Genomic DNA, 55,543 nt, shown 5'->3' on the forward strand with positions numbered 1-55,543 from the left:
CCGCCTGGGCGATGGAGTTCGGCCCCGAGGTGTTGTGGCCCTGCAGCATGGTCATCCGCTTGATGAGATCCGCCGGCCCCAGCGCGAAGCCGATCCGCCAGCCGGTCATCGCCAGCGCCTTGCTCGCGCCGTTGATGTGCAGGACGCGGTCGCGCGCCTCGGGCACCAGTTCCAGCGGGTTGCGGTAGCGTCGCCCGTCGAAGATGATCCGCTCGTAGATCTCGTCGTTGATGATCGTGAGGTCATGCTCGATGGCAAGCTCGCAGAGCCCCTTCACCAGCGCGTCGGAATAGATCCGCCCGGAGGGATTCGAGGGCGCGTTGAGCATGACCATCCGGGTGCGCGGGGTGATCGCCGCGCGCATGTCCTCGAGCGTGAAGTCGAGCGTCCCCGGGTCGGTCTCGACGATCACCGGCACGGCGTCGAAGACCCGGACCTGCTCGACGTAGCTGACGAAGGCCGGGGCGATGATGATCGCCTCGTCACCCGGATCAAGGAGTGCCGCGCAGGCCTGGAAGAGCAGCGGCTTGCCGCCCGAGCCGATCATCACCTCGCGCTGCGCCGAGTAGTCGAGCCCGAAGCGGGCGCTGTAATAGGCCGCGACCTCCTCGCGCAGCTCGACGCTGCCCGCGGCCGGGGTGTAGAAGGTCATCCCCGCCTCGAGCGCCTGCCGCGCCGCCGCCATGACCGACGGTGGCGAGACGAAATCGGGCTCCCCGGTCGAGAGCGAGATCACGTCCCGTCCCGCCCGCCGCAGCGCCGCCGCGCGCTCCGAGACCACCCGCGTCGCCGCCGGGGTCATCCGCGTCACCCTTTGTGCCAGCCTTACCATCCGTGCCTCCTCCCTGCCCGTCCGCCTAGGTCGCCTGTCCGCCGTTCGCGCCGATCATCTGCCCGGTCACGAAGCGGGCCTCGGGCGAGCAGAGGAAGGTCACGACAGAGGCGATGTCGTCGGTCGCCCCCATGAAGCCGACCGGGATCGCGGCGCGGATCTTCGGATCGCTGCCGTCCCGCCCCTCGGTCAGGGTCTGCCCCGGCGAGACAGCGTTGACCGTGATGCCCTGCGGGCCGAACTCGGTGGCGAGCGCCCGCGTCAGCCCGAGGATGCCGTGCTTGGAGGCCGAGATCGGCGCGCCCTCGAAATAGCCCTTGATCGCCTTCATCCCGGTCATGCTGACGATGCGGCCGAACCCGGCCTCGACCATGCCCGGCAGGAAGGCCTGCGCGGTGCGGAAGGCGGCGGTGAGCCCGGTGTCGATGACCGCCGCCCAGTCCTCCTCGCTGGTCTCGAGGAAGGGCCTGTGCGGCCGGATCGCGGCATTGTTCACCACGATCTCGACCCGGCCGAAGACGGCGAGCGCCGCGTCGCGAATCGCCGCGATGTCCGCCGCGCTCGACATGTCGCCCATGGCGACCAGCGCCGAGGCGCCCTCCGCCTCGACCAGCCGCGCGGTCTCTTCGCAGGCGGCGCGGTCGCGTGCGCCGTTGACCACGACGTTGCATCCCTGCCGGGCGAGTTGCACCGCGACGGCGCGGCCGATGTTGCGCCCCGAGCCCGAGACGAAGGCCGTCCGCCCCTCGTGGCCCGAGCCGAGTCGCGCGGCGCTGGCTGTGTCGTTCATCGTCCTGCCCTCCCTTTTCCGATGTGGATGGCGCCGGAACCCCGGTGGGATACGTCCCGCGGCGCCCTGCCCGGCCGGCGCATTCCGCGCGGCTCCGGGCTCTCCCTGCCTTCATGAGTGGCGATGGTGGATCATCTTGTCAACTCTCCGCCAACTGTTGACAGTTTGTTTTTTATCTCGCAGGGTGACGCCATGGAACACACCGCACCGACTCCCGGACAGACCGCCACGCGCCGCCGCGACGGCTCGCTCACCCAGACCGTGCGTGCCCGGATCGAGACGATGATCCTGCGCGGCGAGCTCTCGGCGGGCGTCCGGCTGAACGAGCAGCAGCTTTCGGACATCCTCGGCGTCAGCCGCGGCCCGGTGCGCGAGGCGCTGCGGCTGCTCGCCAGCGACGGGTTGGTTGCGGTCAGCACCAACCAGGGCGCCTTCGTGAAGCAGCACACGATCGAGGACGCGCTCGAACTCTACGATCTGCGCGCGCTCATCGCGGGCTACGCCTGCGGCAAGCTTGCGCGGCGCTCGACCCGGCAGCAGCGCGAGGAACTGGCGGCGCTGGTCGCCGAGATGGAGGCCTGCCTCAACGCCGGCGACGAGGAAGGCTATTTCGCCCGGAACCTGACCTTCCACGACCTGATCGGCGAGATGTCGGGCGCCAAGAAGTCGGCCGAGCTCTACGCCTCGCTCGACAAGGAGGTGCGGCTGCTGCGGCGCCGCGTCCTGCAGGGGCGCGAGTCGATGGCGAAGTCGCACGAGGAACATCTGCGCATTCTCGATGCCATCCAGGCACGGGATCCGGAAGCCGCGCGGCGTGCAGCGGAGGAGCATCACGCCAGCGGGAAACAGAGGTGGCTCGACACGCTCAAGGGGAAATGAGCCCCAGCCGCCTGGCCGGGATGGGGTGACAAACGGCCGGAACCGGCCATCATGGGAGGAAGACATGACGATTTCACTGGAAACGCTCGGCAGGGCGACGCGCGCGACGGCGCTCGCGCTGGTCACCTGCACTCTGGCCGTGGGCGCCGCATCCGCCCAGTCCTACCCGGACCCGGGAGAGACGCTGGACTGGACCATCGCCTTCGGACCGGGGGGCGGCAATGACATCATGGCGCGCACCATGGTGGACATCATCCAGAAATACGACCTCTACCCGGGCAACATCCGGCTCGAGAACCGCGCCGGCGGCTCGGGCGCCGTGGGCTGGGGGCACCTCTATGCGCAGGCTGGCAGCGGCTACGGCATCTCGACCACCTCCGGCAGCCTGATCACCACGCCGCTGCAGGCCGACACGCCCTGGAAGCCCGAGGACTTCACCCCGATCGCGCTGATGGCGACCGACGACCTTGCCATCATGGTGCGCGGCGACAGCCCGTGGCAGACCATCGAGGACTATATCGAGGCCGGCAAGACCACCCCGCCGACCATCGCCGGCACCGGCACGGTCAACGTCGACTTCATCGTGCCCAAGCTCTTCTCCGACAAGGCGGGCTTCGGCATCGAATACGTCTCGTTCAACTCCATGGCCGACATGCAGACCGCGCTCCTGTCGGGGGCCGTCGACAGCATCGTCGCCAACCCCGGCGAGATCGTCGGCCTCGTGGACTCGGGCGACATGCGCGCGCTGGTCTACTCCGGCGCCAAGACCCCGCCCGAGCTGGGCGACGTGCCGACCATGGCCGAGAAGGGCTATGACATCGGCGTGTCGATGCCGCGCGGCGTGATCCTCGCGCCGGACGCGCCCGCCGAGGCGCAGGCCTTCTGGATCGACACGATGAAGAAGATCGCCGCGACCCCGGAATGGGCGGAGTACATCAGCACCAACCTGCTGACCGAGAACATCATCTACGGCGAGGACTTCAAGCAGTTCCTCGAACGCACCCAGGCCGGTTTCGCCGAAGTGCTGCGCGCGCAGGGCGTCATCCAGTAACCTGCAGAGCGGCCGGGTCATCGCCAACACACGCGACCCGGCCGACGCACGGAGGACCTCATGCGGCTCTACTTCCTTCTTCTTCTCTTCGCGGGTTCCGTCTTCTACGGCTGGATCGCCTTTGTCGACCTGCCCTTCCTGACCAGCTCGGGCCGGCTCGGGCCGGGGTTCTTCCCGCGCATCCTCGGCACCGGGCTGCTCGCGCTGACGCTCTGGTCGCTGGCCGAGGAGATCGTCGCGCGGCGGCGTCTCGCCGGATCGGCCGAGATCGGCATGAACCGTGCCGTGGCGGCGATGATGGGGCTCGGCCTTGCCTACCTCGCGGCGCTGTCGCTGCTCGGCGGGGTGCCGGCCACCGTGCTCTTCCTCTTTGCCGCGCTCTGCGTGTTCAACCCGGGCGAGTGGCTGCGCAACATCCTCGTCGCGATCGGCGTTCCCGCCGCGGTCTACGCGCTCTTCGTGCTGCTGCTCAACGCCGACATGCCGCGCGGCCTGCTGCCGCTGCCCTTCTGAGCCGCGCCGGCGGCCCAACGTCCCCCACCGGAGACTGGATACATGGACTTCTTCTCGGACCTGGTGCTCGGATTTTCCGTCGCCATCTCGCCGATCAACATCTTCTACCTGCTCGTCGGGGCGATGGTCGGCATGGTCGTCGGCGTGATCCCGGGCTTCGGCCCCTCGGCAGGCCTCGCGATCCTGTTGCCGATCACCTTCGGAATGGACCCCGTGGGGGCGATCATGATGCTGGCGGCGATCTACTACGGCGCCATGTACGGCGGCACGATCACCTCGATCCTGCTCAACACGCCGGGGGAAAGCGCCACCGTCGCCTCGACCTTCGACGGCCACCCGCTGGCCAAGCAGGGCCGCGCGGGCCCGGCGCTGGTGATGCAGGCGGTGGCCTCCTTCGTCGGCGGCACCGTCGGCGTGCTGCTGCTGACCGCGCTGGCGCCGACCTTCTCGCAGGTGGCGCGCAACTTCGGCCCGCCCGAGTATTTCCTGCTGGCGATCCTCGGGATGCTCACGCTGCTGGTGATGATCGGCACGAACTGGAAATACGGGGTGATCTCGGCGCTGATCGGCTTCGCGCTCGGCACCGTCGGGGTCGACCTCGAGACCGGGCTCAGCCGCTACACCTTCGGCTCGGCCGAGCTGATCGGCGGCATCCACTTCATCCCCGTGGCGATCGGGCTCTTCGGCCTTGGCGAGCTCTACCATTCCTTCTGGCAGGGCCAGCACCTGCGCAACGCCGAGGGGGTGATCGAGTACAGCAAGGAAACCCGCTTCTGGCCGACCGCGCAGGACTGGATGAGCACCCGCTTCACCATGGTGCGCGGCTCGCTGCTGGGCTTCGTCGTCGGCGTGATCCCCGGCGCGGGCGCCACCATCGCCTCGCTCATGGCCTATTCCTTCGAGCGCAGCTCCTCGCCGCATCCCGAGCGCTTCGGCAAGGGCGAGATGGCCGGGCTCGTCGCCCCCGAGACGGCGAACAACGCCGCCTCCTCGGGCGCGATGATCCCGCTGCTGACGCTGGGCATCCCCGGCTCGGCCTCGACCGCCGTGCTGCTCGCCGCCTTCCTGCTCTGGGGGCTGCGTCCGGGGCCGCTCTTCATGTCGCAGAACCCCGAGCTCGCCTGGGGGCTCATTGCCTCGATGTACCTCGGCAACATGGCGCTGCTGGCGATCAACATCTTCGCCATCCCGCTCTTCGTGCGGCTGCTGCGGGTGCCCTACCGCATCCTCGCGCCGGTGGTGGTGGTGATCTGCACGCTCGGCACCTTCTCGGTCGCCAGCTCCTACATGGAGATGTACATCATGTTCGCCGCCGGCATCGTCGGCTTCTTCATGCGCCGCTACGACTTCTCGCCCGCGGCGCTGGTGCTGGCGCTGGTGCTGGGGCCGCTCGCGGAAGAGGCGCTGCGCCAGACCCTGACCATCTCGCGCGGGTCCTTCGCGATCTTCCTGCACCGGCCGGGCTCGCTCTGGATCATCGCGGTCACGGTGCTGCTGGTGGTCGTCCTGCCGCTCTTCCAGAAGATCGGCCGCGCCCAGGCCCGCGCCGAGAAGGCGGGCGGCTGAGCATGGACGGGGTGCCCTGCCGCGTCGCCGAGGAGGAGGCCCGCGCGCTCGCGCGCGACGCCTTCCTCCGCGCCGGCCTGCCGCCGCGCGCGGCCGAGGCCACCGCCGGGCAGCTCGTGCTGGCCGAGATGATGGGCATCACCACCCACGGGCTGAACCGGGTGAAGACCTACATCGACCGGCTCGCGCGTGGGGTCGCCGATCCCGCGGCACTGCCCGTGGTCGAGCGCCCGGCCCCGGCGCTGCTGCGGGTGGACGGGCGGAACGCACTTGGCACCGTGGTCATGGTCGAGGCGCTGAGCGCCGCGATGGAGGCCGCGCGCGCGACCGGGATCGCCGCCGCCTTCTGCCGCCACTCCACCCATTTCGGCGCCGCCGCACCCTATTGCCACCTTGCCTGCGAGGCCGGGTTCGCCGCCATCGTGCTCAGCAACGCGACCCCGGTGATCCCGCCCGCCGGGGGCCGCGAGGCGCGGCTCGGCAACAACCCGATCGCCGTCGCCCTGCCCGATCCCGGCGGCGCGCATGTGATCTTCGACGCCGCGCTCTCTGTCAGCTCGCGCTCTGCCATCCGCCGTGCCCGCGACGAGGGCCGCCCGATCCCGCCGCACTGGGCCACGGACCGCCACGGCGCGCCCACCACCGACGCACAGGCGGCGCTCTCGGGCCTGCTGCTGCCGATCGGCGGGACCAAGGGCGCGGGGCTGGCGCTGTCGGTCGACCTGCTGGCCGGGGTGCTCTCGGGCGCGGGATTTCTCGACCGCATCCCCGATCTCGAGGCAACACCCGGCGCGCGGCAGGACCTCGGCCACGTGCTCATCCTGATCGACGCCGACCGCCTGCTTCCCGCCGCCGAGCGCGGCCCGCGGCTGGACGCCTTCCGCCGCAGTCTCTGCACGAGCGCGCCGCTCGATCCCGCCGCGCCCGTGCGCCTTCCCTCCGACCGCGCCCGCGCGCAGATGGCGCGCGCGAAGAGGGACGGGTTGCCCCTCCCCGCCGCGCTGCTGGCCGAGCTGCGACAGCTCGCGGCCGCCCCCCGCGAGGGAGATTGACCTTTGCCCCGCCTTGCCGCAGAGAATTCGGATGAGCGCGAAAGATCCCTATGCCTCGCTGCCCGAACGGCTTTCGGAAAGCGTCAAGTCCCTCAGCGACATCGCCGTCGAGGCGATCGAACGGCTCATTGCCGAGGGGGCGCTCGAACCCGGCGAGCGGATCAACGAAAGCCATCTCGCCACCCGGCTCGGCATCAGCCGCGGCCCGATCCGCGAGGCCTGCAAGACGCTGGCGCAGGCCGGGCTGCTCGAGGGCTTCACCCATCGCGGCATGTACGTGCGGACGCTCTCGGCCGAGGATGCGCAGCGGCTCTACGAGCTGCGCGCCGTGCTCGCGGGCTTTGCCGGTCGGCTGATCGTGCGCGAGGCCACCGAAGCGACGCTCGCGGCGCTCTCGTCCCTGCAGGAGCAGATGGACCGCGCCGTCGCAGGCTCGGACGCCGAGGAGTACTTCCGCCTCAACCTCGAGTTCCACGAGGCGCTGATCACCGCCACCGGCAGCCCGCCGCTGATCGACAGCTACATGCGCACGGTCAAGCAGCTGCTGCTGACGCGCCGCCGCGGGCTGGTGACGGCGCAGAACATCGCCGTGTCGAACGGCGAGCATCACCGCATCATGGACGCGCTGCTTGCGCGCGACGCGGCGGCGGCCGAGGCCGCCATGCGCAGCCACGTCGAGAACGGCTTCAGCCGCCTGCTGGGCACCGACTGACTCCTCCCCAGTGCCGGATGACCCGACCCGGAGCGCATCCCGCGCCCCCGGCGGCCCCGCCATGCCATTTCGTCATCACAGGGAGGACAGGATGATCATCGACTGCCACGGGCACTACACCACCGCGCCGAAGGCGCTCACCCTCTGGCGCGAGGCGCAGCTTGCCGCGAAGGGCGACTCGGCGCAGATGCCGGACCCCGGCGGGCCGCGCATCTCGGACGACGAGATCCGCGAGACCCTGCTTGCCGCGCAGATCCCCGTGCAGCGAGCACGCGGGGTGGACATGACGCTCTTTTCGCCGCGCGCCGCCGCCATGGCGCACCACCTCGGCGACGAGGCCGTCTCGATAGCCTGGTCGCGGGTCTGCAACGACCTCATCGCGCGGGTGGTGGAGCTTTTCCCCGAGGATTACGCCGCGGTCTGCCAGCTGCCGCAATCCCCGGGCTGCGCGCCGGCGAACGTGATCCCCGAGCTGCGCCGCTGCGTCGAGGAGCTGGGCTTTGTCGGCTGCAACCTCAACCCCGACCCGGCGGGTGGCTACTGGACCGACCCGCCGATGACCGACCCGTGGTGGTTCCCGCTCTACGAGGTGCTCGAGGAGCTCGACTGCCCGGCGATGATCCACGTCTCGGGCTCGTGCAACCCGAACTTCCAGTATTCCGGCGCGCATTACATCAACGGCGACACCTCGGTGTTCATGCAGCTGCTCGACAGCGAGCTCTTCGAGCGCTTCCCGCGGCTGAAGTTCATCATCCCCCATGGCGGCGGCGCGGTGCCCTATCACTGGGGCCGCTACCGCGGGCTGGCCATGGACCGGGGCAGGAAGGAGCCGGCCGAGATGATGGGCGAGAACCTCTTCTTCGACACCTGCGTCTACCACCAGCGCGGCATCGACCTGATGACCGAGATCGTGCCGGTGAAGAACGTGCTCTTCGCCTCCGAGACCTTCGGTGCGGTGCGCTCGGTGGATCCCGAGACCGGCATCCCCTTCGACCACACGCTGCATTACCTCGCCAATTCGCCGCACCTCACAGACGCGGACCGCGCGGCGATCCATTCGGGCAATGCGCTCCGGGTCTTCACCCGGCTGAAGGCGCGGCTCGGCGCGCTGCAGGGCTAGGCGGCCGGCGCGGCGGGCCTTCAGGGCCTGCCGTCCCGCCCTTCAGCCCGGGGGAATCTCGCCCACGTCGACCGGCACCTGGTAGCCGCGCTGCACCGCCGGTCGGGCGCGCAGCCGCCGGTACCAGTCGCGCACGTTGGGGAAATCGGCAAGGTCCACCCGGTGCCATTCGTGCCGCGCGACCCAAGGCCAGCAGGCGATGTCGGCGATGGAATAGTCGCCGACGACGTGCTCCTGCCCCGCGATGTGCGCGTCGAGCACCCCGTAGAGGCGCCGCGTCTCGGCCCCGAAGCGCTCTTCGGCATAGGCCGACTTGCCGGGGTTGTAATGCAGGAAATGATGCGCCTGCCCGAGGATCGGGCCGAGCCCGCCCATCTGCCACATCAGCCAGGCCATGACCTGTATCCGCGCCTCGGGCGCCGTGGGCAGGAGCGCCCCGTGCTTCTCGGCGAGGTACCACAGGATCGCCCCGGACTCCATGAGCGCAAGCCCGTTGTCCCGGTCGACGATCGCCGGGATCCGGCCGTTGGGATTGATCCTGAGGAACTCCGGCGACTTCTGGCTGCCGGTCTTCAGATCCACCGGGTGGACGCGGTAGTCGACCCCGAGCTCCTCGAGCAGGATCGAGACCTTGCGCCCGTTCGGGGTGGACCAGGTGTAGAGATCGATCATTCTTCCTCCCTTGCGTCTGCGCGCCCGCGCGCTCGCCGCCATCTAAGACCAGTTGCGCGCAAAAGCCGAGCGCGCATGTCCCGGTGCGGAGGGATCGCGCCTCCCGCGCAACGCAAGGCGCGTCGCTCACGCGCGCAGGGCGTTGCCGCCTCGGTCCATGGGGCAGGGTCGGCGCGGGCCGGGGACCGAGGTCTCCGGCGGCTCCTCTCAGGGCTGCACGCGCCGCGGGCCGCGGGCAGCGTCGACGCTCAGGCTGCCGCCGCCCACCACCGCGATGTAGAGGAAGACGAAGCAGAAGAGGATCGCCGCGTCGCCGCCGTTCACCGTCGGGAAAAGGTTCTGCGGCGCGTGGAACTTCCAGTAGGCGACCGCCATCATGCCCGAGAGAACGAAGGCCACCGGGCGCGTGCAGAGCCCGATCAGAAGCAGCAGGCCGCCAAAGAACTCCAGCAGGCCGCCGAGCCCCATCAGCGACATCAGGGGCGGCTGCTGATCCGTGGGCGGGACGCCGAAGAGCTTCTGCGCCCCGTGCAGCAGGAAGATCAGCGCCGAGACGATGCGCAGCACGCTCAGCATGACCGGGCCCCAGCGCTCCGGGATCGTATTGGGCATCTCGCAGGTCCTTTCCTCTCCACCCGGCCGGGGCGCAGGGCGACGCCGCCGCACCACGACCGGTATTGACACCTCTGCCCCGGCTTCCTGCCGCGACGGGCAGGACGGGAGCGCTGCTTGTTTCCGAAGATCGCCGCCCATGCTACTGCGGGCGCGGCGTTTCACAAAGGTCCATGTCGGCGGGCGCTCCCGCGCGCCGCGTCCGAATGATGAATGCAGCTCATGGGGGCAATCGGAAAACGCCGCCTGATCGCCGCGCGCCATCGGGTCTATCTTGCCCCTTGCCCCGGCAGCGCCGCGCCACCGCCCGGCAAGGCACGGCAAAGACCCAAAGGAGTGATCCCATGCGAGCCACCATGCTCTATGGCGCCCGCGACGTCCGGTTCGAGGACGTGGCGGAGCCGACCATCCAGAAACCCACCGACGCGATCATCCGCCTCGCGGCCTCCTGCGTCTGCGGCTCGGACCTCTGGCCCTATCGCGGGCTGCAGCCTGTCACCCAGCCGCAGGCCATGGGCCACGAGTATTGCGGCGTGGTCGAGGCGGTGGGCGACGATGTGACCAGCGTGAAGCCGGGCGATTTCGTCGTCGGCTCTTTCGTCCTGTCCGACAACACCTGCCCGCACTGCGCCCACGGCTTCCAGTCCTCCTGCGCGCAGCGCGAGTTCATGACCGGCGCGCAGGCGCCGCTTGCCCGCGTGCCGCTGGCCGACGGCACGCTGGTCGCCCTGCCCGAGCATCCTTCCGAGGACCTCATCCCCTCGCTGCTGGCGGTCTCGGACGTCTACGGCACCGGCTATTACGCCGCTGACGCGGCGGGGGTGAAGCCGGGCATGACCGTGGCCGTCGTCGGCGATGGCGCGGTCGGCCTGATGGCCGTGCTCTCGGCCAAGCAGATGGGCGCCGAGCGCATCATCGCCATGTCGCGCCACAAGTCCCGCCAGGATCTCGCACTGGAGTTCGGCGCCACCGACATCGTCACCGAGCGCGGCGAGGACGGCATCGCGAGGATCCGCGCGCTGACCGGCAATGTCGGCGCCGACGCGGTGATGGAATGCGTGGGCACCGAGACCTCGATGAAACAGGCGATCTACGGCGCGCGTCCGGGCGGATCGATCGGCTTCGTCGGCGTGCCGCATGGCGTGACCCTCGACGGCGCCGAGCTCTTCTTCGCGCAGCGCCAGCTGCTCGGCGGCCCCGCCCCGGTGCGCCGCTTCCTGCCCGATCTCATCGACAGCGTGATGAGGCGCGAGATCAACCCCGGCAAGGTCTTCGACCTTGAACTGCCGCTCGCCGACGTGGCCGAGGGCTACAGGGCGATGGACGAGCGCCGGGCGATCAAGACGCTGCTACGGGTGTAAGGCCACCTGAAGCTGAGGGCCGGTCCGGGCGCCCCGGGCCGGCCCCATATTGCCGCGTGAAGGGGGATTACTCCTCGACGCCGCGCAACTGCCGCTCCATCAGCGCCTGCATCTCGCGGGCCTTGGCGGTGTACTCCGGGTTCTCGTGGTTCGGCTCGCCCAGCCGGTGCAGCTGCGCCAGTTCGAGCATGGACGTGCGGTCCAGCGTCTCGAAGGCGCGGGTGCGCCGCTCGGCCATCTCGCGGGTCATACCCAGCGCCTCGAGCGCCGAGCGCCCGGTGCGCAGCGAGCTGTCGTAGGTCTCGCGGATCACGTCCCGGCAGCCCGCGGCCCAGAGCTCGTAGGTGTGGAACCGGTCGAAGGCGCGGGCGATCACGTGGACCTCGGGGTAGGTGCGGGTGACGTAGCTGACGAGCTCGGTGGTGCGCTCCTTGTCGTCGATGGCGATGACCAGCAGCCGCGCCCTGGCGATCCCCGCCGCGTCCAGCAGGTCGGGCCGCGTGGCATCGCCGAAATAGACCCTTATGCCGAAGGCCGAGAGGAACTCGAGCTGCTCGGCGCTGTAGTCGATCACCGTGGTCTTGTAGCCGAGCCCGCGCAGCATGCGGTTGACGATCCCGCCGACCCGGCCGTGCCCGGCAATGATGATGTCGGCGTCCGCCTCGATCTCGTCCGCCTCGCGCTTCTGCCGCGCGTCGAAGCGCGGCGCGAGGACGCGTTCGTAGAGGATGAAGAGCCCCGGCGTCAGCAGCATCGAGAGCGCGACCACCAGCAGCAGCCGCGCCTGCAGCGCCTCGGGCAGCACGCCCTGTGCCACGGCGAAGGCCAGCAGCACGAAGCCGAATTCACCCGCCTGCGCGAGGCCGAGCGCGAACATCCAGCGGTCCGAGCCGCGGATGCCGAAGACCTGCCCGAGCACCAGCAGCACCGCCGTCTTGAGCGCGATCAGACCAAGCGTCAGCCCGAGGATCGGGCCGATCTCGTCGAAGAGCAGGCCGAAGTCGATCCCGGCGCCGACGGTCATGAAGAAGACACCGAGCAGCAGGCCGCGGAACGGGTTGAGGTCGGCCTCGAGCTCGTGCCGGTACTCGCTGCCCGAGAGCAGCACGCCGGCAAGGAAGGTGCCGAGCGCCGGCGAGAGCCCGACCATCGACATCAGCAGCGCGACGCCGAGCACGATCATCAGCGCCGCGGCGGTGAAGAGCTCGCGCATCCGGGTGCGGGCGATGTAGCGCAGCACCGCGGTGACCACCCAGCGCCCGCAGAGGATCAGCAGCGCCACCGCCGCCAGCGTGACCAGCGCCGCCTGCCAGCCCGAGAGCCCGGCGATCAGGCTCGGCCCCGCCTCGTGCGCTTCGTCCGCGTGGGCGCCAAGCAGCTCGGGGCTGGCGAGGAAGGGCATCAGCGCCAGCGTCGGGATCACCGCGATGTCCTGGAAGAGCAGCACGGCAAAGCTCGCCTGCCCGCCGTCGCTCTGCATCAGGCCCTTCTCGTTGAGCGTCTGCAGCACGATGGCGGTGGAGGAGAGCGCCAGCACCAGCCCGACCGCGAGCCCGACCTGCCAGGCCTGCCCCGCCGCCCAGAGGATCCCCCCGACCAGCGCGGCGGTCAGCACGAATTGCGATCCGCCGAGGCCCAGCAGTCGCCCGCGCATGCGCCAGAGCAGCGCCGGGCGCAGCTCCAGCCCGATGAGGAAGAGCATCATCACCACGCCGAACTCGGCGAGGTGCTGCACCGACTCCACGTCGACTCCGAGCGTTTCCAGCAGCGGGCTCAGCGCCACGCCCGCCAGCAGGTATCCCAGCACCGAGCCGAGCCCGAAGCGCGTGGCGATGGGCACGACGATGACCCCGGCGCAGAGCAGGATGAAGACGAGCATCAGGTATCCGGTCATGAGCGCGCCCCCAAGTGCCGCATCGCCTCGGCGCCCGAAGGGCCGCCCGACCCAAGGTCACCCGGCTCCGGTGGATTGGCAAGGGGCGAGGCCGGGGCCGTGCCCTCGCCGAGCGCGGTCCCCCGTGCAGAGCCCCGCGGCGGCCCGTTCAGCTGGCGACGGCCCCGGCGTCGGGCACCCCCTGCCCGGCGCCTCCGCGCGGGCGCAGGATGATACGCGTCAGCTCCGAGGGCACGCCGAGGCGCAGCGCGAAGCCCGGCCAGAGCGCCGTGCCGTTGCTGACGTAGAGATGCATGCCGTCGACCGCGTAGAGGCCCGAGACGAAGCCCTCGTTGTAGCGCGCGACCAGCGACGCGAGCCCGACGACCATGCCGCCGTGCGTGTGGCCCGACAGGTGCACGTCGACGCCGCGCGCGGCCATCTCGCGGGCCTGCCGGGGCTGGTGGTTGAGCAGCAGCACCGGCGCATCCTCGGGCGCCCCGGCAAGCGCCGCGTCGATGTCCGGCGCCGGCAGGCCGAAACGCGCGGCGGAAAGGTCGGTCAGCCCCGCGACCACCAGCGCGCCGCCATCGCGCTCGATCCTCGCATGGGCGTTGGCGAGCGGCCGCATGCCAAGCTGCTGGTAGGTGGTCCACCAACTCTCGTAGCCGAAGTAATACTCGTGGTTCCCCGGGCTGACATAGACGCCGTCGCGGGCGGCAAGATCGGCGAGCGGCGCCACGTCCTCGCGGCGGACGTCGAGAAAGCCGTCGATGAGATCGCCGCTGATCACGATGAGGTCGGGCTCGAGCGCGTTGACCCGCGCGACCAGCGCCTCGACGAAGGGGCGGTGGAAGAGCCTGCTGAGATGCAGGTCGGTCAGGTGCACGACCGAATATCCGTCGAAGCCCTCGGGCAGGTCCGCGATCTCGAAGGCGAGGTCCTTCTGCGCCGGTTGCCGCACCGCGTTGGCAACCCCGAGCGCCGCCAGCGCCAGCCCCAGCACCGCCGCGCCGAGGCTCCAGCCGGGCGCGAGCGGGCGCCATTGCCAGAGCAGCAGCGACCGGGCCAGCATGAAGAGGTCGAGCAGCACGTGCAGCGCCGCGGTGAGCAGGATCGCCCCGAAGCCGACGTTCACCGCGATGACCACCGCGCGCGGCAGCTCGAGCGAGAACATGTTGCCATAGGCCCATTTCGTCAGCAGGTGGTTCTCGGCCAGCAGCAGGATCGCGACGCTGACGAGGAGCTTGCCCCAGAGCGGGATGCCCAGCGGTCCGACGACGCGCAGCGCGACATAGGCGCCGATGATCCCCATGACGGTGGCAAACATGTATCGGCTCTCCTGCGTGGTTCCTGCCCGGACGATGCCGCAACGCTTGGGCACGGCGGCCGGTCCGTCGCCTGCACAATCGCGATCAAGGCCATGAACGGGAAGCACAAATGCTCCTCGCGCCCAGCGCGGCGGCACACTTGCGCGTGATCGCCCTGCGCTGCGGCGGTCAGCGGCGGCACGGACTCTCCGCCTGGTCGTCGCCCAGCGTGTCGAGGGTGTCGATCTCGTGCGCGAAGCCGTCGATCGGCGCCACCGCTATGACCGCGTTGGCGGTGGCCAGCAGGATCGGCTGGCGCAGCTGGCCGTTCCACGGGCGGAAATTGCCGCGGACACCCTTGTAAAGGTCCACCGAGAGGTCCGGGGACTGCAGCGCCTCGACGATCCGCGCCGGGTCCGCCGTACCCGCCTGCACCGTCGCCTCGGCCACCGCTTTCACCGCCGCCCAGCCCGCCCAGTCCTCCGAGGTCATGTCGCGCTCCGCGAGGCGGCGGAAGCGCTGGTTGAGCTGCGGCCCGCCGTAACGCTCGAAGGTCCAGTGCCAGGCGCGGGGCACCAGCCCCTCGGTGCCGACGACCGGCCGCGCGGCATAGGTGGCATAGGGAACGAACCTGCCGAAATCGCCGGTGTCGTCGACCAGCCAGATCACGTCGTAGCTCGCATCGCCGGTCAGCAGGGTGATGTTGCTCCGGTCGCGGCGGCGCGGATCGTTGGTCAGTTCGAACATGCGCTCGTCGACGATCCTGAGGCCGAACTTGGCGGCCGAGCGGCGCACCGCCGCGGTCTGCTCGGCCTCGGTCTCCGAAGGCCCCCGGATCAGCAGCACGGCGGACCAGTTCCGCGACCGCAGGTACTGCGCGAGCGCGTCGCTCAGCATCGCCTCCGAGGGCACGGTGTGCAGCAGGCCCGGGGCGCAGTCCTCGCGGCGCCAATGGTCGGAGCGGTCGCGGATGTTGATGAAGAGCGTCCCCGGCGCGGCGTCCCTGAGCGCGTCGGCCATATGGTCGGGCGGCAGGTCGAGCAGGATGGCCAGCGGCCGGGTCTCCTCGATCGCCTCGAGCGCGCCGGCAAGCTCCTCCGGCCCGGCGGTGACCTCCTCGAGATCGAAGCTGAACCCGAGCGCCCGCCCGAGAACCCGCGTGTCGCGCATTCCGAGCCGCAGGCCCTCCACCGGCCTGTGACGGTCGCGCAGCGACAGCCCGGTATAGATCGGCTGCGGCTCGTAATAGGGATCGTCCTCCATGCCGAGATAGACGAGGCGCACGGTCTCCTGCGCCGCCACCGGACCGCAGAGCAGCAGGAGAAGGACCAGCGCCCTAGCGATCATCGATGAGGATGTCATAGGGCACGCGTCCCACCGGGATCGAGGTCAGCGCCCTGAGGCTGCCGGTGTCTACCACGGTGATGTCGTCCGACAGGCCATTGGCGACGTAGAGCCGGGATTCGTCCGCGGTCAGCGCCAACCCCCAGGCGCGGCTGCCGACGAGCACGTAGTCGATGACCTTGCGCTTCGGCACGTCCACCACGGCGACATGGTTGGCCCGCCCCAGCGCCACGTAGGCGCGCTGGCCATCGGCCGAGATCGTGAGGTCCACCGGCGTGACCTGTTCGGGCCGGAACCCGGTCGGACGGAAGGTGATGTCGCCCACCAGCTTGAGGGTCTCGACGTCGATGATGTCGACGATGCCGGCAAGCTCGGCCGAGACCCAGAGCTCCTTGCCGTCGGGAGTGAGCGCAAAGCGGCGGGGGCGCGTGTCGACGAGGATGTCGGCGATCACCGCATCCGCCTCGAGGTCGATCACGTGCACGAGGTTCGCCGCCTCCGAGGCGACGAAGACGAGACGACCGTCGGGCGTGACCTGCACCCCCTCGGGCTCCTCCCCGGTCAGGTATTCCGCCAGCAGCTCCCCGGTCTCGATGTTGATCACCGATGCGGCGGCGTCCTCCTCGTTCGAGACGATGAGCCGCCGCCCGTCGGGGTGCAGGTCGAAGGTCTCGGGCGCGGGCACGCCGCGGATGCGCCGGGTCAGCTCGAGCGAGGCGGTGTCGTAGATCGCGATGGTGTCGTCATCCGCGCAGCCGACGTAGAACTCGGAATGGTCGGCGCTGAAATGCACCCCGCGCGGTCGGGCGCAGGTCTCGATGGTCCGCACGAGTTTCAGGTCGGGAGACAGGATGCTGAGCGTGTCGCTGCGCTCGTCGGAGACGATCGCCATGCCGGTCTGCGCGCAGGCCATGCCCGCCGCCGCCAGCAACACGAGCGTCGAAAGGACTGTAACCCGGGGGATCGAACTGACGCGCATCAGACTACGCTGTTTTTTTGCACATATTTCGTTTACCCTACGTAACCCAAGGGAGATCTGCAACGCAAACCTTGGGAGGAAATGGGATGCGAGAACGGTCGAAACTGGCCGCATTATTGTGTGCGGCACTCTTTGCCTGCAGTTCAGCTTCAGCACAGGACGAAATCGGGGCAAGTACGCTCTACGGCGACTTGCAGTCGGTCACGCAAAGCATGCTGACGCGCGCCGCAGGGGACGGCAACAACTTCCTGCACACCAACGGCAACTACGAACAGACGCGCTACTACCCGGCGAGCCAGATCAACACGGCCAACGTGAAGAACCTGCGCCCCGCCTGGATCTTCCAGACCGAGATCGTGGATTCCATGGAAACCTCGCCGATCGTGGTCAACGGCGTCATGTACGTGACCACGGCCTTCAATCAGGTCTATGCAATCGACGCCCGCACCGGCAAGCAGATCTGGCACCACACCCATGCGATGGGCCCCGTGACCACCTATTGCTGCGGCCCGAACAACCGCGGCGTGGCGGTGGCCGGGGACAAGGTGTTCATGGGCACGCTCGACGCCAAGCTGGTGGCGCTCGATGCCAAGACCGGCAAGCAGCTCTGGGAGGCGCAGGTTGCCGATGCCGAGCTCGGCTACTCCGAGACCATGGCCCCGACCGTGGTCGAGAACATGGTGCTGATCGGCACGAACGGCGGGGAATACGGCATCCGCGGCTTCGTGAAGGCCTACAACACCGACACCGGCGAGCTGATCTGGACCTTCAACACCGTGCCCGAGGATTCGGTCGGGGTCTGGGCCACCCACGACGCCACGGGCCGCGACATGCTGCGCGACATCGACGCCGAGAAGGCCGCGCTTGCCAGCATGGGCGACCCCTACGAGACGCTGGGCGGCGGCGTCTGGCAGAACCCGGCGGTCGACCTTGCCGCGCGGCGCATCTACTTCGTGGTGGGCAACCCCTCGCCCGACCTCGACGGCAGCCTGCGCCCGGGGGACAACCTCTATACGGACAGCCTCGTGTCGGTGAACCTCGATACCGGCGAATACGTCTGCCACTTCCAGTACATCGCGCATGATGTCTGGGACCTCGACGCGGTGTCACCGCCTATCCTGACCATGGTGAAGGACGACGCGGGCAACGCGGTGAAGGGCGTGCTGCACGGCGGCAAGACCGGCCATGTCTACGTGCACAAGGCCGACGACTGCTCGCTCATCCGCTACTCCGAGGCCATGGTGCCGCAGGAGAACATGTGGACGCTGCCGACCGCCGAGGGCGCGCGCATGTTGCCGGGCGCGAATGGCGGGGTGGAATGGTCGCCGATGGCGATCGATCCGACCCAGCACCTGACCTACGCGATCAACCTGCACCAGCCGATGACCTACACCGTGCGCTCGACCCCCTACCCCGAGGGCAAGATCTGGCTCGGCGGCTCGTTCGACGTGATCGCCGAGGAAGAGCAATGGGGCAACGTCACCGCGGTCGACTACGACACCGGCAACATCGCCTGGCAGGTTCGCACCGCCGAGCCGATGATCGGCGGCGTGCTCGCCACGGCAGGGGGGCTCGTGTTCACCGGCGAGGGCAACGGGCTCTTCAAGGCCTATGACAGCTCCAACGGCGGCGAGCTCTGGCGCTTCCAGGCCGGGGCCGGCGTAAACGCGCCGCCGTCGAGCTACACGGTGGAAGGCCAGCAGTACATCGTCGTCGCGGCGGGCGGCAACGCGCAGCTCAACTACAAGCGCGGCAACAACATCATCGCCTTCACCCTCGCCGACTGAGGCGGGCGGCGACATCCAGCATCGGGGCGGGCTGTCCGGTCCGCCCCCTTTCCTGCAGGGAGATCGGAACATGACTTTGCGCGCTGCGCGTCTGGCACTCATCCTGGCGGCTTCGCTCGCCCCCCTTGCCGCGGCGCCCGTGGCAGCCATGGACGGCTTTGTCCTCGAGGACGAGGTCGCGGTCTGCGCCGGGTGCCACGGCGAGGCCGGGGTTCCCGCCGAAGCGGACTACCCGGTGATCTGGGGGCAGCAGTATTTCTACATCCTGACGCAGCTGCGCGACTATGCCGCCGGAAGGCGCCAGAACGAGATCATGTCCGGCATCGCCGCCGAGTACGACCGCGACCAGGCCAAGCAGCTGGCCGAGCATTTCGCCGCCCAGACATGGCCCGCGCTTCCCGCCGATCCCGCGGATGGCGACCGGGCCCTTGCCGAGAAGGCCTTCACCGTGGCGCAATGCAGCGCCTGCCACGGCAAATGGCAGGGCGACAGCCGCATCCCCCGCCTTGCCGGGCAGCAGGTGGGCTACCTGTCGAGGACCATGCACGAGTTCAAGGACGAGGTCCGCAACAATGCCCCCGACATGAGCAACGTCATGAAGCAGTTCGACGAGGCGACGATCACCGCCATGTCGAGCTACCTCTCGTCGCTCGTCCTGCACTGACCTCTCGCGCGCCGCCGGCCTTCCGGGCTCAGCGGGCAAGCATCGCGCGGATCTCGTCGCCCGCGGCGAGGTCGAGGGCAAGCCGGCCCTCGCGGTCGCGCAGCCCGGGGTCGGCGCCAGCGTCAAGCAGGAAGGTGACCATCTGCGCGTGGCCGCGCTCGGCGGCGATCATCAGCGCCGAGCGCCCCCGGTCGTCCTGCCGGTCGATCGCCGCGCCCGCGGCAATCAGCGCGCGCGCGGTCTCCACCCCGTCCGCCGCGGGCGCGTCGTTGGCATGGCCCGCGGCCCACATGAGCGCGGTCAGATCGTGCCCCCAGACCCTGTCGGCTTCGGCCCCGGCTTCGAGCAGCGTCGCGACGATGCCGGGAAAGGCCCGCCCCGCGGCATAGACGAGCGCGCCCTTGCCGCGGCGGTCCTCGGCGTTCGGGTCGGCCCCCGCCTCGAGCAGCAGCGCCAGCAGGCGGGCGTCGCCGTCGAAGGCGCCCGCCATGATCGGCGTCACGCCCTCGCGGCTGGCAAGGCCCACGTCCGCCCCCGCGTCCAAAAGCGTCGCCACCATGCGCCGCCGCCCCGCCTGCACCGCGGCAAGCAGCGGCGTGATCCCGGCGAGGTCGGCATGGTCGATGTCGGCGCCCCGCGCCAGCAGGTCCGCGACGATCTCCCCGGCGCCACGCGCGGCAGCGATGTTGAGCGGGGTGCCGCCCCTGCGGTTGCGCGCCTCGACCGAGGCGCCGCGGTCGAGCAGCGCCGCCGCGATCCCGGGACAGTCGAGCGAGGCCGCCTCGAAGAGCGTCTCGTTCAGCACGCGCCCCTCAAGCCGGGCGGGCGACTGGGCCAGGCGGGTTTCGAGCGCCGCGCAGACCGGCGCCACCGGCTGCGCCGAGGCCCCGGCCGCCCCGGCGAAAAGCATGAGGAGCCCCAGCCCCGCGCGCCGCATCATCGCACCACGAACACGCCGCGGAAGCCCTGCGTGTCGAGGCCCTCGGCGTAGAAGCGGTACTCGCCGGGGCGCTGCGGGATGAACCAGATGTCGATCTCGCCCTCGTCGTCGAACTCGACCGCGTGCAGCCCGTAGGGCTTGACCTCCTTCTCCTCGATCACGACCTGGTCGATCCAGCTTTCGCGGAAGAGCTCGGGGGCGAGGATCCTGTACTCCTCGAGCCCGTCACTGCGGATGCGCCAGCGGTAGTAGACGCCGGTCTCGACCTCGTAGCGGGTGACCGAGAACCCCTTCGCCGCGTCCAGCACCAGCGGCTCGAGCCTTTCGGCCCGCCGCGCCGCGCCATCCGCCGCGCCCGCCGGCTGCGCGGGCGCCAGCATGAGTAGGGACATCAACAGGAGGCCAACTCTGCCCGACATGGGTCCACCGCCTTTCGCCTCGTCCGGGATACGCGAGGAAAAGTAGCACCGGCATGGTGCTTTAGGCAAATTCCGACTGCGCGAGGGTGGGCAGGTCTCTTCTCGCGGTGGTTCTCTGCCAAGGGCTGATCGCGGCGCAGGCGATCTTGAGGCCGGTGATGTCCGAGAATTTGGCCGCGCGCTGCCTCTTGTTGGCCGTGGGCACCGCGGCAACCGCTGGGCCATGGTCCCTGCCCTGCGCTCCGCCGGCCCACGCCAGTCCGGGGCCGGCTGCGTCACCCGCGCCTTACTGCTGCGCGGGGATCTGCTGCACGAGGCCGCGCTTCTGCTCGCGCTCGAAGGTCTTGGCGGTGGCCGCGACCACCTCGGCGGGGGTTTCCTTGTCGAGCCACATGGCCTCGACGTCCTTGACCAGCACGTCGGTGGTCTGGGCCGGGAAGAAGGTCTGCACCTTGTAGCCGAAATGCCCCTCCGCCACCGCGCCCGACACCGCCGAGGCCGCATCGAAATAGGCCTTCACCACGCCGGTCGCCTCGGGGTCGGTCGGGAAGTACTTCAGCGGGATCGACCAGTAGCCCGGCCAGACCTTGGCGATATCGGTGGCGAAGCGCCTCGACATGATCATGTCGAGCACTTCCGCCGCGCCCTCCTGCACCTTGGAATTGGCGTTGACCGACAGCGCGAAGGCGGCGCCGATCGAGTAGTTCGGGTAGGCGACCGCGTCCGAGAGCTGCGGGAAGGCGGCCCAGCCGATGTCATCGGCCTTGTCGCCGGTGAAGTAGCTCATCGCCCACTGGAAGGCGAAGGAGGGCGCGAAGAAGAACGGCGTCTTCTCCTCCGACAGGGCCGAGATCGAGCTGTCGAAGTTCAGCGAGAAATAGTCGTCGCCGCCGAGATAGCCCGCCTTGTAGTAGCGGTTCAGCTCTTCCATCGCCGCCAGCATCCCGGGGCTGTCGAAGCTGGCCTCGCCGGTCAGCATCTTTTCCAGTTCTGCGGGCGGCACGAACTGGTTGATGAAGGTCGAGGAATAGTTCTCGTTGATCGGCTGCCAGCCGTTGTTGCCGACCGCCGCGGCATACATGCCCTTCTCCTGCGCGGCCTTCATGATCTCTTCCAGCTCGGCGCCGGTCTTCGGCACGCTCCAGCCGTTCTCTGCGAGCACCTTGGCATTGTAGAACATGCCGTCCGACACCAGCGAGGGGGTCATGCAGTAGAGCCCGCCCTGCTGGGTGCAGGCCTGCATCGACGGCGCGACGATGCGGTCGGCCCAGCCGAACTTCTCGGCATAGGCGCCGAGGTCGGCCAGCTTGCCCGCCTTCGCCAGCGGCGAGACCCAGGACGGGCCGGAGGTGTAGACGATGTCGGGCCCCTCGCCCGCCATGACCGCGACCCGCACGTCGTTGTCGACGTCGTTCTTGTACTCGATCACCAGATCATAGGCGTCCTGCGCGTCGTGGAAGGGCTGGACCAGCGTGGTCTCCAGCGCCTCGCGATACTCGGGCGAGGCGCCCCAGAACCAGAGCGTGACGGTCTCGCGCGCCGCCGCCTGCAGCGGCAGCAGGGCGACGGTCGAGGCCAGAAGGGCGAAACGGGTGGGAGAGGTCATCGAGGCGATCCTGTTGGGAGGGAGGAAGGGAAGCTCAGGCGCGCAGGCGCTGGCCGGCGGCGTCGAAGTGGAGGCAGTGCTGCGCCTCGGCCGAGAGCCGCAGCACATCGCCCGGCGCGGGCCGCGCGCCGCGGGTCTCGACGCAGAGCCGGGTGCCGCCCGCGTCGAGATAGGAAAAGCCGAGATTGCCGAGGTCCTCGGTGAAGAGCACCACCGCCTCGATCAGCCCCTCGGGATCGATCCGCAGGTGCTCGGGACGAATGCCGACCTGCGCGGCACCCTGCGGCGCGGCGGGCAGCGGCAGGGCGCCGGCACCGATGATGTTGATCTTCGGCGATCCGATGAACCCGGCGACGAAGGCATTGGCCGGATCGCGGTAAAGCTCCAGCGGCCGGCCCACCTGCTCGATCCGGCCGCCGTTCAGCACCGCGATCCGGTCCGCCAGCGTCATCGCCTCGGTCTGGTCGTGGGTGACGTAGATCATCGTGTTGCCAAGTTCGCGGTGCAGCCGGGCGATCTCGATGCGCATCTCGACGCGCAGCTCGGCGTCGAGGTTCGACAGGGGCTCGTCGAAGAGGAAGATCTCGGGGCGGCGGGCCAGCGCCCGGCCGATGGCGACCCGCTGTCGCTGGCCGCCCGACAGCGCCGCGGGGCGGCGGTCGAGGTATGGCTCGAGCCGGAGCAGCCGGGCGATTTCCTCGGCGCGGGCGCGGCGCTCGGGTTTCGGCACGTTGCGGATCTTCAGCCCGAAGGCGATGTTCTCGGCCACGCTCAGATGCGGGTAGAGCGCGTAGCCCTGGAACACCATCGCCACGTTGCGCTCGACCGGCGGCAGGCGTGTGGCGTCGCGCCCGGCGATCTCGATGCGGCCGCTGTCGACGCCCTCGAGCCCGGCGACGGTGCGCAGCAGCGTGGACTTGCCGCAGCCCGAGGGGCCGACGAAGACGATGAACTCGCCCGCCTCGACGGCCAGATCGAGCCCGCGGATCACCTCCGTCTCGCCATAGGACTTGCGGATCTCGGAGAGCGTCAGCTGCGACATGTGGGGCGGGTCATCCCTTGACGGCGCCGCGGGTGACCCCGTCGACGAACAGGCGTTGCATGAGAAGGAAGAAGATCAGCAGCGGCGCGATGACGATCACCGCCCCCGCCATCATCAGCGACTTGTCCGAGCCGATCTCGCTGTTCATCGACAGGAAGGCGAGCATGACGGTGTAGCTCGACTGGCTCTGCTGGAAGGTCTGGGTGATCAGGTACTCGTTCCAGGCGTTGAACCCGGTGAGGATCGCCACGGTCACCAGCCCGGGCCGCATCAGCGGCAGGATCACCAGGCGGAACACCTGCCAGGGGCTGGCGCCCTCCATGAAGGCGGCCTCGTCCAGCGCCGCGGGGATCGACAGCGCGAAGCTGCGCAGCAGCAGGATGGCCACCGGCAGGTTCACCGCCGACAGGATCACCGCCGTTGCCACCGGGTTCGAGACCAGCCCGAGCTTGGCGTAGATGAAGAAGAGCGGAAAGAGGAACAGCTGGATCGGCACCGCCACGGTGGCGAGGAAGTAGAGCATGATGATCCTCCAGCCGCGCACCGCCTTGCGGGCCAGCGGCCAGGCCGCCATGGCGGCGGTGCCGGTGGTCAGCGCGACGGTCACCGCGGTGATGATCACCGAGTTCACCAGCGCATGGGCAAAGCCGCCGCTGCTCCAGGCGCGGGCAAAGGCATCGAGGCTGGGCTGCCGCGGCAGCGCGAGCGGGCTGGCGACCACCTCGGCGTGGGTCTTGAGCGCGTTGAGCGCCATCAGCGCCAGCGGAAACAGCACCGCCGCCACCAGCAGGAGCAGCACCACCGATCCGGCAACGCGCCCGGCGCGGCGCGGGGCGCGAAGCGTGGACGCGCTCATTTCAGCGCCTCGCGGCTGACGAAGATGTAGGCGAAGGAGGCGAGGATGCCGAAGCCGCTCATCACCACCGCCACCGCGGCCGCCTTGCCCACCTCGAAGGTGCGGAAGGCAAAGCCGTAGGCCAGGGTCGAGAGCATCTCGGTCGAGCCGGCCGGCCCGCCGCCGGTCATCAGGAAGACGTAGTCGAAATTCAGGAAGCTGAGGATGGTGACCAGCGCCAGCAGCAGCGCCACCGTGGGCAGGATGTTGGGCAGCGTCACCTCGCGGAAGATCTGCCAGGCGGTCGCTCCCTCGAGATAGGCCGCCTCGAGCTGGTCCTCGGGGGTCTGGCGCATCGCGGCGAAGAGGATCACCGTCAGGTAGCCCCAGAAGCTCCAGATGTTCACCGCCGCCACGGTGTAGAGCGCGGTGTCCGGGTTGCCGAGCGGGTAGCCCATCGGGGTGATCGTCCGGTCGATCCAGCCGACCAGCCCCGCGGTGTTGTCGAGGATGACGTTCATCCAGATCCCGACGTTGGCGACGGGCGAGATCACGAAGGGCAGCAGGAAGATCGCCTGGTAGACCGCCGCCGCCCTGCGCCGCGTGGTGAGCAGCGCCGAGACGAAGAGCGCCAGCGCCATCGGGATGGTCAGGAAGATGATCAGCCAGCGGCCGTTGTTGGCCAGCGTGGCCCAGAAGGCGCGGTCGTCGAAGAGGTCGGTGTAGTTCTCGAAGCCGATGAACCACGGCTCGGAAACGCCGTCCCAGTCGGTCAGCGACATGGCATAGGTCGCGATGGCCGGAAGGGCGATGACCGAAACCGACAGGAGAAGCGCGGGCAGGCAGAACCAGTAGAGGCTGGAATGATGTCTCGGACTGGCGCGCATGATGCGTCCGGCTCTCCTGTCGTGTGAATCCGTGAGTGCGGCTTTCGAAGGTATTACTATTAATACCACCTAGAGCTTGTCAACGCCCCTTGCGTCCCCCAGCCCGCCGCCGGCGGGCCGCGGGGTCGAGTCCAGCGTCAAACGCACCGCATCGCCCCACACGAGCCGCGACAGCTCGATCGGACGGCCGCGCTGGTCGAAGGTGGTCGACTCCATCTCGATCCCCTGCGATCCCAGCGGGCGCTGCAGCAGCACCGCCTGGTCGTTCGACAGCTGGATCATCCCCACCCGGTTGCGCGAGCGCGAGGGCGTCAGGCTGAAGGCCTCGGAAAGCGTGCTCCAGACCGAGTTGTTGAGCAGCGCGTGGGGATCGAAGCCCGGCATCAGCGGCGCAGGCAGCCAGCTGGTATTTATGACCAGCGGCCGGATGTCGGCCGAAACGAGCCGCACCAGACGGAAGCCGCGCGTTCCCGCCGGTTGCGCCAGCGCGGCCGCCACAGAGGCAGGCAGCACACAGGATTCGCGGGTCAGGAAGGTGATGACGCTGCGCCCGCCCTGCGCCTGGATCTGCTGCCAGATCGGCTGCATCAGCGTCAGGTCGATCTCGAGCGGCGCGGGCTGCGCCTTCACGATCGTGCCGCGCCCGTGCACCCGCTCGATGAAGCCCGCCTCTTCCAGCCGCCGCAGCGCGTTGCGCAGGGTGACGCGGCTGACCCCGTAAGCCTCGGCCAGCTCGATCTCGCGCGGCAGGCGGGTGCCCTCCGGCGCCGCGGCGCCCTGGATCGAGCGGCGCAGGTCGTCCTCGACCTGCAGGTAGGCCGGGATCGGCGAGTCGGGATTGACCCTCTGGAACTCGAGCGCGGGATCGGGCTGGCTGGACATGGGCTCTCCTTGTGCTGGCGCCACAGTATTGCGTCGCGCGGGAAATGCAAATATGAGGTATGCTTGATAATACCTCTTGGAGATCCCATGCGTCCTCTTCTGATCGACTGCGATCCCGGCATCGACGATTCCATCGCCATCGCCTACGCGCTGCGCTCGGGCGCCTTCGAGCTGAAGGCGATCACCACCGTCTCCGGCAACCTCACCGCCGATGCCTGCGCGCGCAACGCGCGGCAGCTGCTCGACCTCGTCGAAGCGCCGCAGATCCCGGTGGCGCAGGGCCCGATGAAGCCGCTCACCCGCCCCTACCCGCGCGATCCCTTCTCGCACGGCTCGGACGGGCTGGCCGAGATGGCGCTTCCCGCCAGCAGCCGCGCGCTCGACCCGCGCTTCGCGCCCGACGTCATCGTCGAGCTGGCCAATGCCCACCCGGGCGAGCTGGAGATCGCCGCGCTCGGGCCGATGACCAACATCGCGCTGGCGCTGATCAAGGACCCCGAGCTGCCGAGGAAGGTGAAGAGCCTGACCGCCATCTACGGCGCCTTCGGCCTGCACGCCTCGGGCACCGAGCGCGCCACCGGCGACAACCCGGCCAGCGAGTGGAACGTCTACGTCGACCCCGAGGCGGCGCGGCTGGTGCTCGAGGCGGGCTTTGCCTTCACCGCCTGCGGGCTCGACGTCACCACGCGGCGCGAGCTGCACCTGACGCCCGAGCACCGCACGCGCCTCGCCGCCTCGCCGCGGCCCGAGGCCCGGCTGCTGCGCGAGGTCACCGACTTCGTGGAACGCCGCGGCCACGGCACCTATTGCGGGCTGATCGACTCGGTGGCGATCGCCACGGCCCTGCACCCCGACTGGGCGCGGACCCTGCCACTGCGCGTGCTCATCGAATGCCTGAGCCCGATCACCCTCGGCCAGACCATCGTGGAGCGGCGCGAGAACTTCAGCTGGGACGGGCTGTCGACGCTCGACGTGGTCGAGGATTTCGACTTCGCCAGCTTCATGGACGAGGTCGTCGATCTCTTCTGCTGAAGAGCGGAGCGGCCAGGGGACGGCACCCGCCCCCCGGGCCCACGCTTCAGAGCGTGAAGTAGGACTGCCGCTTGCGCTCGCTGATCTCGAGCGAGGCCTCGATATGGGCGCAATGCTCGGTGATGATGCGCACGCAGGCCGCCACGTCCTTGCGCGCCATCGCCTCGACCAGCGCCTCGTGCTCGTGCGCAAGGCAGATGCTGTCGCTCTTCTCGTAGAGCGACTGGATCAGCGAGAGCCGCCGCATGAGGCCGGTCATGGTCTGCTCGAGCACATGGTTGCCGGTGAGCCGGGTCAGCATCATGTGGAAATCGGCGCCGATCCGGTTCACCTCGTTCGAGCGGGTCTCGATCACCTCGCGCTGGCGCTGCACGTGGGCGCGCAGCACCGCGATGTCGGCCTCGGTGGCGCGCAGGCAGGCCAGCCCGATGACCGCCACCTCGAGCAGGCGCCGCGTCTCGAAGACGTCGAGCGCCTCCTTGACCGTCGGCAGCCCGACGAAGGCGCCGCGGTTGCGTTCGAACACCACCACGTGCTCGGCCTCGAGCCGTTCGAGCACCCGCCGCAGACGGGTGCGGGGAACGCCGAAGCTGCGGGCGATCTGCACCTCGTTGAGATGCGCCCCCGGCCGGATCTGCTTGTCGATGATCGCGTCGACGATCCGGTCGTAGATGGTCTGCTCGATCGCCTGCTTCTCGGCGGCGTCCGTCGCGGCAGCAGAGGCCTCAGCGGCCGCCGTCTCGAGCGTCGTCGTTTCCTTCATGCGGCGTTCTTCCCCAATGTACCCGACCGGTGGTCGGGCAACAGTCTACCTGCGCCCGCAGCGCCGTCCATCTCATTTCGGAACAAGGGAAATGCCGGGCGGCAGCTCCGCCCAATCCTCGTCCCCCGGACCGGCGTGCCCGTCCTGTCCCGCGGTGTACATGAATACGGCGAAACGGCCAGCCCTGCCCGGCACGGCAAGCGGCGCGTGCCAGGTCCCGGCATGGTAGGTCACCGCCACCGAGCCCGGCACCTGCCATGCCTCGAGCGTTGCCGGGTCCGGCCCGCCGTCCGCCCCCTCGCGCGCCACCGCGACAATGTAAGCGGCGCCGTCGAGCGGCAGGAAGGACTGCGACGAGAACGGGTGCCGCTCCATCCTCGGCAGCGCGATGGGCAGGGAGACGGGCGCCACCAGCACCGCGTCGAGCCGGGCCAGCGCCGCGGTGCCGCGGCCGTTGCTGAGCTCGGCGCAGAAGCCGAGCCGCTGGCCGGGCTCCGACGGAAGCTCGAAACTGGCGCCGAAGGCGGCGAAGCGCGCCGGCTCGAAGGGCCGGATCGGGACCCTCATGCCGCCACCGGCGGATGCGTGGCCAGCCAGTGGCGCGCGATCTCGACCCGCTTGCAGATCCACACCTCGGGCTTCGAGGCGGCGTAGTCGAGGAACTTCGCCAGCCCCGACGCCCGGCCGGGATGGCCGACGAGGCGCATATGCAGCCCGACGCTCATCATCTTGGGCGCGGTCTCGCCCTCTTCGAGCAGCATGTCGAAGGATTCCTTCAGCGCCCGGAAGAAGCTCTCGCCGTCGCTGAGGTTGCCGGTCGCCCATTTCAGGTCGTTGTTGGTCAGCGTGTAGGGCAGCACCAGCCGCGGCGCGCCGTCCTGCTCGACGTAGAAGGGCAGCTCGTCGGCGTAGCTGTCGCTGTCGTAGAGGAAGCCGCCGTGCTCGGCCACGAGCCGCCGGGTGTTCACGCTGGGGCCGAAGCGGCAATACCAGCCATCCGGGGCCTTGCCGACGGTCTGCCGCAGGCTGGTGACGGCGCGGGCGATGTGCGCGCGCTCCTCGTCTTCCGTGAGCAGGTAATGCTCGACCCAGCGCCAGCCGTGGCAGCAGATGTCGTAATCCGCCGCGGCGATGGCGCGCGCCGCCTCGGGGTTGCGCTCGAGCGCCAGCGCGCAGGCATAGACGGTCATCGGCAGGCCGCGCGAGCGGAACAGCCGGTGGATGCGCCAGAAGCCGACCCGGCTGCCGTATTCGAACATCGATTCCGAGGCGAGGTCGCGATCGCCCGCGGGCACGCCGCTCGACACCTCGGTGAGCCCGGCATCGGTGCGCCCGTCGCCGAGGTCGACCGCGTATTCCGAGCCCTCCTCGTAGTTCAGCACGAAGTTCAGCGCCAGTTTCGCGCCGCCCGGCCAGTCTGCGCGGGGCGGGTGCTCGCCGTAGCCGATGAAGTCGCGTTCGAGGCTTTTAGCCATAGTCTTGATCCACACATTCTTGAAATTTCAGAAGTCCTGCTGCTGGCGACCGCGCACCAGCTGCGACAGGCAGACCGCGATGACCAGCGCGCCGCCGTAGAACATCTCCTGGATGAACGAGCCGTAGCCGAGGAAGACCAGCCCGGTGATCCCGGTGACGAGGAAGTAGACCGCCAGCGTCGTGCCCCACGGGTTGAACCGGCCCGGCATGATCGAGGTCGAGCCGAGGAAGGCCGCGGCGAAGGCGGGCAGCTGGTAGCTGACCCCCGAGACCGGGTCGGCAGCGCCCTGCGTGCCGGTGTAGAGCACCCCGGCGAAGGCGGCGAAGAAACCCGAGCTCATCAGGCAGAGCACCCGCGTGCGGTCGGTGTTGATCCCCGAGAGCCGCGCCACGTCACGGCCGCGCCCGACGAAGAGGATGCGCCGCCCGAAGGAGGTGAACTCGAAGCAGTACCAGAGCACCGCGGCCAGCGTGATGGCGTAGTAGAATTCCAGCGGGATGCCGAAGAGCCGGGTGACGATGACGGCGTCGACCAGCCTCTGGTCGATGCCGCTGATCGTCATCGAGTTGCTGACCCAGAGCGTGACGCCGTGCAGGAAGGTGCCGCTGCCCAGCGTGACGATCAGCGAATGGATGCGGAACACCGTCATGATCATGCCGTTGACGAAGCCGACCAGCGTGCCGAGCGCCAGCGCGATCACGATGCACCAGCCGATGCCGAGCCCGTGGTTCACGTTGAGCACCGCGATGGTCATCGCCGAAAGCGTCATCGTGTAGGCGGCGGACATGTCGAAGTCGTTGGCCGAGAGCGGCAGCAGCAGCCCGAGCGCCATTACCACCAGCACGGCCTGCGAGCCGAGAATGGTCGAGATGTTGCCCCAGGTCAGGAAGGTCTCGGGGCGCAGGTAGCCGAACCAGGCGATCATCAGGAACCAGACGATGAGCAGGCCGAACCGCTCGAGGAACCTCCCGAGGCTGCGGGTCCGGCTGTGCCGCGGGGCGCGCGCGCCGTCGATGCTTTGAACTGTCATTGCGGGTCTCACAGGGTTGAAGCGTTGAGGCTGGCCTCGGCGATCGACTGCTTGTCGATCTCGCCGCCTTCCAGCGACCTCACGATGCGCCCTCTCGAAAAGATCAGGACGCGGTGGCAGATGGCGGCCAGCTGCTCGTAGTCGGAGCTGGCGCAGGCGACGGCGGCACCGCCCGCGGCGATGTGCTGGATGCGGGTGAACACGGTCTGCCGCGCGCCGACGTCGACGCCCTGCGTGGGCTCGTCGAGCAGCACCAGCCCGGGGTTCATCTGCAGCCACTTGGCCAGCACCACCTTCTGCGCGTTGCCGCCGCTGAGCGAGGCCATGGGCAGCGCGGGATCCCCGGCGGGGCGGACGTCGTACTCGGCCATCAGCGCCCGGGCGCTGCCGCGCATGGCCCGGCGGCGCAGCCACCATGTGCCGAGATCGCGGCCCAGCCGCGGCATGGTGATGTTGTCGGTGATCGGCAGCGCGCCGATCGCCCCGGCCTTGGGCCGGTCCGAGGGGATGAGCGCGATGCCGGCGTCGATCGAGGCGGCGGGCGACATGTCCGGGACCGCGAGCTCGCGCCCGTCCAGCACCAGCGTGCCGCGCCCGGGCTTCGCGCCGTAGATCAGGTAGGGCACCTCGTCATAGCCCGATCCGATGAGCCCGGTGAGGCCCAGCACCTCGCCCGACGCTACCGAGAAATCTATGTCGCGCACCGTCGTGCCGCCGAGCCCCCGGACCGCCAGTCGCTCGCTGCGCTGGGGCGGCAGATTCGCGGGCGGCGCCGCAAGCTCGAGCTTGCGGCCTACGATCGCGGTGATGAAATCCTCGCGCGCCGCCTCGGCCGTGGTCAGCCGCGCCGCCACCGCGCCGTTGCGCAGGATCGTCGCCTTGTCGGTGATCTCCATCACCTCGTCGACGTCATGCGAGACGAAGATCACGCTCGAACCCGCCCGCACCACGGTGCGCACCAGCCCGAAGAGCTGCTCGACGTCGCGCTGCGGCAGGAAGGGCGTGGGCTCGTCGAGGATCAGCAGCCCGCCGCCCCCGGCGCGGCGCTCGATCACCTCGGCGGCGGCGCGGACGATGGCGATCAGCGCCCGCTGCACCGGCGAGAGCCTTGCCACCTCGACCGACGGGTCGACATCCACATCGTAGCGCGCCAGCAGCTCGCCCACGCGCCGGGTCTCGCGCCGCCAGTTCACCGCGAGCCGGTTTTCCAGCGCGAGGTCCTTGATCAGCATGTTCTCGGTGACGGTGAGCGAGGGGATGAGCCCGAGGTGCTGGTGCACGAAGCTGATCGGCAGCGCCGCCAGCGCCGCCTGCGTCAGCTCGACCTCGGCGCCGTTGACCCAGAGGCTGCCGCCGGGATCCGGCGGGTGAAACCCCGCCAGAACCTTGATCAGCGTCGACTTGCCCGAACCGTTCTGCCCGAGCAGCCCGTGCACCTCGCCCGGGGCGATCGACAGGGACGCCCGGTCGAGCGCCCGGTGCCCGCCGAAGGTCTTGGAGACCCCCTCGCAGCGCAGCACCGGGACCGTGTCGCTGACGACGTCCAGCATCACTTCAGCTGCCACAGCTCGTCGAAACCGGCCTGGTAGGCGTCGCCGTAGCCCTTGGACAGTTCCGGCGGCGTGCCCGCGTCCATGGCATTGGCCTCGGTGAACATCATGAACGGGATCTTGGGATCGTCGATCTCGTCCTCGCCGCAGAGCAGGCGCATCTCGCTGTCCATCACCGAGTGGGCGATCCAGTCGAGGTTCTCGCCGATGTCCATCTCGACCTGGCCCTTCTGGACCATGCCCAGCACGAAAGGCGTGCCGTTGAAGGCGTTGATGTTCAGCCGGTCCTGCGCGCCGGTGATGGTCACCGCCGGCAGCACGAACTGGGACATGCTGTCATAGATGACGATGATGTAGTTCACGTCCGGGTTCGACATCAGCGCCGATTGCACGCCGGGGGTGATGCGGGTCGCCCAGTCGGTGCCGATGTAGTCGAGGAACTGCGCCTTGCAGGTCTCGCATTTCTCCAGCTCGGCCTTGATGCCCGAGACCATCGAGTCGGTGGACAGCGGGCCGCTCGAGATCAGCACCAGCGCATTGAGATCGCCCTCGGTGCTGACCACCGCGTGATCGACGAGCAGCGCCCCGGCCTTGAAGTAGTCGATCGGCACGTCGCTGTCGGTGATCTCGCGGATCTCGGCGGACTGCTCCATGCCGTTGTTGTGCGAGGCCACGACCTTGATGCCGGCCTTCTGCGCCGCCTCGATCTGCGGCTTGAGCACGCGGGGATCGACGCCGCCCAGCAGGTCGATCAGGTCGACGCCCTGGTTGATCGCCGTCTCGATGCCCTGCGCCCATTGCGCGACCTGGCCCTGGTTCTCCCAGGTGGTGAACTCGAAACCGACCTTCTCGGCCACGCCGGCCATGGCCTGCTCGATGTTCGAGGTGAAGGGGTTGGCGCTCGACTGCGGGATGCTGAACACCTTCTTGTCGGCCATGCACGACTTGGCGTCGAAGCTCGGGCCGGGCGCCACGAAGCTGGGCTTGCCCGCATAGGGCGCGATCTGGGCTTCGAAATAGGACAGGTCTTCGGCCTGGGCGAGCCCGGCGGACAGCAGCCCGGCAGCGACCGAAAGGCCTGAAATAGCGAGGTAATTTTTCATCTTTATCTCCTGTTGGACGCAGGCCTGACAGCCGCGTGGGGAGGGCGCGATTTATGCCGTCAATATTGTCTGCACTTTTGACATCATTTGTGCCGGCACACCTTCGCAAGGCCTTTTTCCGTCCCGACACCGGATCTCGCGCCCGCCCTGCCCTCGACGGCGAAGAATTAATCACTCTGGCGGAGGATGGCCCGGCGGGCAGGCCGCGGAAGGCGGGATCCCGGCTCCCACGGGGACGGTTACATCAGGTGAGTCGCGCCGTGGGCGGGCCGCTGGGGGACCGATCCCCGCATCTTGCGGCACCCATGGAAATCCCCGGACACCCGCCAAGATAGCGAAGACCGGAGGCCGCCGTGACGGCCACGCTCCGGCTGACCCTTCTCAGGGCACCCGCCTCTTCACTTCTATATAGAAGTGGTTGACTCATCTTTTCCACCTGACTACCCATGGCCGCGGGAAGGAGCCGCCATGCCATCACAAGACCGCCTCGAGGAAGACAGCCGCCTGCCGGCCTACCTGCGCCTGCGCGACCGGATCGCCGCACGCATCGCCGCAGGCGAATGGACGACCGACGACGCGCTGCCCTCGGAGAACGCCCTCGCCCGCTCATCGGGTTTCTCGGTCGGCACCGTGCGCAAGGCGCTCCAGCAGCTGGTGACCGAGGGGCTGCTCGAGCGGCGGCAGGGCGCGGGAACCTTCCTGCGCAAGCCCGCCTTCGAGCCGACGCTGTTCCGCTTCTTCGCGCTGCAGGGCGAGGATCGCGCCCAGAGCATCCCGGTCAGCCGCCTGATCGCGCGCAGCCAGCAAAATGCGCCGGCCGAGGTCGCGCAGGTGCTGGGCACCGAGGACTGCATCCGCATCGACCGCCTGCGCCTGCTGCAGGACCAGCCGATCCTCATCGAGGAAATCTGGCTACCCCGCGCGCGCTTCGACGGGATCGAAACGGTGGCCGAAGGCGAGATCGGACCGCTGCTCTACCCGTTCTACCTCGAGCGTTTCGGGGTCTTCGTCGCCCATGCCGAGGACGAGGTCAGCTTCGCCAAGCCGACCGCCGCCGTCTCCAAGCGCCTGCGCCTTGCCGCCGGTGACTTCGTCGCGGTGATCGAACGCACCGCCTTTGCCCTCGACGGCAGCGCGATCGAATGGCGCCGGGCGATGGGGCCCGCACGCAGCTTCCGCTACCGAAGTCGCATCGGCTGATGCGCTTCGCGGTCCGGCGCACCCCGTTCCGGACCACCCGATAGGGCTCGAGCGCGTCCACTCCGCGCTCGCCCGACTTCCCGGCCCCCTCCACGGAGCCCTCCCCTCCCTTGCAGGAGCGGGGCCGGGAAAGTTCTGCCACACGACCAGAAGGACCCGGCATGACCTCCAGCCTCCCCCTCACCGGCATCGACACCCATGCGCATATCTTCGACCCTTGCGCGCCGATGACCCCCGGGCGGCGCTATGCGCCGCGCTACACGGCGAGCGTCGAGGCCTGGCTCGGGCACATGGAGCGCGCGGGCCTCAGCCACGGGGTGCTGGTCCAGCCGAGCTTCTACGGCACCGACAACCGGCTGGTCGCCGAGGCGCTCGCGGCACATCCCGGGCGGCTGCGCGGCATCGCGGTGCTCGACCGGCTGGTTCCGGAAAGCACGCTGGCCGAGATGGATGCGCAGGGCTTCGTCGGGGCGCGGCTCAACCTCGTCGGCAGGGAGCTCGAGGAATACGCCGACCGCGACTGGCAGCGCTTCTTCCAGCGCCTCGCCGAGATCGGCTGGCAGGTGGAGATCCAGCGCGCCTTCGAGGATTTCGCGCGGATCCTGCCCGCCATCGCCCGCGCCGGCTGCCCGGTGATGATCGACCATTTCGGCCTGCCGCAGGGCGGTATCGATCCGGCAAACCCGGCGCACAAGGCCGTGCTCGAGGTGCTGCGGGCGACTCCGAATGCCTGGGTGAAGCTCTCGGCCCCCTACCGCAGCGGGCAGGACGCAGCGCAGGCCGCGACCTCGCTCGCGCATCTGCGCGCGGCCATGGGCGGAATGGACCGTTTGGTCTGGGGTAGCGACTGGCCGCACACCCAGCATGAGAAAGACACCAGCTATGCGCGGCAGGCCGCGCGCCTCGCGCAGCTGCTGCCCGACCCCGCCGACCGGCACCGCGTCCTCGTCGAGAACCCGGCGGCGCTCTTCCGTTTCACCTGACACCGCCCGCGAGACAAGGGAGGACACCATGAGTCTCATAACCGTGCTGGCCATCGTGCTGGCGATCATCCTCGGGTACAAGACCCGCATCAACATCGGCCTCTTCGCCATCGCCTTCGCCTATCTCATCGGGGCGTTCCTGATGGGGATGAAACCCTCCGAGATCATCGCCATGTGGCCGCTGAAGATCTTCTTCGTGATCTTCTCGGTCTGCCTCTTCTACAGCTTCGCCATGGTCAACGGCACGCTCGAGAAGCTGGCCGGGCAGCTTCTCTATCTCTGCCGCGGCGCGCCCTGGCTGCTGCCCTACGCGGTCTTCATGACCGCGACCGTGATCGCGGGCATGGGCGCGGGCTATTACACCGTGCTGGCCTTCATGGCGCCGATCACCCTGCTGCTCTGCCGGCGCACCGGCATGGACCTGATCCTCGGCGGCATGGCGGTGAACTACGGCGCACTCGGCGGGGCGAACTTCATGTCGAGCCAGTCCGGCATCATCTTCCGCGGGCTGATGGCCAATGCCGGGATCGACGCCAACACCGCCTTCGTCAACAGCGTGGCGATCTTCCTCGCGACCTTCCTGCTGCCGGTCGTGGTGATCACCCTCATGCTCTTCGTCACCGGCAAGCACCGCGGGCTGCAGGCGGATCTCGAGATCGACCGGCCCGAGCCGCTCGACCCCAAGCAGCGTCAGACGCTCTGGCTGACGCTGGCGATGATGGCGATCGTGCTCGCCGCCCCGTTGGCCCACCTCGCCCTGCCCGGCAGCGAGACCGCCGCCTTCATCAACTCGAAGATCGACATCGGCCTCATCGCCAGCGTGTTCTCGGTGATCGCGCTGCTGCTCAAGCTCGGCGACGAGCGCAAGGCCATCGCCTCGCTGCCCTGGCCGACGCTGATCATGATCTGCGGCATGGGGATGCTGATCTCGGTCGCCATCGAGGCCGGCACCATCGACCAACTCGCCGCCTGGATCGGTGGCACAATCCCGCCCGCGCTGGTGCCGCTGAGCTTCGGCGTGGTGGCGGCGATCATGTCGCTCTTCGCCTCGACGCTCGGGGTGGTGACGCCGGCGCTCTTTCCCATGGTGCCGCCGCTGGCGGCGCAGCTGGGACTGAGCCCGATGCTGATGTTCACCGCCATCGTGGTCGGCGCGCAGGCGACCTCGATCTCGCCCTTCTCGTCGGGCGGCAGCCTGATCCTCGGCTCGGCGCCGGATGCCGAGCTGCGCCACAGCCTCTTCACCCGGCTGCTGCTGCGCGCCGCCCCGCTCGGCTTCGTCGCGGCCATGTTGATGAACCTGTTGCTGACCTTCGTGCTCTGAGCACAGGCTGCAAGGGGGTGGCGGACATCCGTCTGCCACCCCCGGGCGGGAATTCCGCCAGGGCTCATCTTCGGCCTTCGGCTGACGGGCGTGGAGCCGAGCGAGAGAGGCAGGCGTTGGGCTCCTGGTGGATCGCGGTGGCCTCGCTGCGTAGCAACCTCAGAAGAACATCCCGTCCAGCCGCTCGAAGACCCAGAAGGTCGCGATGGTGCCGATCCCGTAGGCCGCGGCGATCGGGGCAACCTGCGGCAGAGTGACCAGCCGCCGCAACAGCGCCACCAGCCCCAGCAGCGCCGCGATGAAGGCAAGCTGACCCAGTTCAACCCCGACGTTGAAGAACAGCAGCGCCAGCGGAATGTCGGTTTGCGGCAGCCCGATCTTCACCAGCGCCCCGGCGAAGCCGAAGCCGTGCAGCAGGCCGAAGGCAAAGGCGACGATCCAGGGCCAGCGGGTCGCGAGGCTGTGGCGGCCGCGGCGCAGGTGGATGGCCTCGACGGCGACCAGAAGGATGCTGAGCGCGATCAGCGTCTCGACCGGCGGCGGCGGCAGCGAGACGTAGCCGAAGGTCGCCAGCGCCAGCGTGATCGAATGCGCGACGGTGAAGGCAGTGACGGTCTTCAGCAGCATCGGCCAGCCGCGCACGATCAGCATCAGCGCGGCGACGAAGGTCAGGTGGTCGACCCCCTCGAGGATGTGCTGCACACCGAGCCGGGTGTAGGTCTGCACCACGGCCCAGGTCGAGGGCGCCTCGGGGATGGTCACGGCGGGCTCGCGCGGGCGCAGCAGGAAACTGTGATGCGTGCCGTCCAGCAGCGCGACATTGACCAGCGTGTCAATGGTGGTGCGGTCGAGGTTGTCGATCCGCAGCGTGGTGCCGGGCAGGCCACGCTCGCCGCTCAGGCCGAAGCGGAAGAGCACGAAGCCATCGACGACGGTCTCGCCCGGGCGCGCTGCCAGGGTGAACCCGGGATCGAAGGCGGGGCGGATGTTCTGAACCATTCCGTCGCGGGTCGGCACCTTCCACAGCAGCTCGTAGCGCTGCGGCGCGACCTCGTCGATCTGCAGGAAGGCGGGACGGATTTCATGCGCTCGGGCCTGCGGGGTCAGCGCGCAGAGGCAAATAAGGATTGCGGAGAGCAGGCGCAGGATCATGGGTGGGCATACTCCTGCCGCACCGCTTCGGGCACGCCCTCGGCTTCGAGGCGGACCTCATAGCGGTCCAGAAGCTCTCGGAACATCTGCTCCTGCGCGTCCAGCACGGTGTAATACTCGTACTGCCGGGCGACAAAGTCGCGGATCTCCTCGAAGGGGGCGACGTGCTCGGCCTGGTTCTGCGTGACCAACACGAGGTGCAGCCCCAGCCCCGAGCGCACGGGCCCGGACCATGTCCCGACCGGCAGTTCCGAGAGCGACTCCGCGAAGCCGCCGCCGAAGGAATTCTCCAGCGCCTGCGCCGGGGTCAGCGCCCAGTCCGTCGGCACAGCCAGCTTGCCGCGCTGGCCGGGCGGGACATCTCCGCCGCCCTGCAGCGCCGCGAGCGTCGCGTCCAGCGCCGCGTAATCCGCCTCGGCGGGCAGGTAGAGCACCTGCCGGAAGGCGTAGGACTGCGGCAGCGTGAAGAGGTCGGGACGCGCCGCGTGGAAGGTCCGCAGCTGCTCCTCGGTGGGGGGCTGCATGAGCAGGCTCAGATCGCTCGACACGGCTTCCATCTTCTGCGCCAGCCGGGTGCGGATGATGTCGTCATCCTTGTCGAGACCCATGCGCAGGGCCTCGCGATAGAAGACCTCCTGCCGCAGGTGGCGGTCGATGATCGCCTTCAGGTCCTCGGGTGAAGGCTCGCGTTTCCACTGCGCGGTCCAGAGCGTCTGCAAATGGTCGAGCCGGGCCTGATCAAGCGTGATGACCTCGGCCTGCGGCCCCGCGCTCTCCTGCGGGGCCAGCCAGTTCCATGTCGCGAAGAGCAGCCCGCCCAGGACGAGGAAATGGACGAGCGGCTCCCTGAGGATTGACTTCAGCATGGGGCGCCTCAGTTCACCTCGTGCCAGATCGGCGAAGCCCAGGCGCGCTCGACCAGCTCGCGCTTGACGTCCTCGGGGTAGCTCACCCCCTCGCGCAGCTCGTCGTAGAGCGTCCAGCGCGCGGTCGGCAGCTGCAGCACGCGGGCGTAGTAGAAGGCCTCGACATCGGGGTTCCAGTCGGGGTCGGTCCAGACCGTCGTCAGCTCGGGATCGCCCTTCTCGGCGTTGAAACTGCCCGTGGCCATGTCGATCGGCGCGTCAATCGGCGTGACGCTGCCATCCGCCTGCAGGCGTTCACCGGAGGCGACGACGTCGTAGATCGTGTCCTTCATCTCGCCGTTCTCGTACCATCCCTTGATGATCTGGATGCGGTCGAGGTTCGGCCCGATCGGGTCCTTCATCGCCCAGACGAGGAACTGCGGCGCCTCGGTGCCGGTGTAGTCGCCGCCCATCGGCACGCCCTTGGCGTAGCCGTCGGTGACCATCGCGTCATAGCTGTCGTAGCTCTCGGCAAAACCCTGCCCTGCGAAGACGCGCACCTTCATGCGCGGGCCGGAGGTGGCGAAGGTCTCCTTGGCGAGCATGGAATCCCAGATGGCGCCGCGGGTGTTGGAGGTCGCCCAGACCGCGGTCAGCGCGCCGGGGTTCACGTCGGAGATCAGCATCTCGCCCTCGAGCACCGAGGTCGCGCGGATCTCGGCGGTCTGGTCGGCATAACCGTGGCTGCCGACCGCGAAGTTGTCTTCCTCGACGTTGCTCGGGGTGCCGTTGTGATTGTCGGTGCCGCCGACGAAGCCATACTTGAACGGGTTCACCCCGAGGTCGGCATTGTACTTGATGCCGCGCCCGAGCCCGTAGCGGACGAAGTTCTCCTTCACGAAGGCCCGGCCGTTGAAGCGCTGGATCGACACGGCATTCTCGAAATCGGCGAACTCGTCGTTGGGCCAGAAGTTCGGCACCACCTCGGAGTTGCCCTTCACCTGCATCATCTCGATCAGCGGCTCCATCGAGGCGCGGGTCTCGGCATAGTCCCTGCTGATCGGCACACCGGTCAGGCTCGCCTCGGCAAAGAGCAGCCCCTTGGATTCGTTGGAGTTGTGCGGGATGGCGAAGACCTTTTTGCCGTCGTCGCGCTGGGTCTGCATCCAGGACCAGAGCATCTCGGGATCGGCGCCCTCGTTCGACGAGAAGGGCATGTCGGGCACGTTGGTGTCGCGGAAGAAGACGTTGCGGTGCTGGTTCGCGCCGCCCGGCGCCGAGGTCCATTCATAGGCGTGGATCGTGGTGAAGGTGCCCGGGTTGTAGTGCTTCTCGGTCGCCTCGAAGTTCTTCTTCCAGGTCGTCTTGATCGCCTCCTCGCCCTGGAAGAAGGACGGGTGCGGATCGCCGCCGCCGGCCAGCGGCGTCAGCACGTACTTGCCGTAGAGCCCGAGCGCGGTCTTGAGATCGGGGGCGGTGCGGAAGGCCACGGCGATCTCGTCGTCATAGCCCGGCGCCCCCTCGTTCATCAGGCTGTAGGCCTCGCCCATGAATTCCGCATGGTCGGTGACCGCGACGAAATCGAGCGGGCGCTTGATCTTGTGCATGCTGCCGTTGACCATGATCTCCTCGCCCTTGGCGAAGCGGTAGGCGTCGTCGGGAGTCAGCCGGTTGCCGCCGATGAAGGCATCCATCGACACGCCCGTGTGCACGTGCTGCTCGCCGAAATAGGCCTCCTTCAGCGGATTTGTCGGGGCGTCGGCCTCGGTGGCCTGCGCCAGCGCGCCGGTGGCGGTGCTTGCAAGAAGGGCGCCAAGACCCAGAAGTGGCAGAAAATTCAGTCTGGTCATGATCAAATGTCCTCGTTTCGGCGGAAACCCGAAGTCTGGTAATGTCGGCAGCTTGGCGCGCAAAGGGCTCGCGCATAGCGGGAGTAGACTATCCGGCACAATGGGATAACACTGCCCACCCATGGGTATTTCGAAAAATATTGACCTAACGGCACAGGACCGTCGCAGGATCGAGGGACGCGGGTGGCTCTACCGTCAGCCCGAGGCGATCCGCACCGCCGTACTCGAGGCTTGCGTACTGATCGAACTGGGGAGCGGCGAGAGCGCCATGCACCTCGGCGGCGAGGACGGCGGGCTCTACGGGCTGATCGAGGGCTGGCTCGACGTGCTGATCTCTCCCGGCGCGATGGAGCCCGCGCTGGTGCATGTGGCGACCACCGGCTGGTGGTTCGGTGACAGCGCGCTGCTCACCCGCAGCCCGAAGCGCGGCGCCCATGTCGCCCGCACGCCCTGCCGCATCGCGCACCTGCCCGCCGAGGCCGCCGAGCGCATGGCCCGTGAAGGGCTCGACATCTGGCGCAGCATCGCCTTCATCTCGGTCGGCGTCATCGACCATGCCTTTGCCGCGGTTGCGGCGAACCGCTGCCCCCATCCGCTCGAGCGGGCGCGGCTCACCCTGCGCATCCTGCTCGGCGCCGGCCTGCCCTTCGCCGCCGGCGCGCCGCTCGACCCGCCCGTGCTGCCGATCTCGCAGGCCGAGTTCGCCGAGATCGCCAACCTCTCGCGCAACGCGGCGGGGGATGCGCTGAGGGACTTGGCGCAGCAGGGGATGATCCGGCTCGGGTATCGGGAGATCGAGGTCCTGGATCGGAGGGCACTGGGGTTGGCGTAGTTTGCCTGCCTCTCCGAGCTGGTCCACCCACGTTGCGCGACGTCCGGCAGGATTTCGGCGAACAGGAGGACGACGGAATGGCTGGAAAGCGTGAGAAGCCCGAAGCCATCGTTACCAGGCTTCGGCAGCTCGAGGTGCTGCATGGCCAAGGGCCTGTCGACGGCCGAAGCGGTGCGGCAGATCGGGTGACCTGCTCCCCTTTGAGCTGACCCCAGCGAGTGGTCCGGGTTAAATGCCGATGCATGGTCGGCCTTCGGTCTACTGAAATGAAGACCTCGGGCGCCGGCGCCCGATATCCGAGGGCACTATGCGGCCGCCCCGTTTACAGACTGTTAATCCTTCTTCTCGGTAGATCCGCTTTTATCTCTCAATTGTCGAGTTTCATGAGGATATCAGACAGAGCAAACAGGTCCTCCGAGCCATTGCGCAACCTGCCTCGAAGCGGCCGACGAAATCCTGCGCAATCGCCGCTCGAAGTTCGTCAGGTCACAGCGGGATCACCACACGCAGGACCGCAGCTCGCCGCCAGAAGATGACGGCGAGCTGGGAGAGATGAAGTTATTTCGCAGGCATCATGACCTTGTCGATGACATGGATGACGCCATTGGACTGGCGCACGTCAGCGATGGTAACTGTTGCCACGTTGCCCTGCTCATCCGTCAGCGTGACCTTGTCGCCGTCCATCTTCGCCTGCAGCGTGCAACCGCCCACGGTGGGAACCGCGTGCGAACCGCCGTCATCGGCGATCATCTTGACGATGTCCGTCGACATCGCGTTCGCCGACACCACGTGGCAGGTGAGAATCTGGACAAGGCGCTCCTTATTCTCATCCTTCATGTAGCCGGCAAGCACGTCCTCGGGGATCATTGCGAAGGCTTCGTTCGTGGGGGCGAAGACGGTGAAGGGGCCTTCCGAGCTGAGCGTTTCAACCAGCCCGGCCTGCTTCACGGCAGCGACAAGCGTCGTGTGGTCGGCCGAGTTCACGGCATTCTCGACAATCGTCTTGTCAGGATACATGGCCGCGCCGCCGACCATCGGGTTTTCCTGGGCGTAAGCTGCGCCGGACATCGGCAGAACGAGCGCGAGAACTTTAAGGCAATTGGTATTCATGACGAGAAACTCCTCCCATACGGCCCGGAAAAACATCTTCCGGACATGTCAAAGTTTACGCAGGCTCAAGAAATTCGGATCAAAGTTCACCGATCACGCGCCAGTGATCGTCGAGTAAAATCTTGTAAACGAAAGATAAATATCGACACCTCAATCTTGAACGCGATGGGCGCATTGATGACTGCGCACCAAATCGGACAATCCCCTGACCGCGCTTTTGCGCCCCTATGTGAACCCTTCGACGAAGGCGGAGGTGTGGCCATGACTTGTCGAGAGGAAGCCGCCTCCACCATGGCCACGGCCACCCACCACCTTCCGAACGATATTGCCCTCGCTCAGTGTTTGACGTTCCTTGTCCCCGCGCGGCCGCACTGGTCTGGCTGCAGTTGGCCGGTGACGGCATGGCAGGCGGCGTGCCGCGACTACCTGGTCAAGTCCGTCTCCCGGCCGCACACCAAGGCGCAGGCAGAGAGAGATGCCAGGGCGGCTCCGCTTCTCGATGGGGAGTTGTAGCGATGGGCGTTCCTGTATTCACCGCGGCCGAGCTGCCCCGCGCCGCGGAGGTTGCATCCGAGTTCTGGTGGATCGTCGAGGTCTGCCCGCGCCAAGGAACCATCCGGCCTGTCCCACAGGAACCCGGCGCGATAGCGTCGTCAAAGCCAACAAAAAGGGGGAACTCGTGCGACGGGGTGCTCGATTGAAACACCCAACCGGTCCGGGACCTTCCGAAGCGGGAAGCCATGCTTCTATTTTCGACCCAAAGGGCAGAAGGGCACGCCGATGCCTGATCTGCCTATTGATCACCCTGGGTTTCTCGCGGCCTACGTCGCTCTGGCGGGTGAACCGATCAAGTCCAAGCCCGAACCGCGCACAGGCACGATAGGAGCCGCTCTGAGGGCCTTCAGGGCCTCCGACCGCTTCCTATCGTGCGCAGAGTCCACCCGCGGCGTCTGGATGCGGTTCCTGACCGAGATGGAGGACACGTGGGGGCGCTCGATGCTGGCCGACCTCGAGACGCGCCACATCCGCAAGGACCTGGCGCGCTTCGAGCCACACCCGGCCAACAATCGCCGTAAGGTCTGGCGCGCTTTCTGCGGCTGGTGCGTCGACGCAGGACATATCAATGACGACCCCGCGGAGAAGGTGCGCCCGAGAGCCACACCGAAGACCGACGGCCAAACGCCATGGACGCGCGAGGATGTCGCGGCGTTTCGCAAGCATTGGGAGCTTGTTACCGCGCAGCGCATCGCGTTTGAACTCATGCACCGGACGTGCGCGAGCATTTGAGACGCGTGCGTGCTTGGGCCAGGGATGATCCGCGACGGCTGGCTGACCTACATCAGGAAGAAATCCGGAAGCCTGGCGACCTGTCCCATGGGCACCGACGCTCCGGCCTGGTTCGAGCACACCGACGACCTTGCCGAGGCCGAAGCAGCACAACCGCTGAAATACATGACCTACATGGTCACCAGCACCGGCCGAGTGCGATCGCACAAGGCCGCAGCGCAATGGTTCAGTCGCGCGTGCGATGACGCCGGGCTTGCGCATCTTTCGGCTCACGGCATCCGGAAGCACCGGGCCAGCATATTCAAGGAGAATGGCGCGACCGCGGAACAGCGGATGGCCGTCCTTGGACACGAGACTGGGGGCGAGGCCACGCGCTATAGCAAGAGCGCGGACCTGCTCAGGACCATAGAGGGAACAGAAAGTTCCAACTCGGCCGTACCCAGTTCCAACTATCGTTCGGAAACCAGTTAAAAGCGGCGACTTTTTGGGAAGGTGGCGCACCCGAAGGGATTCGAACCCCTGGCCTCTGCCTTCGGAGGGCAGCGCTCTATCCAGCTGAGCTACGGGTGCCTGTGGCGGGTCTTACGGCATTGCGGAACGCTCCGCAATGTCAAATCGGTGCCCCCGCGCGCTTCTTTTCGGCCTCTCACGCGGCCTTGGCTGCCGCAGGGTTAGCCGTGTTTTCCGGGACTTGCGGGGCCCGCGCGCACCGTCGCATCCAAGGCATCTACCGCCGCCGGAGCCGCGACAGCGCCGTGTCCTCGAGCGCCCAGGCCCCGATGCCGTCGCGGATGCCGGCCGCCATGCCGGCGCGCCAGGCGCGGTCCTGCAGGTGGCGCAGGTCCTCCTCGGTCGACAGGAACCCCACCTCGATCAGCACCGAGGGAATGTCCGCCGCCTTCAGCACCGAGAAGCCGGCCTGCCGCTGCGGGCGCTTGTGGACCTGCCCCACGGCATTGCGGATCCCCTCCACGAGATGGCTCGCCAGCGCCTTGCCGCGCGGCGCGTTGTCGAGCCGCGCGAGGTCGAGCAGCACGTTCGCCACCCGGTCGTCCGAGCCCGACAGGTCGAGCCCCGCGAGGATGTCGTCGCGGTCGTGGCGCTCCGCCAGCGCGGCGGAGGCGGCGTCGGAGGCATCGTCCGAGAGCGTGTAGACCGTGGCGCCATGCGCCACACCCTGCTCGATCGCGTCCGCGTGCAGCGAGATGAAGAGATCGGCACGGGCATCATGGGCGAGCGCGACACGGCCTTCGAGCGAGACGAAGACATCCGCGTCGCGCGTCATCAGCACATCGTAGCCGGCGCGGCGCAGCACCTCGCGCAGGTCGCGGGCGAAGGTCAGCATGAGGTCGGCCTCGTTGTGCCCGTCGCGCTGCGCACCCGGGTCGATGCCGCCGTGGCCGGGGTCGAGCACGATGCGCAGCGGCGCGGTCTCGGCCCGGCGCGGCGCGGCCTTGGCCGTCGGCTCCGGCAGGTCCCAGCGCGGATCGCGCGGCGTGCCTGAACGCGCGGCCATCGTCTCGGCGCTGCTGGACTCGAGCCGCAGGGCAAGCTCGGCGCCGCCGGTCTCGGTCGAGACGCTCATTCCGGCGCGGGAGATGATCATCGGCCCCGCGAGGTCGGCCACCAGCCGCGACCAGCCCGAGCGGAACGGGCCCATGCGCAGCGACTCCACCGCCTCGGAGCGGTCCATGGCGGCGGCATCGGCGCCGGTCCAGTCGACCTCGCGGAAGTCGATCACCAGCCGCGGCGGGTCGGTCAGGGTGAAGGCGCGCCACGGCACGCCCTGGCTCAGCGAGAGCGTGAGCTCGGTGCCCCTGCCCCAGCCGCCGTCGCTGACCCCGCCGGCGGCAAAGCGCGCCTGGCCGCCAAGCGCCCGGTCCTGCCCAAGGTCCTGCGCCTGTGCGCCGCCGCCCAGCAGTGCGCAGAGCGCGCCCGCCGCGATGATCCGGAGAAAACTGCCCATCCGCCCGTCTGTCTTCTTGTTGTTGGGCCGGAGCCTAGCAGCCCCGCACGGGATTCGCACGCGGGGACATGCTTGGACCCGCGGTCCGGGAGGTCAGCCGCGCGCGTCCATGAAGGCCTTGAGCCGCGCGAGCCCCTCCTCGATCTCCGCCGTGCCGCGGGCGTAGGAGAAGCGCAGCGTCCCCGCCCCGCGCTCGGGGTCGAAGTCGAGCCCCGGCGTCACCGCCACCCCGGCCTTCTCGAGGATCTCGGCGGCGAAGGCGCGGCTGTCGGTGGTCAGGTGGCTCACGTCGGCATAGACGTAGAAGGCCCCGTCCGGCGGCGCGATGCGGTCGAACCCGGCCTTCGGCAGGCCCTCCATCATCAGCGCGCGGTTCTTCGTGTAGACCGCGAGGTTGGCCTGAAGCTCCTCGGTCGCGTCCATCGCCGCCAGCGCCGCGACCTGCGAGGCGTTGGGCGCGCAGATGAAGAGGTTCTGCGCCAGCCGCTCGACCTGCCGGACCTGTGCCTCGGGCACCACCAGCCAGCCGACCCGCCAGCCGGTCATCGAGAAGTACTTCGAGAAGGAGTTGATCACGCAGACATCGTCCGACACCTGCAGCGCGGTCACCGGTTTCCGGTCGTAGTCGATGCCGTGGTAGATCTCGTCCGACAGGAAGGAGGCGCCGCGCGCCTGCGCCGCCTCGACCAGCGCCGCGAGCTCGGGCTTGCCGAGCATCGTGCCCGTGGGATTTCCGGGCGAGGCGACCATGACGCCCTCGCACGCCGTGGCGGCGATGTCCTGCGGGACCAGCTGGTAGCGGTTCTCGGCCGCGGTCTGCACCTCGACGGGCCGCAGGTCGAGCGCCTTGAGGATCTGCCGGTACGAGGGATAGCCCGGCGCGCCGAGCAGCACCCGATCGCCGGAATCGAAGAGCGCCGAGAAGGCGAGGATGAAGCCGCCCGACGAGCCCGGCGTCACCACCACGCGGTTCGGGTTCAGGTCGACGTCGTACCACTCGCCGTAGAGCCGGGCGATACGCGCGCGCAGCTCGGGAATGCCGAGCGCCACGGTGTAGCCGAGCGCGTCGTTCTCCATCGCCGCGGCCAGCGCCTTGCGGGCGGCCTCGGGCGCGGGGGAACTGGGCTGGCCGACCTCCATGTGGATGATGTGGCGGCCTGCGGCCTCGGCGGCGCGGGCCTGCTCCATCACGTCCATCACGATGAAGGGATCGACCGCCCCCCGGCTTGAGTTTCGCATGTCTCTCTCCCATGGTGGCTCGGCACATCGTCTTCGGGCGGAGTACGAAGCTTCCGGGGGAGGGTCAATGCCGGGACCGCGCGCCGCACTGCGCCGCATCGCCACGCTCTGCGCTGCCGCGGTCCTGCTTGCGGCACCTGCCGCGCATGGCGCGACGCTGCTGCGAGACGCGGACCTCGAGCACGCCCTGACCGAGATCGCCGCGCCGGTGCTGCGCGCCTCGGGGCTGAGCCCCGCGCAGGTCGATATCATTGTGCTCAGGGACGACACGCTCAACGCCTTCGTGACGGACACGACGCGGATCTTCCTGCACTCGGGCCTGATCATGAAGCTGCCCGACGCCAAGTCGCTGCAGGCGGTGATCGCGCACGAGGCCGCGCATATCACCGGCGGGCACATCACCCGGCGCACCGAGAACATGCGCGCCGCCCGCACCGCCGCCGGGCTGGGCATGGTGCTGGCCGCCGCGACCGGCGCGGCCACCGGCAGCGGCGAGGCCGCGCTGGGGCTGGCGCTGGGAACGCAGGGCTCGGCGCTGCGCAGCTTCCTCGGCCACAGCCGCGCCGAGGAAAGCTCGGCCGACATCGCCTCGATCCGCACCCTCGTGCAGGCCGGGATCGACCCGCGCGGCGCGCTGGAGGTGCAGGAGATCTTCCTCGGGCAGGAGGCGCTGAACGTCGGGCGGCAGGATCCCTACATGCAGAGCCACCCGCTGACCCGCGACCGGTTCCGCGCCACGCAGGGGCTCGTCGCCGCGGCGCGCGTGCCCGAGACCAACGATGCCGCCGCCGACTACTGGTTCCTCCGCGCCCGCGGCAAGCTCTCGGCCTTCCTGCGCGCTCCGGGCTGGACGCTGGGCCGGCTCGGCGACAGCGGCAGCCGCGACATCGCGCTGATGCGCGAGGCGGTGGCGCGGCACCGGCAGACCGACCTTCCCGGCGCGCTACGGGCCATCGACGGCGCCATCGCGCTGCGCCCCAAGGACGCGTATTATCACGACCTGAAGGGGCAGATCCTGCTCGAGTCCCGCCAGCCGGCCGAAGCCGCCCGGGTCTATGCGCAGGCCCGCGGCCTTGCGCCGGGCAACGCGCAGGTGCTGGGCGGGCTCGGCCGGGCACAGCTCGCCTCGGGACAGTTCAAGGCCGCGCTCGCCACGCTCGAGGAGGCACGCGGCCGGGACTGGGCCGACCCGCGCATCCTGCGCGACCTCTCGGTCGCCTATGCGCGCGCGGGCAACGACGCGATGGCCTCCGAGGCGACGGCGCAACGCTACGCGCTCGAGGGCCGGATGCAGGACGCAGGCATTCATGCGAAACGCGCGGTGGATCTCCTGCCGCGCGGATCCGCCCCGTGGAACCGCGCGCAGGATGTGCTAGACGCATCTGAGCGCGCCGCAAGGAAACGCTGACACCGCCCCGAGCGGGCGCCCCATGACCGACGGAGACAAGATGCAGACCTTTTCGACCCGCCGCACCGCCCTTCGCCGTGCCGCCGCCTCGCTGGCCATCGCCAGCGGGCTCATGGCGCCCCCTGCGCTGGCGCAGGACTTCGACCTTCAGAAGCTGACGCCCGAGCAGCGCGAGGCCTTCCGCGCCGAGGTCCGCGAGTACCTGCTCGACAATCCCGAGGTCATCATGGAGGCGGTGAGCGCGCTCGAGGCCCGGCAGGCCGAACAGCAGGCCGCCGCCGATGGCGACCTCGTCGATTCCTTCGCCGGCCCACTCTTCGACGACGGTTACAGCTGGGTGGGTGGCAACCCCGAGGGCGACGTGACCATCGTCGAGTTCTCGGACTACCGCTGCGGCTACTGCCGCAAGGCCTTCCCCGAGGTCGAGGAACTGGTGAAGAGCGACGGCAACATCCGCATCGTGATCAAGGAATTCCCGATCCTCGGACAGGATTCCATGACCTCGTCGCGCTTCGCCCTCGCCACCATGCTGGTCGCGGGCCCCGACGCCTACAAGCAGATGCACGATGCGCTGATCTCGCTCAAGCAGGAACCCTCGGAGCCCGTGCTGACGAAGCTGGCGACGACCCTTGGGCTCGACGCCGACGAGATCCTTGCAAGGATGAGCGATCCCGAGGTGGACCGCCGCATCAAGGAAACCCACGAGCTGGCCTCGAAGCTGCAGATCAGCGGCACGCCGACCTTCGTCTTCGGCGACCAGATGCTGCGCGGCTACGTGCCGATCGACGGGATGCGCCAGATCCTCAAGCAGGTGCGCGACGAAAGCTGAGACTACCCAGCGGGCGAGGCGGCGCGGGCCCGGGTCGGTCGCGGGCCTCCCCCCGCCTGTGACGCGGCCGGCGCGGCCGGGAAGCAGAGGCGCGCACAGGTGCCCTGCCCCGGCCCCGGCGAGCTCAGCTCGAAGCTGCCGCCCGACTGCTCGGCGAAGCCGCGCAGCATTGCGAGCCCCAGCCCCGAGCCCTGCCCCACCGGCTTGGTGGTGAAATAGGGCTCGCAGACCAGCGGCATCAGGTCGGGCGGAATGCCGGTGCCGCTGTCGCGCAGCTCGAAGCAGACGCCGTGCCCGGCCCCCAGCCGCGCAGCTTTCGCACAAAGCTCGATCTCCCCGCCCCCGGGCATCGCGTCGCGCGCGTTGCAGATCAGCTCGATCAGGCAGGTCTGCAGCTTTGGCGCGTCGACGCTGACCTGCGGCAGGTCGGGATCGACCCGCAGCCGCAGCTCGTGCTCCGGGGTCAGCACCTCGGCGGCGCGGCCCGGCACCCCCTGCAGAAGCTCGTCCGGGCTCAGCGCCATGGGACGCAGCCGCGCGCTGCTCGAGATGGCGAGCAGCTGGCCCGTCAGCTCGGCGCCGCGCCGCGCCGCGCGCTCGGCCTCGGCCATCAGCTCCTCGCGTTCGGCCGCCGTGTGAGAGAGCCGCGCCAGTTCCATGTTGCCCAGCACCGCCGTCAGCAGGTTGTTGAAGTCATGCGCGACCCCGCCGGTCAGCTGCTCGAGCGCCTGCCCGCGCGCCTCGGCCAGCGCCGCGCGCGCGGTGATCTCGAGCCGCTCGCGGGTGCGCATCACGTTCCAGGCGACGCGGCAGAAATAGAGGTAGCAGACCAGCAACGCCACGCTCACCAGCACGGTATCCGGGGTGCCGGGATGGGCCAGCCAGAGCCAGACGGCGCGGGCCAGCACCCCCACCCCCATGAGCGACAGGTCCAGCATCAGCAGCAGCCGCATCTGCACCCGGTACGACAGGGTGTTGAGCAGCGCCACGAAGATGAAGAGCAGCGACAGGATTGTCAGCCCCGGGTCGGACTGCACCCAGAGGATCATCCCGCCGGCGATGTAGGCCAGCCCCGAAAGCACCAGCGTCGCCACGGGCAGCACCAGGTGCCGCCGGTAGCCGCGGTCGGGAAGCGAGGTCACGACGTGGAAATGCAGCGCGAAGGTGGCGAGCATGACGCCCAGCCAGGGCAGCATCGCCTTCACGTCCATGAAGACCCAGATGGCGAGCGCGGCGGCGCCGACGAGCCCGATGCTCAGCAGCCCCTGCGAGCGCCGCATCCCCTCGAGGCTGCGCAGCGCCGTCAGGTCGAGCAGTTGGTCGGCGGGCGGGATGATCCCGGCCAGGACGCGCGCCCGCCGCACCTTGACTACTCCGCTGCCTGCGCCTTCGAGGCCTCGTCGGCTTCGATCTGGGCAGCTTTCTTCTCGACCTCCTCGACGATGTGGTCGATCATCTGGTCGTTCGACATCTTGTAGCTCGCCTTGCCCGCCAGGTAGACCATGCCCGAGCCCGCGCCACCGCCGGTGAAGCCGACATCGGTCATCAGCGCCTCGCCCGGCCCGTTCACCACGCAGCCGATGATCGACAGCGACATGGGCGTCTTGATGTGCTCGAGCCGCTGCTCCAGCGCCTCGACGGTCTTGATCACGTCGAAGCCCTGCCGCGCGCAGGACGGGCAGGAGATAATGTTGACGCCGCGGTGGCGCAGGCCGAGCGATTTCAGGATCTCGTAGCCGACCTTGACCTCCTCGACCGGATCGGCCGAGAGCGAGACGCGCAGCGTGTCGCCGATACCCATCCACAAGAGTTGGCCAAGGCCGATGGCGCTCTTGATCGTGCCCGAGGTGAGCCCGCCCGCCTCGGTGATGCCAAGGTGGATCGGCTTGTCCGTCGCCTCGGCCAGGCCCATGTAGGCGGCGGCCGACAGGAAGACATCCGAGGCCTTCACGCTGATCTTGAACTCGTGGAAATCGTTGTCCTCGAGGATGCGGATGTGGTCGAGCGCGGACTCGACCATCGCCTCGGGGCAGGGCTCGCCGTATTTCTCCAGCAGGTGCCTTTCCAGCGAGCCGCCGTTCACCCCGATGCGCATCGAGCAGCCATTGTCACGGGCGGCGGCGATCACCTCGCGCACACGCTCGGGGCTGCCGATGTTGCCGGGGTTGATGCGCAGGCAGGCGGCGCCGGCAAGGGCACTCTCGATGCCGCGCTTGTAATGGAAATGGATGTCCGCGACGATCGGCACCGGGCTTTCGCGCACGATCTCCTTCAGCGCCTTCGAGCTGGCCTCGTCGGGCACCGAGACGCGCACGATGTCGGCCCCGGCCTCGGCGGCGCGCTGCACCTGCTCGACGGTGGCCTTCACGTCGGAGGTGATGGTGTTGGTCATGGTCTGCACCGAGATCGGTGCATCGCCGCCCACCGGCACGTTGCCCACCATGATCTGCCGGGACTTGCGGCGCTCGATGCTGCGCCAGGGGCGGATCGGGTTGTGGCTCATGGACAGAAAGCCTCCTGAGGGCATGCGTTGGTATTCAGCCGCAACATAGCGCCCGCCGCCGCCCGAAACCAGAGGCGAGCCGCGCCGGAAGCGCGGCGTCGCGGACGCAATGGCGTGAGACTTGGCTCAGTCGGCCCGGACGAGGTCGCCGCTCAGTTCGGCCACGACCCGCGAGAGGTCGGCGTCGCGGGTGAGATCGGCCACCTTGTAGGCGGTGGTCAGGTGCTCGACGGAAAGCGGCAGGTTCTTGGTCACCGTCCCCGAGGCGCCGACCGGACCGTAGGTCTGGCCGTTCACCGCGAAGTAGACCGCGCCGGATTCGCCCACGCGGACGCTGGCCGGGTCCTGGGTGGCCGGGGCCGTCCAGGTGTCGCCCGCGCGCATGGTCTTCTCGAAGATCACCGAACCGTCGGCCGAGCGCACGCGCACCCAGGCCGGACGCACCGCGATCATCGTCACGCCGGGCGCCGCGTCCTGCAGCACCTTCGGCGCGCCGGGCTGGGTCACCGCCGGGGCGGCCTGCGCCACCAGCGTCTGCGCCGCCGCGGGAACCGCATTCTCGTTCAGCTTGGCCAGCACGCGCTGCAGGTCGCCGTCGGTCTCGGGCACGGCGGGCTTGTAGGCGGCGGTCACCACCTCGGGCAGCAGCGCCACGTCGCGGGTCACCTGCCCCTTCGGCCCGAGCGGGCCGAGGGTCTGGCCGTTGGTCGCAAGATAGAGCGCGCCCGACTCGCCGACCGTGAGGCTGGCCTCGGACTGGCCCTCGGGCACGGTCCAGGTGTCACCCGGCTCCATCACCCGCTCGTAGAGCACCTTGCCGTTCGCACCGCGCACGCGCACCCAGGCGGGGCGCACCGCGACCAGCGTCACGGTCTTGCCGCCAAGAAGCGCGGCCTGCGGCTGCTCGGTTCCGGGCAGCGGCGCGGGAAGCCCGGCCACCTGCATCTCGGCCCCGACGGTCGTGGGATCGACCTGCGGCAGCTGGTTGCGCTCGGCCTGCGCGAAGGCGCCGACGGTCGAGGGATCGAGCGAGGAGATCGGCGCGTCGCGCGCCACCAGCACCGGCACGTCCAGCGCCTTGGGGCGGTAGAGCCGGTCCAGCGCCTCGTTCGAGGGCGGCGAGAACGGGCCCGCGCCATCGGCGCTCGCGACCTGCTGGCTGCCTTCCTCGGGGGGCGTGACCGTGGTGGTCTGCACCGGGTCGAGATCGCTCAGCACCAGCGGCGTCTGGTCGACGGGCGCGACCTGCACCCGCTGCACCTCGCGCAGGACCGCGTAGCCGCCGTAGCCGATGCCGCTCAGCAGCGCGACCAGCACCAGCAGCGAGCCGATGGCTCCGGGCTCGATGCGCGAGAAGAAGGACTCGCCCGCGGGCACGAAGGGCATGCGGGGATGTTCGAAGATGTCGCGCGCGACCGGGGCCGGCAGGTCGCCGTTGCCCTTGCGGATCGTCGAGGCCCTCTCGGACATGCCATGCGCGACGGCAAACCCGCTCTCCTCGCAGAAGAGCCGGTAGCACTCGTCGGGGTCCATGCCGAGATAGCGCGCGTAGGAGCGGACGTAGCCGGCGATGAAGCCGGGCGTGTCGAAGGCCGAGGGATCGCAGTTCTCGATCGCGGCGATGTAGCTCGCCTTGATGCGCAGCTCGCGCTGCACGTCGAGAAGGGATTTGCCCATGGTGGCGCGCTCACCGCGCATCACGTCGCCCAGGTGCAGGGTGAAATCGTCGAAGCCGCGCGGCGTGGTGTCCGCGTTCATCTCGTCTTCAGACATACGAGGGGAATTACGCCCAATCATGCGTTCCGCCTTGTGCTCCACCGTCCCAGACTGCGCCTGCCAAATCACGGGCTCGCGATTCGGGTCGCGGCCTTTATTGAGGTTACGTTAGCACAGAACAACTGAAATTACACAAAATCAGGTGGTCATCGGCGCGCTTCTGCGCAGGATGCATGGGTTTTCCCCATTCCCCGAAGGAAGTTTCCGGAACAAAACAGAACCCCGCGATTTTGGAAACCGCGGGGTCACAATAACACGATTCTATTCGAAGGGATCCGCCTTCCGCGCGGATCAGGCGCTCAGTTCCTGGCGGTTGAGCGCACAGTGCGACCAGAGCGCGTCCATGGCCTGGATCAGCTTGTCCATCTCGTTCGGCCCGTGCACCGGCGAGGGGGTGAAGCGCAGCCGTTCGGTGCCGCGCGGCACGGTCGGGAAGTTGATCGGCTGGACGTAGATGCCGTAGCCCTCGAGCAGCATGTCCGACAGCTTCTTGGTGTGCACCGGGTTGCCGACGATCACCGGCACGATGTGCGAGCCGTGGTCGATGATCGGCATCCCCAGCCCCTTGAGCCGCAGCTTGAGGATCTTCGCCTGGGTCTGGTGCCGCTCGCGCAGCGCCTGGTCCTGCTTGAGATGGGCGATCGAGGCCGCCGCCCCTGCCGCCACCGCCGGCGGGATCGAGGTGGTGAAGATGAAGCCCGGCGCGTAGGAGCGCACCGCGTCGCACATCTTGGCCGAGGCCGCGATGTAGCCGCCGAAGACGCCGAAGGCCTTGCCCAGCGTGCCGTTGATGATGTCGAGCCGGTGCAGCAGGTTGTCGCGCTCGGCGACGCCGCCGCCGCGCGGGCCGTACATGCCCACCGCGTGCACCTCGTCGAGGTAGGTCAGCGCGCCGAACTCGTCGGCAAGGTCGCAGATCTCCGCGATCGGGCCGAAGTCGCCATCCATCGAGTAGACCGATTCAAAGGCGATGAGCTTGGGCGCCGCGGGATCGTCGGCTGCCAGAAGCTCGCGCAGGTGCGCAAGGTCGTTGTGGCGGAAGATGCGCTTGGCACCGCCGTTGCGCTTGATCCCCTCGATCATCGAGGCGTGGTTCAGCTCGTCCGAGTAGATGATGAGGCCGGGGAACAACTTCGGCAGGGTCGAGAGCGTGGCGTCGTTGGCGATGTAGGCCGAGGAGAAGACCAGCGCGGCCTCCTTCTGGTGCAGATCCGCCAGCTCGGCCTCGAGCCGCTTGTGATAGACCGTGGTGCCCGAGATGTTGCGCGTGCCGCCCGAGCCGGCGCCGGTGGCGTCGATGGCCTCGTGCATCGCGGCAAGCACCACCGGGTGCTGGCCCATCCCGAGGTAGTCGTTGCCGCACCAGACGGTGATCGGCATCTCGCTGCCGTCCGGCTTGCGCCAGGTGGCATGGGGGAAGCGGCCGTTCTTGCGTTCGATGTCGATGAAGGTGCGATAGCGCCCCTCGGCGTGAAGACGGTCAAGGGCTTCGTCGAGCTTCGCGGTGTAGTCCACCGGTATCTCCTTCCTTCATCTTGTAGAGGCCGCGTTCGGCGCGGCGCTTATGCGGTCTCGGGGCCGCATTCATGGTCGTGAATGGATACCGTTCAGGCAGCCCCGTGTCCACGCTTTAGAATGAGACTAACCGTCGCGCCCTTGATTTGAATCAAGACTTTTGGAGTAACGTTTCCAAACGAGGTTTCCCTTAGTGTCACCGTGCCGCGCATCGGCGCCCGGGTCCGCGCCGCCACACTGCGCGGGCCAAGCTGCACTCCTGCCGCGGAAAATGGGCGGTCCCCCCTTCTTTTCAACGTCCCTGCGGCGCCCTGTCGCCGGTTCCGCCGCGCGCCGCGCGCGCTCTGGACAGCGCCGGGGCGGGTGATACGCTCCGCGCAACGCGCAAGAAGGAACCCCAACATGGCTCAAGAAAACGTGTCTTTGGACACCGTCCTCACCAAGATCGACGCCGATCTTCCGGTCGCGATCGACCGGCTGCTCGAGCTTCTGCGAATCCCTTCGATCTCGACCGACCCCGAGTACAAGGCGGCCTGCGACAAGGCCGCCGACTGGCTCGTGGCCGATCTCGCCAGCATCGGCGTCGAGGCCAGCAAGCGCCCCACCCCGGGCCATCCGATGGTGGTGGGCCATGTCGACGGGCCGGGGCCGCACGTGCTTTTCTACGGCCATTATGATGTGCAGCCGGTCGATCCGCTCAACCTGTGGAACCGCGACCCGTTCGACCCGGCGATCGAGGAAACCGCCAAGGGCAAGGTGATCCGCGGTCGCGGCTCGTCGGACGACAAAGGCCAGCTGATGACCTTCATCGAGGCCTGCCGCGCGTGGAAGGCGGTGCATGGCACCCTGCCCTGCAAGATCACCTTCTTCTTCGAGGGCGAGGAAGAGAGCGGCTCGCCGTCGCTGATCCCCTTCATGAAGGAGAACGCCGAAGAGCTGAAAGCCGAGATCGCGCTGATCTGCGACACCGGTCTCTTCCAGTCGAAGACCCCGGCGATCATCACCCGCCTGCGCGGCCTTCTGGGCGAGGAGATGACCATC

The 55,543-nt window shown here is 68.7% G+C and carries 51 protein-coding genes and 1 tRNA gene (2 of these 52 running past the window's edge); 20 read left to right on the forward strand and 32 right to left on the reverse strand.

The window, feature by feature from the left end; all coding sequences use genetic code 11:
- Together PVT71_RS16095 and PVT71_RS16100 are read right to left on the reverse strand one after the other, a co-directional pair.
- Positions 1-832: the 5' portion of a pyridoxal phosphate-dependent aminotransferase gene (locus PVT71_RS16095; RefSeq protein ID WP_353475078.1), read on the reverse strand. It extends 365 nt beyond the left edge of the window; only the first 832 of its 1,197 coding nucleotides appear in the window; the start codon lies at positions 830-832; its stop codon lies off the left edge, out of view.
- Positions 833-857: 25 nt separating this feature from the next.
- On the reverse strand, positions 858-1,622 hold the full coding sequence (locus PVT71_RS16100) for an SDR family oxidoreductase (protein ID WP_353475079.1): 765 nt from the start codon (positions 1,620-1,622) through the stop codon (positions 858-860).
- Between the two features lie 192 nt (positions 1,623-1,814).
- Between PVT71_RS16100 and PVT71_RS16105 the strand changes: the two genes are divergently transcribed.
- From PVT71_RS16105 to PVT71_RS16135, 7 genes are all read left to right on the forward strand, one after another.
- The gene (locus PVT71_RS16105) at positions 1,815-2,501 is read left to right on the forward strand and encodes a GntR family transcriptional regulator (RefSeq protein ID WP_353475080.1); all 687 of its coding nucleotides are present in this window, start codon (positions 1,815-1,817) and stop codon (positions 2,499-2,501) included.
- 64 nt (positions 2,502-2,565) lie between these two features.
- Entirely contained in the window at positions 2,566-3,552 is a 987-nt protein-coding gene (locus PVT71_RS16110) for a tripartite tricarboxylate transporter substrate-binding protein (RefSeq protein WP_353475081.1), read from the forward strand.
- A gap of 60 nt (positions 3,553-3,612) precedes the next feature.
- On the forward strand, positions 3,613-4,065 hold the full coding sequence (locus PVT71_RS16115; protein WP_353475082.1) for a tripartite tricarboxylate transporter TctB family protein: 453 nt from the start codon (positions 3,613-3,615) through the stop codon (positions 4,063-4,065).
- Between the two features lie 42 nt (positions 4,066-4,107).
- Entirely contained in the window at positions 4,108-5,631 is a 1,524-nt protein-coding gene (locus tag PVT71_RS16120) for a tripartite tricarboxylate transporter permease (protein ID WP_353475083.1), read from the forward strand.
- A gap of 2 nt (positions 5,632-5,633) precedes the next feature.
- The gene (locus PVT71_RS16125) at positions 5,634-6,683 is read left to right on the forward strand and encodes an Ldh family oxidoreductase (RefSeq protein WP_353475084.1); all 1,050 of its coding nucleotides are present in this window, start codon (positions 5,634-5,636) and stop codon (positions 6,681-6,683) included.
- A 31-nt stretch (positions 6,684-6,714) separates the two neighbouring features.
- Positions 6,715-7,395, forward strand: coding sequence for a GntR family transcriptional regulator (locus PVT71_RS16130; RefSeq protein ID WP_353475085.1), 681 nt, complete (start codon positions 6,715-6,717; stop codon positions 7,393-7,395).
- A gap of 91 nt (positions 7,396-7,486) precedes the next feature.
- Entirely contained in the window at positions 7,487-8,515 is a 1,029-nt protein-coding gene (locus PVT71_RS16135; protein WP_353475086.1) for an amidohydrolase family protein, read from the forward strand.
- Between the two features lie 42 nt (positions 8,516-8,557).
- On the opposite strand, the gene PVT71_RS16140 is transcribed toward PVT71_RS16135, so the two are convergent.
- Positions 8,558-9,187: a glutathione S-transferase N-terminal domain-containing protein gene (locus tag PVT71_RS16140; RefSeq protein ID WP_353475087.1), complete on the reverse strand. Its 630-nt coding sequence runs from the start codon at positions 9,185-9,187 to the stop codon at positions 8,558-8,560.
- Positions 9,188-9,394: 207 nt separating this feature from the next.
- Positions 9,395-9,799, reverse strand: a complete 405-nt coding sequence (locus PVT71_RS16145) for a DoxX family protein (protein ID WP_353475088.1) — start codon at positions 9,797-9,799, stop codon at positions 9,395-9,397.
- A 344-nt stretch (positions 9,800-10,143) separates the two neighbouring features.
- Here PVT71_RS16145 and PVT71_RS16150 point away from each other — a divergent pair, with 344 nt between their 5' ends.
- The gene (locus PVT71_RS16150; RefSeq protein WP_353475089.1) at positions 10,144-11,160 is read left to right on the forward strand and encodes a zinc-dependent alcohol dehydrogenase family protein; all 1,017 of its coding nucleotides are present in this window, start codon (positions 10,144-10,146) and stop codon (positions 11,158-11,160) included.
- 67 nt (positions 11,161-11,227) lie between these two features.
- On the opposite strand, the gene PVT71_RS16155 is transcribed toward PVT71_RS16150, so the two are convergent.
- From PVT71_RS16155 to PVT71_RS16170, 4 genes are all read right to left on the reverse strand, one after another.
- Complete coding sequence (locus tag PVT71_RS16155; RefSeq protein WP_353475090.1) at positions 11,228-13,054, reverse strand: monovalent cation:proton antiporter-2 (CPA2) family protein; 1,827 nt, start codon at positions 13,052-13,054, stop codon at positions 11,228-11,230.
- 148 nt (positions 13,055-13,202) lie between these two features.
- On the reverse strand, positions 13,203-14,363 hold the full coding sequence (locus PVT71_RS16160) for a metallophosphoesterase (RefSeq protein ID WP_353475091.1): 1,161 nt from the start codon (positions 14,361-14,363) through the stop codon (positions 13,203-13,205).
- A 169-nt stretch (positions 14,364-14,532) separates the two neighbouring features.
- The gene (locus PVT71_RS16165) at positions 14,533-15,705 is read right to left on the reverse strand and encodes a hypothetical protein (RefSeq protein WP_353475092.1); all 1,173 of its coding nucleotides are present in this window, start codon (positions 15,703-15,705) and stop codon (positions 14,533-14,535) included.
- Positions 15,680-16,666 (reverse strand): PQQ-dependent catabolism-associated beta-propeller protein, encoded by a 987-nt coding sequence (locus PVT71_RS16170; RefSeq protein WP_353475093.1) that lies wholly within the window; start codon positions 16,664-16,666, stop codon positions 15,680-15,682. The genes PVT71_RS16165 and PVT71_RS16170 overlap by 26 nt, the downstream gene beginning before the upstream one ends.
- A gap of 212 nt (positions 16,667-16,878) precedes the next feature.
- Here PVT71_RS16170 and PVT71_RS16175 point away from each other — a divergent pair, with 212 nt between their 5' ends.
- Both PVT71_RS16175 and PVT71_RS16180 read left to right on the forward strand, forming a co-directional pair.
- A complete protein-coding gene (locus PVT71_RS16175; protein WP_353475094.1) occupies positions 16,879-18,453 on the forward strand; it encodes a PQQ-binding-like beta-propeller repeat protein in 1,575 nt (524 codons plus the stop codon).
- A 70-nt stretch (positions 18,454-18,523) separates the two neighbouring features.
- Positions 18,524-19,117: a c-type cytochrome gene (locus PVT71_RS16180; protein ID WP_353475095.1), complete on the forward strand. Its 594-nt coding sequence runs from the start codon at positions 18,524-18,526 to the stop codon at positions 19,115-19,117.
- Between the two features lie 28 nt (positions 19,118-19,145).
- Here the strand turns inward: PVT71_RS16180 and PVT71_RS16185 are convergent, their stop codons facing one another.
- The 7 genes from PVT71_RS16185 to PVT71_RS16215 form a co-directional block, all read right to left on the reverse strand.
- Entirely contained in the window at positions 19,146-20,027 is an 882-nt protein-coding gene (locus PVT71_RS16185) for an ankyrin repeat domain-containing protein (protein ID WP_353475096.1), read from the reverse strand.
- Between the two features lie 26 nt (positions 20,028-20,053).
- On the reverse strand, positions 20,054-20,449 hold the full coding sequence (locus PVT71_RS16190) for a hypothetical protein (RefSeq protein WP_353475097.1): 396 nt from the start codon (positions 20,447-20,449) through the stop codon (positions 20,054-20,056).
- A gap of 313 nt (positions 20,450-20,762) precedes the next feature.
- A complete protein-coding gene (locus PVT71_RS16195) occupies positions 20,763-22,082 on the reverse strand; it encodes an ABC transporter substrate-binding protein (RefSeq protein ID WP_353475098.1) in 1,320 nt (439 codons plus the stop codon).
- 34 nt (positions 22,083-22,116) lie between these two features.
- Positions 22,117-23,124, reverse strand: a complete 1,008-nt coding sequence (locus PVT71_RS16200) for an ABC transporter ATP-binding protein (protein WP_353475099.1) — start codon at positions 23,122-23,124, stop codon at positions 22,117-22,119.
- Between the two features lie 10 nt (positions 23,125-23,134).
- Positions 23,135-23,980, reverse strand: a complete 846-nt coding sequence (locus PVT71_RS16205) for a carbohydrate ABC transporter permease (protein ID WP_353475100.1) — start codon at positions 23,978-23,980, stop codon at positions 23,135-23,137.
- Positions 23,977-24,846: a sugar ABC transporter permease gene (locus PVT71_RS16210; RefSeq protein WP_353475101.1), complete on the reverse strand. Its 870-nt coding sequence runs from the start codon at positions 24,844-24,846 to the stop codon at positions 23,977-23,979. Before PVT71_RS16210 ends, PVT71_RS16205 begins: the two co-directional genes overlap by 4 nt.
- A 69-nt stretch (positions 24,847-24,915) precedes the next feature.
- A complete protein-coding gene (locus tag PVT71_RS16215; RefSeq protein ID WP_353475102.1) occupies positions 24,916-25,728 on the reverse strand; it encodes a GntR family transcriptional regulator in 813 nt (270 codons plus the stop codon).
- 87 nt (positions 25,729-25,815) lie between these two features.
- On the opposite strand from PVT71_RS16215, the gene PVT71_RS16220 reads away from it, so the two are divergent.
- Positions 25,816-26,760 (forward strand): nucleoside hydrolase, encoded by a 945-nt coding sequence (locus PVT71_RS16220; protein ID WP_353475103.1) that lies wholly within the window; start codon positions 25,816-25,818, stop codon positions 26,758-26,760.
- Between the two features lie 46 nt (positions 26,761-26,806).
- Here PVT71_RS16220 and PVT71_RS16225 read toward each other — a convergent pair whose 3' ends face one another.
- From PVT71_RS16225 to PVT71_RS16250, 6 genes are all read right to left on the reverse strand, one after another.
- On the reverse strand, positions 26,807-27,523 hold the full coding sequence (locus PVT71_RS16225) for a GntR family transcriptional regulator (protein ID WP_353475104.1): 717 nt from the start codon (positions 27,521-27,523) through the stop codon (positions 26,807-26,809).
- A 72-nt stretch (positions 27,524-27,595) separates the two neighbouring features.
- Entirely contained in the window at positions 27,596-28,090 is a 495-nt protein-coding gene (locus tag PVT71_RS16230; protein WP_353475105.1) for an ureidoglycolate lyase, read from the reverse strand.
- The gene (locus PVT71_RS16235; RefSeq protein ID WP_353475106.1) at positions 28,087-28,998 is read right to left on the reverse strand and encodes an allantoinase PuuE; all 912 of its coding nucleotides are present in this window, start codon (positions 28,996-28,998) and stop codon (positions 28,087-28,089) included. Before PVT71_RS16235 ends, PVT71_RS16230 begins: the two co-directional genes overlap by 4 nt.
- A gap of 27 nt (positions 28,999-29,025) precedes the next feature.
- On the reverse strand, positions 29,026-30,030 hold the full coding sequence (locus PVT71_RS16240) for an ABC transporter permease (RefSeq protein ID WP_353475107.1): 1,005 nt from the start codon (positions 30,028-30,030) through the stop codon (positions 29,026-29,028).
- Positions 30,031-30,038: 8 nt separating this feature from the next.
- Positions 30,039-31,580 carry a sugar ABC transporter ATP-binding protein gene (locus PVT71_RS16245; RefSeq protein WP_353475108.1) on the reverse strand — a complete coding sequence of 514 codons (1,542 nt, stop codon included), beginning with the start codon at positions 31,578-31,580 and terminating at the stop codon, positions 30,039-30,041.
- Positions 31,580-32,683 carry a substrate-binding domain-containing protein gene (locus PVT71_RS16250; protein WP_353475109.1) on the reverse strand — a complete coding sequence of 368 codons (1,104 nt, stop codon included), beginning with the start codon at positions 32,681-32,683 and terminating at the stop codon, positions 31,580-31,582. The genes PVT71_RS16245 and PVT71_RS16250 overlap by 1 nt, the downstream gene beginning before the upstream one ends.
- A 468-nt stretch (positions 32,684-33,151) precedes the next feature.
- Here PVT71_RS16250 and PVT71_RS16255 point away from each other — a divergent pair, with 468 nt between their 5' ends.
- The 3 genes from PVT71_RS16255 (at position 33,152) to PVT71_RS16265 (ending at position 36,190) form a co-directional block, all read left to right on the forward strand.
- Positions 33,152-33,883 carry a GntR family transcriptional regulator gene (locus tag PVT71_RS16255; protein WP_353475110.1) on the forward strand — a complete coding sequence of 244 codons (732 nt, stop codon included), beginning with the start codon at positions 33,152-33,154 and terminating at the stop codon, positions 33,881-33,883.
- 161 nt (positions 33,884-34,044) lie between these two features.
- Entirely contained in the window at positions 34,045-34,866 is an 822-nt protein-coding gene (locus tag PVT71_RS16260) for an amidohydrolase family protein (RefSeq protein WP_353475111.1), read from the forward strand.
- A gap of 28 nt (positions 34,867-34,894) precedes the next feature.
- Positions 34,895-36,190 (forward strand): SLC13 family permease, encoded by a 1,296-nt coding sequence (locus PVT71_RS16265; RefSeq protein WP_353475112.1) that lies wholly within the window; start codon positions 34,895-34,897, stop codon positions 36,188-36,190.
- 159 nt (positions 36,191-36,349) lie between these two features.
- Here PVT71_RS16265 and PVT71_RS16270 read toward each other — a convergent pair whose 3' ends face one another.
- From PVT71_RS16270 to PVT71_RS16280, 3 genes are read right to left on the reverse strand one after another with little or no spacing between them, the layout of a single operon-like run.
- Positions 36,350-37,342, reverse strand: coding sequence for a HupE/UreJ family protein (locus PVT71_RS16270; protein WP_353475113.1), 993 nt, complete (start codon positions 37,340-37,342; stop codon positions 36,350-36,352).
- Positions 37,339-38,208 (reverse strand): peptidylprolyl isomerase, encoded by an 870-nt coding sequence (locus PVT71_RS16275; protein WP_353475114.1) that lies wholly within the window; start codon positions 38,206-38,208, stop codon positions 37,339-37,341. Before PVT71_RS16275 ends, PVT71_RS16270 begins: the two co-directional genes overlap by 4 nt.
- Before the next feature lie 8 nt (positions 38,209-38,216).
- Complete coding sequence (locus PVT71_RS16280) at positions 38,217-40,037, reverse strand: DUF3604 domain-containing protein (RefSeq protein WP_353475115.1); 1,821 nt, start codon at positions 40,035-40,037, stop codon at positions 38,217-38,219.
- Positions 40,038-40,158: 121 nt separating this feature from the next.
- Here PVT71_RS16280 and PVT71_RS16285 point away from each other — a divergent pair, with 121 nt between their 5' ends.
- Positions 40,159-40,869 carry a Crp/Fnr family transcriptional regulator gene (locus PVT71_RS16285; protein WP_353475116.1) on the forward strand — a complete coding sequence of 237 codons (711 nt, stop codon included), beginning with the start codon at positions 40,159-40,161 and terminating at the stop codon, positions 40,867-40,869.
- A 558-nt stretch (positions 40,870-41,427) separates the two neighbouring features.
- Here the strand turns inward: PVT71_RS16285 and PVT71_RS16290 are convergent.
- The gene (locus PVT71_RS16290) at positions 41,428-41,979 is read right to left on the reverse strand and encodes a fasciclin domain-containing protein (protein WP_353475117.1); all 552 of its coding nucleotides are present in this window, start codon (positions 41,977-41,979) and stop codon (positions 41,428-41,430) included.
- Between the two features lie 780 nt (positions 41,980-42,759).
- Between PVT71_RS16290 and PVT71_RS16295 the strand changes: the two genes are divergently transcribed.
- Together PVT71_RS16295 and PVT71_RS16300 are read left to right on the forward strand one after the other, a co-directional pair.
- Positions 42,760-43,266: a hypothetical protein gene (locus PVT71_RS16295; RefSeq protein ID WP_353475118.1), complete on the forward strand. Its 507-nt coding sequence runs from the start codon at positions 42,760-42,762 to the stop codon at positions 43,264-43,266.
- Between the two features lie 24 nt (positions 43,267-43,290).
- Positions 43,291-43,737, forward strand: coding sequence for a tyrosine-type recombinase/integrase (locus PVT71_RS16300; protein ID WP_353475119.1), 447 nt, complete (start codon positions 43,291-43,293; stop codon positions 43,735-43,737).
- 22 nt (positions 43,738-43,759) lie between these two features.
- On the opposite strand, the gene PVT71_RS16305 is transcribed toward PVT71_RS16300, so the two are convergent.
- The 3 genes from PVT71_RS16305 to PVT71_RS16315 form a co-directional block, all read right to left on the reverse strand.
- Positions 43,760-43,836: transfer RNA gene (locus tag PVT71_RS16305), tRNA-Arg, on the reverse strand.
- Positions 43,837-43,993: 157 nt separating this feature from the next.
- Positions 43,994-45,232 carry an N-acetylmuramoyl-L-alanine amidase gene (locus PVT71_RS16310; protein WP_353475120.1) on the reverse strand — a complete coding sequence of 413 codons (1,239 nt, stop codon included), beginning with the start codon at positions 45,230-45,232 and terminating at the stop codon, positions 43,994-43,996.
- A gap of 93 nt (positions 45,233-45,325) precedes the next feature.
- Positions 45,326-46,471: an aminotransferase class I/II-fold pyridoxal phosphate-dependent enzyme gene (locus PVT71_RS16315; RefSeq protein WP_353475121.1), complete on the reverse strand. Its 1,146-nt coding sequence runs from the start codon at positions 46,469-46,471 to the stop codon at positions 45,326-45,328.
- A gap of 67 nt (positions 46,472-46,538) precedes the next feature.
- Here PVT71_RS16315 and PVT71_RS16320 point away from each other — a divergent pair, with 67 nt between their 5' ends.
- Both PVT71_RS16320 and PVT71_RS16325 read left to right on the forward strand, forming a co-directional pair.
- Complete coding sequence (locus PVT71_RS16320; protein WP_353475122.1) at positions 46,539-47,879, forward strand: M48 family metalloprotease; 1,341 nt, start codon at positions 46,539-46,541, stop codon at positions 47,877-47,879.
- Between the two features lie 40 nt (positions 47,880-47,919).
- The gene (locus tag PVT71_RS16325; protein ID WP_353475123.1) at positions 47,920-48,708 is read left to right on the forward strand and encodes a DsbA family protein; all 789 of its coding nucleotides are present in this window, start codon (positions 47,920-47,922) and stop codon (positions 48,706-48,708) included.
- A 2-nt stretch (positions 48,709-48,710) separates the two neighbouring features.
- Here the strand turns inward: PVT71_RS16325 and PVT71_RS16330 are convergent, their stop codons facing one another.
- The 4 genes from PVT71_RS16330 to hemA all read right to left on the reverse strand — a co-directional run bounded on the left by PVT71_RS16330 (position 48,711) and on the right by hemA (position 54,502).
- A complete protein-coding gene (locus PVT71_RS16330; RefSeq protein WP_353475124.1) occupies positions 48,711-50,072 on the reverse strand; it encodes an ATP-binding protein in 1,362 nt (453 codons plus the stop codon).
- A gap of 5 nt (positions 50,073-50,077) precedes the next feature.
- Entirely contained in the window at positions 50,078-51,211 is a 1,134-nt protein-coding gene (gene ispG / locus PVT71_RS16335; RefSeq protein ID WP_353475125.1) for a flavodoxin-dependent (E)-4-hydroxy-3-methylbut-2-enyl-diphosphate synthase, read from the reverse strand.
- A gap of 126 nt (positions 51,212-51,337) precedes the next feature.
- Entirely contained in the window at positions 51,338-52,969 is a 1,632-nt protein-coding gene (locus PVT71_RS16340; protein WP_353475126.1) for a RodZ domain-containing protein, read from the reverse strand.
- 309 nt (positions 52,970-53,278) lie between these two features.
- Entirely contained in the window at positions 53,279-54,502 is a 1,224-nt protein-coding gene (hemA, locus tag PVT71_RS16345) for a 5-aminolevulinate synthase (RefSeq protein WP_353475127.1), read from the reverse strand.
- Between the two features lie 417 nt (positions 54,503-54,919).
- Between hemA and PVT71_RS16350 the strand changes: the two genes are divergently transcribed.
- On the forward strand, positions 54,920-55,543 hold the start of the coding sequence (locus PVT71_RS16350; protein WP_353475553.1) for a M20/M25/M40 family metallo-hydrolase. It continues 756 nt past the right edge of the window; 624 of the gene's 1,380 nt are visible here — the first part of the coding sequence; its start codon is at positions 54,920-54,922; its stop codon lies off the right edge, out of view.

It is taken from the genome of Salipiger sp. H15 (assembly GCF_040409955.1).
GTDB lineage: Bacteria > Pseudomonadota > Alphaproteobacteria > Rhodobacterales > Rhodobacteraceae > Salipiger.

What these genes read in the sequence shown, in the direction of transcription:
- PVT71_RS16300 (WP_353475119.1), top strand. Translation starts at nt 43,291, where the DNA reads ATGATCCGCGACGGCTGGCTGACCTACATCAGGAAGAAATCCGGAAGC.
- PVT71_RS16310 (WP_353475120.1), bottom strand. Translation starts at nt 45,232, where the DNA reads ATGGGCAGTTTTCTCCGGATCATCGCGGCGGGCGCGCTCTGCGCACTG.
- PVT71_RS16205 (WP_353475100.1), bottom strand. Translation starts at nt 23,980, where the DNA reads ATGAGCGCGTCCACGCTTCGCGCCCCGCGCCGCGCCGGGCGCGTTGCC.
- PVT71_RS16120 (WP_353475083.1), top strand. Translation starts at nt 4,108, where the DNA reads ATGGACTTCTTCTCGGACCTGGTGCTCGGATTTTCCGTCGCCATCTCG.
- PVT71_RS16180 (WP_353475095.1), top strand. Translation starts at nt 18,524, where the DNA reads ATGACTTTGCGCGCTGCGCGTCTGGCACTCATCCTGGCGGCTTCGCTC.
- PVT71_RS16325 (WP_353475123.1), top strand. Translation starts at nt 47,920, where the DNA reads ATGCAGACCTTTTCGACCCGCCGCACCGCCCTTCGCCGTGCCGCCGCC.
- PVT71_RS16130 (WP_353475085.1), top strand. Translation starts at nt 6,715, where the DNA reads ATGAGCGCGAAAGATCCCTATGCCTCGCTGCCCGAACGGCTTTCGGAA.
- PVT71_RS16135 (WP_353475086.1), top strand. Translation starts at nt 7,487, where the DNA reads ATGATCATCGACTGCCACGGGCACTACACCACCGCGCCGAAGGCGCTC.
- PVT71_RS16170 (WP_353475093.1), bottom strand. Translation starts at nt 16,666, where the DNA reads ATGCGCGTCAGTTCGATCCCCCGGGTTACAGTCCTTTCGACGCTCGTG.
- PVT71_RS16110 (WP_353475081.1), top strand. Translation starts at nt 2,566, where the DNA reads ATGACGATTTCACTGGAAACGCTCGGCAGGGCGACGCGCGCGACGGCG.
- PVT71_RS16105 (WP_353475080.1), top strand. Translation starts at nt 1,815, where the DNA reads ATGGAACACACCGCACCGACTCCCGGACAGACCGCCACGCGCCGCCGC.
- PVT71_RS16265 (WP_353475112.1), top strand. Translation starts at nt 34,895, where the DNA reads ATGAGTCTCATAACCGTGCTGGCCATCGTGCTGGCGATCATCCTCGGG.
- PVT71_RS16145 (WP_353475088.1), bottom strand. Translation starts at nt 9,799, where the DNA reads ATGCCCAATACGATCCCGGAGCGCTGGGGCCCGGTCATGCTGAGCGTG.
- PVT71_RS16275 (WP_353475114.1), bottom strand. Translation starts at nt 38,208, where the DNA reads ATGCTGAAGTCAATCCTCAGGGAGCCGCTCGTCCATTTCCTCGTCCTG.
- PVT71_RS16190 (WP_353475097.1), bottom strand. Translation starts at nt 20,449, where the DNA reads ATGTCCCTACTCATGCTGGCGCCCGCGCAGCCGGCGGGCGCGGCGGAT.
- PVT71_RS16295 (WP_353475118.1), top strand. Translation starts at nt 42,760, where the DNA reads ATGCCTGATCTGCCTATTGATCACCCTGGGTTTCTCGCGGCCTACGTC.
- PVT71_RS16240 (WP_353475107.1), bottom strand. Translation starts at nt 30,030, where the DNA reads ATGACAGTTCAAAGCATCGACGGCGCGCGCGCCCCGCGGCACAGCCGG.
- PVT71_RS16125 (WP_353475084.1), top strand. Translation starts at nt 5,634, where the DNA reads ATGGACGGGGTGCCCTGCCGCGTCGCCGAGGAGGAGGCCCGCGCGCTC.
- PVT71_RS16315 (WP_353475121.1), bottom strand. Translation starts at nt 46,471, where the DNA reads ATGCGAAACTCAAGCCGGGGGGCGGTCGATCCCTTCATCGTGATGGAC.
- PVT71_RS16160 (WP_353475091.1), bottom strand. Translation starts at nt 14,363, where the DNA reads ATGTTTGCCACCGTCATGGGGATCATCGGCGCCTATGTCGCGCTGCGC.
- PVT71_RS16235 (WP_353475106.1), bottom strand. Translation starts at nt 28,998, where the DNA reads ATGGCTAAAAGCCTCGAACGCGACTTCATCGGCTACGGCGAGCACCCG.
- PVT71_RS16320 (WP_353475122.1), top strand. Translation starts at nt 46,539, where the DNA reads ATGCCGGGACCGCGCGCCGCACTGCGCCGCATCGCCACGCTCTGCGCT.
- PVT71_RS16215 (WP_353475102.1), bottom strand. Translation starts at nt 25,728, where the DNA reads ATGTCCAGCCAGCCCGATCCCGCGCTCGAGTTCCAGAGGGTCAATCCC.
- PVT71_RS16280 (WP_353475115.1), bottom strand. Translation starts at nt 40,037, where the DNA reads ATGACCAGACTGAATTTTCTGCCACTTCTGGGTCTTGGCGCCCTTCTT.
- PVT71_RS16175 (WP_353475094.1), top strand. Translation starts at nt 16,879, where the DNA reads ATGCTGACGCGCGCCGCAGGGGACGGCAACAACTTCCTGCACACCAAC.
- ispG (WP_353475125.1), bottom strand. Translation starts at nt 51,211, where the DNA reads ATGAGCCACAACCCGATCCGCCCCTGGCGCAGCATCGAGCGCCGCAAG.
- PVT71_RS16100 (WP_353475079.1), bottom strand. Translation starts at nt 1,622, where the DNA reads ATGAACGACACAGCCAGCGCCGCGCGACTCGGCTCGGGCCACGAGGGG.
- PVT71_RS16165 (WP_353475092.1), bottom strand. Translation starts at nt 15,705, where the DNA reads ATGACATCCTCATCGATGATCGCTAGGGCGCTGGTCCTTCTCCTGCTG.
- PVT71_RS16340 (WP_353475126.1), bottom strand. Translation starts at nt 52,969, where the DNA reads ATGAACGCGGACACCACGCCGCGCGGCTTCGACGATTTCACCCTGCAC.
- PVT71_RS16140 (WP_353475087.1), bottom strand. Translation starts at nt 9,187, where the DNA reads ATGATCGATCTCTACACCTGGTCCACCCCGAACGGGCGCAAGGTCTCG.
- PVT71_RS16225 (WP_353475104.1), bottom strand. Translation starts at nt 27,523, where the DNA reads ATGAAGGAAACGACGACGCTCGAGACGGCGGCCGCTGAGGCCTCTGCT.
- PVT71_RS16220 (WP_353475103.1), top strand. Translation starts at nt 25,816, where the DNA reads ATGCGTCCTCTTCTGATCGACTGCGATCCCGGCATCGACGATTCCATC.
- PVT71_RS16155 (WP_353475090.1), bottom strand. Translation starts at nt 13,054, where the DNA reads ATGACCGGATACCTGATGCTCGTCTTCATCCTGCTCTGCGCCGGGGTC.
- PVT71_RS16290 (WP_353475117.1), bottom strand. Translation starts at nt 41,979, where the DNA reads ATGAATACCAATTGCCTTAAAGTTCTCGCGCTCGTTCTGCCGATGTCC.
- PVT71_RS16245 (WP_353475108.1), bottom strand. Translation starts at nt 31,580, where the DNA reads ATGCTGGACGTCGTCAGCGACACGGTCCCGGTGCTGCGCTGCGAGGGG.
- PVT71_RS16255 (WP_353475110.1), top strand. Translation starts at nt 33,152, where the DNA reads ATGCCATCACAAGACCGCCTCGAGGAAGACAGCCGCCTGCCGGCCTAC.
- PVT71_RS16260 (WP_353475111.1), top strand. Translation starts at nt 34,045, where the DNA reads ATGACCTCCAGCCTCCCCCTCACCGGCATCGACACCCATGCGCATATC.
- PVT71_RS16195 (WP_353475098.1), bottom strand. Translation starts at nt 22,082, where the DNA reads ATGACCTCTCCCACCCGTTTCGCCCTTCTGGCCTCGACCGTCGCCCTG.
- PVT71_RS16210 (WP_353475101.1), bottom strand. Translation starts at nt 24,846, where the DNA reads ATGCGCGCCAGTCCGAGACATCATTCCAGCCTCTACTGGTTCTGCCTG.
- PVT71_RS16150 (WP_353475089.1), top strand. Translation starts at nt 10,144, where the DNA reads ATGCGAGCCACCATGCTCTATGGCGCCCGCGACGTCCGGTTCGAGGAC.
- PVT71_RS16115 (WP_353475082.1), top strand. Translation starts at nt 3,613, where the DNA reads ATGCGGCTCTACTTCCTTCTTCTTCTCTTCGCGGGTTCCGTCTTCTAC.
- PVT71_RS16230 (WP_353475105.1), bottom strand. Translation starts at nt 28,090, where the DNA reads ATGAGGGTCCCGATCCGGCCCTTCGAGCCGGCGCGCTTCGCCGCCTTC.
- PVT71_RS16270 (WP_353475113.1), bottom strand. Translation starts at nt 37,342, where the DNA reads ATGATCCTGCGCCTGCTCTCCGCAATCCTTATTTGCCTCTGCGCGCTG.
- PVT71_RS16285 (WP_353475116.1), top strand. Translation starts at nt 40,159, where the DNA reads ATGGGTATTTCGAAAAATATTGACCTAACGGCACAGGACCGTCGCAGG.
- PVT71_RS16185 (WP_353475096.1), bottom strand. Translation starts at nt 20,027, where the DNA reads ATGCTTTTCGCCGGGGCGGCCGGGGCCTCGGCGCAGCCGGTGGCGCCG.
- PVT71_RS16250 (WP_353475109.1), bottom strand. Translation starts at nt 32,683, where the DNA reads ATGAAAAATTACCTCGCTATTTCAGGCCTTTCGGTCGCTGCCGGGCTG.
- PVT71_RS16200 (WP_353475099.1), bottom strand. Translation starts at nt 23,124, where the DNA reads ATGTCGCAGCTGACGCTCTCCGAGATCCGCAAGTCCTATGGCGAGACG.